Below are 57,671 nucleotides of genomic sequence, written 5' to 3'. Positions count from 1 at the left end.
CCAACCGCCAGTTCCTGAATGACAGCCCGTGCACCCTGAACCTGCTGCGGGAGGCGGGCGCCTGCCTGGTGGACATGCACGGCCCCAGCGACCACCGCTCCCTGATCTCCCAGGAGAGACAGCTTTCCCTGCTGGACGCCTTTGGGGAGCACGCCCCCCTGCTGCACGCCTACGCGGACGCGTGGCGGCAATGGCAGGACGCGCGCCGGGCCTATGACGACCTGGAGCATGCGGAAGCGGCCACCGCGCGGGAAATAGAGCTGCTGCGCCACCAGGTGGACGAGATAGACGCCGCCGCCTTTACGCCGGAGGAAGTGCTCACGCTGGAAGAACGCTGGCAGCGCGCCCGCAACGGCACCAGGCTTCAGGAACAGGTTTCCAGAATGCTTGCCATGCTGGAGGAAACGGACGTGCCCGGCCTGGGTTCCCAGTTGAGGGAACTGACCCGGGCGGCGCACGAACTGGAACGCATGGACGCCTCCACAGCCGCGTGGCTGGCCCCGCTGGCGGAAGTGAATCTGGAGCTTAAGGAAATTGAAGGACGCCTGGCGGATTATTCCTCCGAGCTGGATTGTGATCCCCGGGAGCTCTTCCAACTGGAGGAGCGCATCAACCTGCTGGAATCCCTGAAAATGAAATACGGCCCTTCCTTTGAAGACGTCTGCGCCCGGAGGGAGGAGGCGGCCCACCGCCTGGACCGCATCGAGCACCGCACGGAACGCCTGGAAGAACTGCGGGCCTCCATGGCCGTCCTGCGCAAGCAGGTGGACGCCGCCGGACAGGCCCTGACCAAAGCGCGGCAGGCATCCGCGCCCAAACTGGCCTCCTCCATCGTCAGGCACTCCCGGGAACTGGGCTTCCGCCAGGCCGTCTTTGAAGTAGGGCTCTCCCCCCTCCAGGAACCCGGCTCCCAGGGAATGGAAACGGTGGAATTCCTGTTCGGCCCCAATCCGGGCGAACCCTCCAAGCCTCTCCGGCTGATTGCCTCCAGCGGGGAGCTGGCGCGCATCATGCTGGCGATTAAAAGCGCCCTGGCGCACAAGGACTCCACCCCCCTGCTGGTATTTGACGAAATAGACGCCAATGTGGGCGGGGAAGTGGCGCGGGCCGTCGGCTTCAAGATGCAGCAGCTCGGGAACAGGCACCAGGTCATCTCCATCACGCACTTTCCGCAGGTGGCGGCCCTGGCCTCCCATCACTACCTGGTCCAGAAGGCTTCCGCGGGCAACCGCACCATCTCCTGCTTGCGGGAGGTGAGCCATGAAGACCGGATAGACGAGCTGGTCCGCATGCTGGGCGGCGGCGGGGACCACGCCCGCACGCTGGCCCAGGCCCTGCTGCAGCCCTCCTGAACGGAGGGCGCCAAAAAGGAAGAGGCCGCCTTATTTTTCCAGACGGGGCTTGAAGCCGCGCAGCCGCAGGGAATTGAACACCACGCACAGGGAGCTTAAACTCATGGCCCCGGCGGCAATCATGGGATTCAGCGTAAGGCCGAAGGCCGGATACAGGCACCCGGCGGCCAGCGGAATGCCGATGATGTTGTAAAAGAAGGCCCAGAAGAGGTTCTGCCTGATGATGTGCAGGGTGGTGCGGCCCAGTTGAAGGGCTTCCGCCACGCCCACGGGATTGCTCTTCATCAGCACGATGTCGGAGGACTCCATCGCCAGCTCCGTTCCGGACTTCATGGAGATGCCCACCCGGGCGCAGGCCAGCGCCGGGGCGTCGTTCACGCCGTCCCCCACCATCGCCACCTTGTCCCCGCGTTCCTCCATCTTCATCACATGGGAGGCCTTCTCATCCGGAAGCACGTCGGAAATCACTTCATCAATGTGCAGTTCCCCGGCCATGTGCCGCGCCGTGGCGGCATTGTCCCCCGTCAGCATGACCACGCGCAGGTTCATCCGCTTCAGATAATCCACCGCCGCCCGGCTGTCCGGTTTCAGGGAATCCGCCACCATGATCACTCCCGCAGGGCGGTCTCCCCTCCCTACATACAGCGGGGACGCGCCCTGCCGCATGAACTCCCGGAGGCGGCCTTCCTCCTCCTTCCAGGAGATGCCCTTGTCCTGCATGAAGCCGGGATTGCCCACCGCATAGGGCACGCCGTCCACTACGCCGGAAATGCCGCGGCCCGGCACAACGGACAAATCCGCCACGGCGCGGATGGGGAGTTCCAGCAGCCTGGCGTGTTCATAAACGGCTTTCCCTACCGGATGTTCCGATCCCTGCTCCAAAGCCGCCGCCATTTCCACCAGTTCATCCGCATTCATGCCCGGCTCCGGCAGAACGGCCACCACACGGGGCTCCCCTTCCGTCAGGGTGCCCGTCTTGTCAAAAACGACGGTATCCACGCGACTCAAAGCCTCCAAAGCTCCGGCGGACTTGCACAGGATGCCCAGCCGCGCGCCCCTGCCCGTCCCTACCATGATGGCGATGGGCGTGGCAAGCCCCAGAACACAGGGGCAGGAAATCACCAGCACCGCAATCGCCCTGGCAAGGGCGAAGGAAAATCCCTCCCCGGCAGCCAGCCACGCAACCAACGACACCAGGGCAATGGCAATCACCGCAGGGACAAAGAAATAACACACCCGGTCCGCCAGCCGTGCAATCGGAGCCTTGGACTGGCTGGCCTCCTCCACCAGGCGGATCATGCGGGCCAGCGTGGAGTCCCTGCCCACGCGTTCCGCACGTACCTTGAGATACCCGGCCCGGTTGAACGTGCCGCTGATCACCCGGTCTCCCGCCGTCTTGTCCACCGGCATGCTTTCCCCCGTCAGGTCCGATTCATCCAGCGCGGCCTGCCCTTCTTCAATGACGCCGTCCACCGGAATCCTCTGCCCGGTTTTCACCACCACCAGGTCCCCGGAATGAAGTTCATCCAGCGGGACGGCGCGCTCCGCGCCGTCATGCCAAACCAGGGCCTCCTGGGGAACCAGCTTCACCAGCCCTTTCACGGCGGCGTTCGTCTTGCGGTAGGAACGGCGTTCAAGATATTTCCCCAGGGAAATCAGGGTGACGATCATGGCCGCGGATTCAAAATACAGTTCCATTCCGTCCACGTTGGCGCCCTGCCACAGCGCCGCAATCAACAGATACAGCCCGTACAGGAAGGCGGAACCGGAGCCGATGGCGATCAGGGAATCCATATTGGGAGACAGCGCGGCAAGCTGGCGCACGCCGTTGATTAAATAATGCCGGTTCAGCCACAGAATCGCGGCCGCCAGAATGCACTGCGCCCACAAATTCATCCAGAGCCCCCAGCCCCCTCCCGGAACGGGCCAGTGCCACATGGGCCCCATGGACAGATACATCAGAGGCGCCAGCAGCAGAACGGACCAAACGAGACGGGAGCCTCCCGTTTCCTCCTGCCCCTGGCTTTCCTCCCCATCCGCACCGGAAAACGGTTCCTCCCGCCAGTCCGCCAGGTGGAAGCCGGCTTTCTCCACTACGGACGCAATGCGCCCCCTGGCGGGCGAATCGGGCTTTTCAAACAGAACGGTCATCCGCCCCGTCAGCAAATTCAGCTCTACGCGCTCCACCCCCTCCAATCCCTCCACGGCGCGCTCCACCTTGGCAGCACAACCGGCGCAATGCATGCCGGAAACAAGATAGTTCTTTTCTTCCATTGTCGTTAAAACGGAGTGTTTGATTTTCCGGGACCAAAGAAGGCTCCCATGTTGTTAGGTGAAACTAATCCCATCAATCCCGTTTCTCAAGCCGCTTTCGCGGCTTCACCCTTTTCCAATAAAAAATGACAAAAAAACGCCCACGGCCCCGTAACAGTAACAAACACCTTCATCCCTTCATGATGACCGCTCCCACCCTGTTCCGAGTCCTGGCCTGCACGGCCCTGTTGTCCGCCCCCCTCCATGCCCAGCTTTACACCCTGCACGGGGACGGCGTCAAAAAAACCGAGAGGGTGGTGGAAAAAGCGGATTATTCCGATTACGAACTCGTCTGGCACGACGAGTTCGACAAGGACGGCCGTCCGGACCCCGCCAAGTGGAATTACGAACACGGATTCGTCCGCAACAAGGAGGAACAGTGGTACCAGCCGGAAAACGCCCGGTGCGAGGACGGCATGCTGATTATTGAAGGCAAAAAGGAAAAACACGCCAATCCCCATTATGACCCGGCGGGAAAGAATTGGCAGACGACGCGCAAGGAAGCGGATTACACCTCCGCCTCCCTGACCACGCGCGGCAAGTTTTCCTGGCTGTACGGGCGGTTTGAAATCCGGGCCAGATTCAGCCCGCGGGAGGGCATGTGGCCCGCCTTCTGGACCATGGGCGTCAAGGAAGGATGGCCCATGTGCGGGGAAATAGACATCATGGAGTACTACCAGTCCACCTACCTGGCCAACCTCTGCTGGGCCTCCCCCAAAAAACACGTGGGCAAATGGAGCACTACCTACACGCCGCTCAAATGGCTCCAGGAAAGGCATGCGGACTGGGCGGACAGCTTCCATGTCTTCCGCATGGACTGGGATGAAAAGGAAGTGCGCCTGTATGCGGACGACATCCTGCTGAACAGGACGCCCCTGGACAACACCGTCAACGCCGTTTACAAGGAAGTCGCCAATCCCTTCCGTCAGCCCCATTTCATCATCCTGAACCTGGCCATGGGCGCCACAGGAGGCGATCTGAATAAACTGCCCCTGCCCCAGAAGTATGAAATAGATTACGTCCGCATATACCAGAAGAAGGATTCCCCCCACAAGGGCACCATTCCCTACCGGACAGAGAAGAAAAAGGATGCTCCCGTGGAACTGTCCCGCCTTCAGAAAGCGCTAGACGAATAGGGAAACGTGAACGGCCAGGGGCGCATGGAACGGATAGAGCAAAAAGAGAATTCCGGCTTCGCCGTATCCGTAAGGTCCATCCAGTTTCTTTAACCCCTTCCAATTCATATAAAAGTCCCTGCCTTCGGGAACGGGGGCGGCCTGTTACTCGGCAGCCTTCCCCTTGAGCACCAGGAGAATGTGTTCCGCCATGAGGGCGTGCCCTTCCGCATTGGGGTGCACGCCGTCCACCAGCAGGGCGCCCTTGTCCTTCATCACCTTGTTGAGGTCGATCACCCTGGATTTGGTGCTCTTGGCCACCTGCCGGATGAGCGGAATGATTTCCTTTTCAATGCATTCCCTGCTGATCCCCCCTTCCCTGGCCTCCTGGGAGGGGATGGGCAGCAGGCAGTATACCTTCAATTTGGGATTCTGCTTGCGGAATTCCGTAATGATCTCCTTGTAATTGTTTACAAAATCATCCTTGTGGCTCCAATTCACTTTTTTGCTGTCATTGGTGCCCAGGCCTATCAACAGCATGTCAGGCTTGAACGCCAGCGCGTCCTGATAAGCCTTCTCCCGCGTGATGGGGCGGTCCCCCTTGAACAGCAGGCAGCGCGCCGATACGCCGAAGTTTCCTACTTCCGCCTTCCTGTCCAGGGTCTTCGCAATCCGGGATACCCAGCAGTCTTCCTTTTTAACCCCCATCCCGGCGGTGATGCTGTCCCCCAGACAGGCCAGCTTCACTGCGGCGGCACAATCCGCCGGCAGAAAAGCGGCCAGCAACCCTATCCACAACAAGACAATAAACTTTTTCATGGAGTAAAATATTACAATGAGAATGGCTTACTGGACGCGGCTTCAAATGTAAAGCCCGTACTCCGGCCCGTCTTCTGGTCTTTTTCCGCGCCGTCCCCTCATGAAAAAGCCCCGGCCGGATAAAACCCGGACGGGACTCTTCAAATAACAGGAAAAGGGAACGTTTAATTCACGCGGCCCAGGTAGGAGCCGTCTTCCGTCTTTACGGAAATCTTTTCGCCGGGCTTGATGAAAAGGGGCACCTGCACCACCAGGCCGGTGGTCATCGTGGCGGACTTGTAAACGTTGTTCGCGCTGTCGCCCTTGACGCCTTCCGGAGCTTCCGCCACTTCCATGGTGATGGCGGCGGGGAGTTCCACGGAAACAACCGTCTCATCCGTGAAAAGCAGAATGTAGATGTTGCCTTCCATCAGGTAATCCTTGACGGGTTCCACGATGTCCGGAGACACGGTAATGTCTTCGTACGTATCGGGGTTCATGAAGTGGTAGCCCATGCCGTCAATGTAGCTGAACTCATATTCCTCACGGGCGAGGTTCACGCCTTCCAGGGATTCATTGGAAGTCAGGCGAAGGTTATATACCTTCTTGGTGGAAATGCTGCGGATGCTCATTTGCACGTAGGAGGCCATGCGGGGGGGGCACTTGTGCTCCATGCTGACCACGACGCAAACGTCATTGTTATGATTAACCGCGTGTCCCTTGCGAAGATTGATTACGGGTACTTTTGCCATGCGGCCCGTACCATATCATGTTTTCCCCTCCCGTCAAGCCGAAAAAACGCGCCAAACCCTTGATGCGCTTGGAGAAAACGCCTTTGGCCGGGTGACCGGAAAGGCCGGAAAAACCATCGTTCCTACCGGCTGAGATCCTGCTGGAACAGGACCTTGATGCCGCTGGAATTCAGCACGGTGCGCCCGAAGTTGAGGTCATCCACATGGAGGGCGACCAGGGAGCCCCGCGCCATGCAGGGCATCAGGGGGTACAGGAAGTTGACGTTCATTTCCGCGGCATACAGCACATCCAGGCACTTCTTGAGGTCCGCGGGGCCATGGCGGAGAACCGCCACCAGAACCTCGGACTCCGTATAGCAGATGCCCTTTTCCAGAAAGATTTCCGACGTTCGTTCCGGATCGCTGACAATCAGGCGCGCAATGGTCGCCTCATGGCAGTCGTGCATGCTGAACCCCAGGCAGAAGATGCCGTGCATGTCCAGCAGGCCGAGGAGGGCGGACAGCGCCCCCACCCGGTTCTGGAGCATGATGGAATATTGCCTTATCGTACTGCCGGGGGCTTTGATGGCTTCTTCCTTCATGACAATAAAGCAAACGGGGTTGAGTTCTATTTAACGTATGTCTTAAGCACGCGCCTGATGATGGCAAGCGCCTGCTGGACTTCCTCTTCACTCACGTTCAGCGGAGGCAGCAGGCGAACGGTTTCCGGCCCGGCGGGAACGGAAAGCAGGCCCTCCTGCCGCAGAGCCTCCACCACCACGGCGGCAACCGTCTTGCCTTCCGGCGCGTCCACCATCTCCGGATTGAGGCCGATGCCCAGCAACAGGCCCAGGCCGCGCACGCCCTGGATCACGGGCAGGTTCCAGGATTCTATTTCCGCGCGGATTTCCGCGCCCAGGCGCCGCGCCCGTTCCGGGAGCCCCTGGGAGACGATTTCCCGCAGCACGGCCAAGCCGACCGTGGTGCCGAGCGGATTGCCGCCATACGTGGAGCCATGGGAGCCGGGGTCCATGATGGAGGCAAGCTCCGTGCCCTGGTCGTCAATGGCGCGGTCGGAAATCCAGAAGCCGCCGATGGGAAAACCGCCGCCAAGAGCCTTGGCCCAGGAAACGCCGTCCGGCTCCACGTCCGGAGCCACGGCGCGCCATCCCATGATGTCGCCGCAACGGCCAAAGCCGCACTGCACTTCATCCATCAGCAGGAGAAGATCGTGCTCCTTGCACAATTGTGCCAGGCCGCGCAGGAATTCCGGAGTCACGCAGTTGACGCCGCCTTCCCCCTGGATGGTTTCCAGCATGAAGGCTACTGTTTCCGGCCTGATGGCTTCGCGGGCCGTTTCCAGGTCATTGAAAGGCAGATGGCGGAATCCCGGCAGCATGGGGTCAAAGCCTATCTTGATTTTATCCTGCCCCGTGGCGGACATGCTGCCCAGCGTTCTTCCGTGGAAGGATTTGTTGAACGTAAGCACTTCATAACGGGGTTTGCCGTCCGCCTGGGGCTTCCGGTGGCCGTAGCGGCGCGCCACCTTGATCAAGCCGTCATTGGATTCCGCGCCGCTGTTGGAGAAAAAGACCTTCCCCGGACGCTCCACGCATTTGGTCACGATGAATTCCGCCAGATCCGCCTGCTGGGGAATCTGGTACAGGTTGGAGCAGTGCACCAGCGTGGCCGCCTGCTTTTGCAGGGCCTGCGTTACCACGGGATGGCAATGCCCCAGCACGCAGGTGGCAATGCCGGCACAGAAGTCCAGATAGCACTTCCCCGTGCTGTCCCACAGTCGGGAGCCTTCCCCGCGGACGGCAGCCATGGGATAACGGCCATAGGAATGGAGTACGTACCGGTTGAGTTTTTCTTCTGTGTTCATAAGCTAAGGTAATACGCGTGTAGTTTGCGCTTCTGGCCCCGTCTGTAAATGATTTTTTTGGGAGCCACGTCATGATTCTCACATTTTATCCCGGCGAGTAGTCATATCTCTGTTCGGCGGCATTTCATTTTTCTTTTCTTTTATCCTTTTGCCGCCAGAATAAATCTACAACCAGCAGCAATCCATCATGGCACATTTTTTCAATCCCAAAGGTTTTCTGGAGGAATTCAAGGCATTCGCCCTTAAAGGAAACGTCATTGACCTGGCGGTGGCGGTCGTCATCGGCGGCGCGTTCAACAAAATCGTTTCCGTCTTCGTCTCCAGCATCATCACCCCCATCATCGGCTACCTCACCTCCGGCGTGAACCTGGCGTACCTGACCCTGAAACTGGGGGACGTGGAATTGAAATACGGGGAATTGCTTCAGGCGACCATCGACTTCATCATCATCGCCTTCTCCATCTTCGTGGCCATCAAGCTCATCGGCTCACTGAGGCGCAAGAGCGAAGAAACGCCCGCAGCCCCCGCGCCCAAGCCGGATGACGTCGTTCTGCTGGAACAGATCCGGGACATCCTGCAAAAACAGGCGGACGTCAAATAAGGCCGCCAACAGCATTTGTGCCGGTTTCCCGCTGAACCGGCACATTTTTCCTCTTTACTTGTTCCGCCGCGGGCGGGAAAGTGGCAGCATGAATTTCCTCCTGCGCTCCCTTGCCTGTGCCCTGCTGCTTGCGCCGTCCCTGCTTCCGGCGGCGGAGACCCAGCGCTTCGTTCTGGAACGCCCCTACCAGGTGGCGGAAATTCCGGAGCCTGACCGGAACCTCCCTGCCACCAACGTCATCCTGATGATTGGGGACGGCATGGGCATCCATCACCTTTCCGCGGCCTGGGCGGCCAACCGCGGGCGCCTGTTCATTGAAAACTGCCCGGTAACGGGCATCTCCAAAACATGGTGCGCGGACAAGCTGGTGACGGATTCCGCCGCCGCAGGCACCGCCATGGCGACGGGTACCAAGACGCTCTACAAGAGGCTGGCCGTGTGCCCCAGGGGCAACAAGCTGGACTCCCTGGTGGACAAGGCGGCGGACATGGGCAAATCCACCGGCGTGATCGCCACCTGCGAGCTGAACGACGCCACCCCGGCCGCCTTCTGCGCCAATAATGAAAAAAGGTCGGATTCCTACGGCATCATCGGGGATTACCCCCGTTCCCGCGCCGACTTCATTTTCGGCGGCGGCGGCAAGTATTTCACGCAAAGGCCGGACGGGAGGGACATTTTCAAGGAGATGCAGGCGCAGGGCTACCGGATCGCCCGCAGCTGGGAGGAAGCCGCCGCACTGCCGCCCGGAAAAACGCTGGCCGTCACCGCTCCGGGGAATCTTCCCCCGCCCTCCAGGCGGGGAGACGTTCTGCGCCGGGCCACGCTGAAGGCGCTGGATACCCTATCCCGTAATCCCGAGGGATTTTTCCTGATGGTGGAAGGCTCCAACATCGACAAGGCCGCCCACCGCAACAACCTGGAAGAAATGATGGAGGAGCTTCTCGACTTCGACCGGACCGCGGGAGCCGTGCTGGACTGGGCTTCAAAACACCCCGGCACCCTGGTCGTCATCACGGCGGACCATAACACGGGCGCGTTCGCACTCACAGGCGGCAACCGGGAGAAAGGGGAAATAAACGCCCAGTTCGGCTCCGGCAATCACGACGGCATGGCCGTTCCGGTGTACGCCTTCGGCGCGGGAAGCGGCGCGTTCACCGGCATTTACGAAAATACGGACATCTTCCACAAGATCATGAAGGCCTTCAAAAAAGGGACGGTCAAACCCGCACCCGGGCGTTAGAACTTCTGTCAGGCTCCGTTCCGCCCCTGCTCATCCATGTGCCGCGCCACCAGCCCGGCCCCGGCGGTAGCCAGGCCGCCTATCAGGAACACCGCCTGCGGACCGCCCGTATTCATCCAGATCACGCCGCCCAGCACGCCGTAAGCGATGGAAGCCACATGGTTGATGGCCAGCCCGGTGTAAATGCTCGGCGTGATGTCCTCCGGCTTCTCGCAGATGCGGGCCACATAAGTGCTGCGGGCCATGCCCAGGGCGAACAGCAGGTTGTCCAGCACGAAGCAGGCGGTCACCACGCCCACGGCCCAGTGCAGGGGGAGCAGCTCCGGGGCGAAGGCATACGCCAGGCACAGGAGGGACAGCGCAATGCTGTCGAAAATCGTTACCTTCCGTTCCCCATACCGCTTGATGCTCCAGCCGATGAGGGGCTGCGTGACCAGCCCGATGACGCCGGCAATCAGCAGGGTTTTTCCGATGTATCCGGGCGGCTGGCCCAGCGTGCTGACCATCAGCCAGAAGCCGAAGGTCAGATAAAGCTGCTTGCGGATGCCGTGCAGGATTTCCAGCCCGTAATAAACGGCATACCTGCGCTTGAAGACGAAGCACTGCCGCCAGCCGCGCCGCTGCGGAAAGACGGGCGTTTTCACCCGGCTCAGGAACAGGAACGCCAGCAGGCACACGCCGCCCGTAACGAAAAAGTCCACGGCAAAAGACTGGTTGAATTTCCACTTGATCCATACGCACAGCGCGCCCAGCAGCGCGGCCGCCGTCCCCAGCGCCTTCATCTGGCCGAGCCGCAGGCTGCGGTTCTCCGGCCTCGCCGTATGGATGACGATGGTATCAATCATGCCCATCAGAATGTGCTGCCCCAGGCTCACCGTCAGAATCCACGCAGACAGCGCCCACAGGCTGGTTCCGGCGCCGCAGAAGGCCAGCGCGTACATGCCGCCGAACATCAGCAGGCACGCCACCCCGGCCATGCGCACCTCATTGAACATGAAAAGCAGGCTGACCACAAAAAGGGACAGGATGCCGGGCAGTTCCCTGGGGAGTTCAATGAACCCGCGCATCTCCACGTCCAGATGCTGGGCGTCACGCAGGAAGTTGCTGAAAATGAGATCATACACGCCGCTTCCGAACTGGCCCAGAAAAAGAGCCAGCAGCACAAAAACCATCGTCTTCCTGATGCGGGGGGAAGCGGCTTCACTCATAGGGCGGGGATACTCTCACAGGTGCACAGGCGGAGCAACCGCTATTTTTATCCGCCGGCCTTTCCCGGCATTTGAAAAAAACAATCGCCGGAACAGAATTTTTTCGGGAAATACCACGTAGTTACGCTATGGTTTCCAGACACCTTTTCCCTGCCATGGCTTTCAGCTTATCCTCCCTCTGCTGGGGCGCCCCGTCCGCTCCGGTTCCCGGGACGCCCCACATCATTCCCCAGCCCGCCGCCATGCGCGTTAAAACCGGAGAAGCCGGATTTTCCCTGAAAGACGGCGTCCGGCTCCCGGAAGGAAATCCCCTTTCCAAACAGGCGGAACGGATTTTCCGCGACAACGGGATCAAAACGGCGCTGGTTGAAACCGGAGCGGACCTCATCTTTACGGAAGACGCGTCCCTGGGCAGGGAAGGCTACCGCCTTGCCGTAACGCCGGATTCCATTTCCATTGCCTCCGGTTCCGTGAACGGCGCTTTGTACGCCCTTCAATCCCTTGTGCAAAGCGTCGCTTCCGACGTGAACGGAGCTCCGGCCCTGCCCCGGCTGGACGTGAAGGACCAGCCCCGCTTTTCATGGCGCGGCCTGATGATGGACAGTTGCCGCCACATGATGCCCGTGCGGGACATCAAAAAGATCCTGGACCTGATGGAGAGGTACAAATTCAATACCCTGCACTGGCACCTGACGGACGACCAGGGGTGGAGGCTCCCCATCGCCAAGTACCCCAGGCTGACGGCTGTGGGAGGTACCCGGGCGCAGTCCCCCGTCATCGGCAGCCGCAACAAGGCGGACGGCACCCCGTACTCCGGCCATTACACTGCGGATGAAATCCGGGAAGTGGTCCAGTACGCCAAAGACCGCGGCATCACCGTCATTCCGGAGGTGGAACTGCCGGGCCACGCCTCCGCCGCCATCGCCGCGTATCCGGAACTGGGCAACACGGACATTCCGGGCTTCGCGCCCAAGGTGCAGGAAACCTGGGGCGTGCTTCCCTACACCTTCGCTCCCACGGAAAAAACCTTCCGTTTTCTGGAAGACGTTATTGATGAAGTGTGCGCCCTGTTCCCGGACAGCCCCTATATCCACATCGGCGGGGATGAGGCTCCCAAGGACCAGTGGAAGCAGTCCGCCGCGGCGCAGCAGGTCATGAAGGACAACGGCCTCGCCAACGAGAACGAACTCCAGAGCTACTTTATCCGGCGCGTGGAAAAAATGATCAACAGCCACGGCAAGAGGCTCATCGGCTGGGATGAAATCCAGGAAGGGGGCCTCTCCCCCACCGCCACCATGATGGTCTGGCGGAGCTGGATGCCGAACAGCGCGCGGCATGCCCTGGAACAGGGCAACGACGTGGTGATGACGCCCAACAGCCACCTGTACTTCGACTATGACCAGGGCCCCGGCAAACCCTCCGCCCCGGAGTATGAAACCATCAACGACGACAACCTGACCTGGCAGCGCGTCTATGGGCTGGAGCCCGTCCCGCAGGGAACGCCCCGGGAACGGGAAAAACAGGTGCTGGGCTGCCAGGCGAACATCTGGACGGAGTACATTCCCAACCTGCCGAAATGGGAATACCATGCCTTCCCCCGCGCCCTGGCGCTGGCGGAAGTAGCCTGGACCCCCAAGGAGCTGAAAAACGAGAAAGACTTCCGCAAGCGCCTCGACCGCCAGCTTCCCTTCCTGGACGCCCATGGCGTCAACTACAAGAGGCCGGACAACGGGGCCCCCGCGCAGCCGGACGCCGTCATTACCCGGGAACGCCGGTAAATACGGAGGGAAGGCCCCCGCGCAGCCTCCTTCCGGAGGCCGCATTATGGGCTAGCCAACCTTCACGAAAACCATTACATTGGCGGCATTATGAATTTGGAACTGCTTCGTCAGGTTTGCGTGACTCCGGGCGCTCCGGGGTTTGAAGACAAAATCCGTGATTTCATCATTCAGGAAGTGGCCCCTCTGGTGGACGCCGTGCGGGTGGACAACCTGGGCAGCGTGATTGCCATCGTGGAAGGCAAGGATACGGAAAAAACCATGATGGCCGCCGCCCACATGGACGAAATCGGCTTCATGGTCCGTCACATTGACGACAAAGGGTTCATCAAATTCCTCCCCCTGGGCGGCTTTGACGCCAAGACGCTGACGGCCCAGCGCGTCATCGTCCACGGCAAAAAAGACCTCATCGGCGTCATGGGCGTGAAGCCCATCCACGTGATGTCCCCGGCGGAACGCGCCAAGCTGCCGGAAGTGACCGATTTCTTCATCGACCTGGGCATGAGCAAGGAGGAAGTGGAAAAATACGTCTCCGTGGGCGACTCCGTCACCCGTGAACGCGACCTGGTGGAAATGGGAGACTGCGTGAACGTGAAGTCCCTGGACAACCGCGCCGGATGCTACGTGCTGATTGAAGCCCTCCGCGCCATCAAGGCTTCCAAAAAGAAGCCCTCCTGCAACTTCGTGGCCGCCTTCACCGTTCAGGAGGAAGTGGGGCTGAGGGGCGCGCAGGCCGGCACGCTGGACATCCAGCCGGACTTCTCCATCGCCCTGGACGTCACCATCGCCTGCGACATTCCCGGCACCCCGGCGCACGACCAGGTCTCCCACCTGGGCGCAGGTGCCGCCATCAAGCTGTATGACGGCTCCGTCATTGCGGACCGCCGCATGGTGAAGTTCATGAAGGCCATGGCGGACGCCAACAAGATCAAATGGCAGGTGGAAATGCTGCCGGCAGGCGGCACGGACGCCGGAGCCATGCAGAAGTTTGTTCCGGGCGGATCCATTGCCGGGGCCATCTCCGTTCCCACCCGCAACGTTCACCAGGTCATTGAAATGGCGCACAAGGATGACCTGGACGCTTCCGTAGCGCTCCTGACCGCCTGCGCCATGAACGTGGACAAATGGGACTGGTCCTGGAACTCCGTCAACGAATGCCCGGCAGAAAAACCCGCCAAGGCATCCAAAACGGCAGCCAAGCCGGCCAAAGCCGCCGCCAGGAAGAAAAAGGCCAAATAAAAGCCCCGGCGCCAACCGATCACTCACCCGCAGGCCGCCCCGGAAACGGAGGCGGCCTGCCTGTTTCCGGACGTCTTCAAGCGTTCCGCGCAATACGCCCATGGCGTTGCTCCGTCCAGTCAAGAAGCGCCGCAGCCCCTTGCGCCAGTCAAACCTGAAATTGAGCGGCAGTGAACTCTGTTCCCTGAAGCAGGGCATCCTGTCGGGCGCATGCGTTTCAGCTGCCGCAGAGGCCTGAGGCACGCCACGGAGGCTTTTCAGGACGGCCTCCCCATAAAAAATCCTCCGGCACCCAGAGATGCCGGAGGAGGATCAATCCTGAAAAAGAAAGTTACTTGGCGGCGGGAGCGGGAGCTTCCTTCGGAGCGGGAGCGGGGGCCGGAACGGCTTCCACTTCCACTTCTTCCTCCACTTCAACGCCTTCTTCGGGACCGGAAGCTCCGGTCTGCTTCATGGCGTCCTTCAGGGCCTGGCTTCCGAAGAAGTCGGCCTGCTGCAAGCGCTGCATGTCGGTCATCATGCCCATGAAAATGGGCAGGAGTTCGGCCTGGCGCGCCTGCATGGCGGCATCCATTTCAGCCTGGACCTTCTGGGCGCTCTTGGAAAGGGCTTCGCCCTTTTCATTGATCTTCGCCATCTTTTCAGCAGCCGCGTCTGCGGTGGCCTTGTCCTTCACCGTGCTGAGCGTGGCGGACATTTCCTTCATCAAAGCCAGCATCTGGTCAGCGGCTTCCTTCGCTTCCTTGGAAACTTCAGCGGCCGGCGCGGTGGGCGCGGCAGGGGTTTCAGCGGCCGGGGCGGGTGCCGGAGCCGGGGCATCCTGGGCGGAAGCCATACCTGCAAATGCCAGGGCACATGCCGAACTAATTGTTACAATGCTCTTCATAACGTTTCCGTTGTACAGGCTCGCCATGCATGCGTCAATGAATCATTGTGTAACGGCTCCCCGTGATGCCGCAGAAAGGGGAATTTGCGTTTTTTCTTCCCTTGGAGGATTTTTTCAGTTGCATCTTTTTAGAATTATTATAAATTCATTCCCGATGACTAAAACCATAGAAAACCTGAAAGCCGCCATTACGGGCGAAAGCACCGCCTCCGCCACTTACGCAGCCTATGCCGCCAAAGCCGCCCAGGAAGGGCAGCCCCTCATTCAGAAATTGTTTGAAGCCGCCTCCAAGGCGGAATCCGTCCACGCCGCCAACCACAACAAGGTTCTGGAAAAGCTGGGCGCAACGATGGACCCCATCGATATCCAGATTCATGTAGGAACCACCGCGGAAAACCTGAAAGCCGCCATCGCCGGGGAAACCCACGAATTCGAAAGCATGTATCCGGAATTCATCGCCGTGGCGGAAGAGGAAGGCCAGAAGGCCGCCGTCCGCTCCTTCACGTGGGCCACGGAAGCGGAAAAGGAACACGCCGATTTTTATGCCGCCGCCCTCAAGGCCCTGGAAAACGGAGACACCAGCGCCCTGCCCAGGCAATACTGGGTATGCCTGGTGTGCGGGGACACCTTCAAATCTCTGGAAGGCGTGGACGCCTGCCCCCTCTGCGGCACCAAGGCTGAAAAATTCCTCGTCATCGGGTAAACTCCGTCTGAGCACCGGAGGCCATCCATGGCACACAAAACCCGCCCGGAACATTCCGGGCGGGTTTTTACAGGCCGGAAACCGCTGCCATCTGGGGAAGCGGCCAGAGAAGAAGCATCGCCGGCTTTTCCCTTCCGGTCATTCCGCAAGCGCCGTTCCAGAACCGTGTTCCGGCCCTTTTCCGGACTTCAAGACTTTTCTCCACTTCCGACTGTCCGGGTGGCCCTGGTCCTCTCCTCCCACGTGCATCCGGCCCCGGACCTTTTTTGAATGCCCGGATTGATGGACTTGTTCATTTAAAACATTAAATACATGCATTCCGTTCCGGCTACGGCGCAGGCGAGCATCCCGATTAAAATCATGATGATGCCGAATGCGACGGATTTTCTGCACAAGGCGACAACGGCGCAGGCAACGGAAGCCACCCCCAGCAAAATCCCGGCTGCGCCCAGCACGGTTCCGGGAACAAGCCCCAGGCCGGAAGCCGCTGCGACCCAGGGCAATGACACGGCCCCCACGACACAAATACAGGCGGCTCCTTTCACAGCTTGGGGACATTGCAGCACAACGGGCTGATTTTCCATAAGCTTCCCTATACCCTCCCAAAACAGGGCCTGTCAACTACAACCGGAAAGTCCCCTCTTTCCGTCCACGCCGCATTCCGGACGGGATGCCCCCACCGCCAGTTGCCTGCGCCGCCATCCACACCAAGCCCCAAGCGCAAAAAACGGCATATGCTATCAGCACAGCCGTTTCAACGGCGGTTCCCTTTTCCTGCCCGGGCCCTTCCATGAAAAGGCGTTCCGCCACATTCTGCTTGAGCATCACCGTGAAACCCTTACAATGGCTCACCCCTTCAAGCAGGAAGAATACTTTATCCTTTCTTTGCGATGACCCCTCCCCATGCATCCACCCGTTCCGCAGAACGGTACGCGGGCCGGCCAGGCGCTCTTTCCGCCGTCTTCCAGGCTCTTCGCGCCGCGTTCTTTCCGCGCCGCATGCGCTGCCTGTGGGCAGCCGGACTCGCGGCGGCTCTGGTGGTCAATCCTTATGTGCTCAATGACGGCCAGAGCGTGCTGATGAGCTGCATGGGCATCGCCTGTTCCGCCTCCCTGCTCTGCGGCACCATCCTTCTCTGCCTGAAATACCGCTTTACCGCCTACGTCGTCCTTCCGGCCATCATCCTGTTCAACGCGGGCCTGTACATGATGCAGATGCGGTACGGGCTGACGCTGAACCTCTCCGTCCTTTCCAGCATGGCGGAGACCAACTTCCGGGAAGCCTGCGCCTTCTGCACCGCCGCCTCCGCCACCGGGGCCCTGCTGCTGGCGGCCTTCATTTACCTGGCCATTTACTGGAGCCGCCGTTCCCTGCGCCAGAAGGCCACGTGGGGCGCGCTGGCGTGCATCTGGAGCCTGTACGGAATCTTTCTGCTGCTGGGCATTCCGGCCACCTCCTACAGCTCGGAACCCCTTTACCTTTACTACACCTCTGACAAGGCCAAGGGCTGGCCCCTCGTGGACTTCGTGATGGCGTACAAGCTGGCGGACGAATACGTCACCCAGGACGCAAGCCGTTTCAATGAACTCCGGAACCTGCCGTCCTGCGCGGAACCCCTCTCCGGATGCGACGCTCCGGACGACCTGGCCGTGGTCTTCCACATGGGCGAGAGCGTGCGCGCGGACCACCTTTCCCTCAACGGCTACCACCGGAACACGATGCCCCTGCTTTCCCGGGAACCCAACGTCGTTTCCTTCCCCCACGCCACCTCCTTCGGCATCGTGACCAGGATTTCCGCCATCGGCATGTTTACGGATGCGGAACTGTCCCGCCGCCGTCCCGCCCATTCCTCCTTCATTGACCTGTTCAACAAGCACGGTTTCCGCACCGTCCGGATCATGGACCTGTGCGGAGACTCCATCCATGACTATTCCCTGGGCATCCTGACCCGGAACTGCCGGGAACGGAAGCAGACGCCGCCCATGCACGAAACGCCCGGAATGATGCAGGAACGCACCTCCCTGGTCATGGAGGAATCCCTGAAACGGCACGGCCGGGAAAAACAGCTTTACGTCATTTACAACAACGGCAGCCACATGGCGTTCAGCTACCCCGTACAGGCGGAACGCTTTACCCCGGCGTCCTGCAACATGGACGACCCCAAGGCCCGTCTGGAAGAAACCGTCAATGCGTATGACAATTCCATCGTGGACCTGGACGCCTCCGTCCACCGCATGATTGCACTGTTGAAGGACAGGCCGGCCATTTATTTTTACTGCTCCGACCATGGCGTGGCGCTGGGCGAGGAAGGAAAAATGTTCCAGGGGCATGTTCTGCCGCCTGTTTACCGTCCCGCGATGTTCGTGTGGTATTCGGACGCCTTCGCCTCACGCTACCCGGACATGGTGCGCGCGCTGAAGGCCAACCGCCTGAAAGCCGTTTCCCACGACCACATTTTCCACACCCTCCTTTCCCTGGCCTCCATCCGGTCGGAAGTCGTCCGGAACGGCCTGAATCTGGCCTCTCCGGACGCCCGGGAAACCCCGGCCCCCCTCCAGCCGGAAGTGCTGGCGGAATGGCTGGCCGCTCCCGCACCGCCACAGCCGCTTCCGTAAAAAAGATGGAAGCTGCCGTCATCCTCTGCGGGAAACGGCAGGAGGTAGGACGAACTCACCGTACCCGGACTTGCAGTGGATGCCTGACGCACTCCCGGACGCGGCGCGCCTCCGCCTCCCAGGCGGCAGAGGATTTGAACGGAGAAGCCTTGTCCCAAACCGCCCCCATGTACCACTCAAAGGGCTTTCCGTTCGCCGCCTCCCTGATCCAGTAGGTACAGCCTTCCGAGTCCACTGCCCCGCCTTCCGGACCCCAGGGAACTATCACGGCGGTTCCCAGGCATCCGTCATTCTTCCGGGGCCTGCTCCATGCCGTCATCAAGCCGCCGTCCTCCCGGTCCTTCGTGACCGTTTCATAATCATTCCTGCCCTTTCCGGTATCCATTCCCACGCCGGCCTTCACCGTTTCCGCCCCCCGGATGGTCAAGGTGCTGCGGACTTTGGAAAAACGGCTTCCTGCGTCCAGAGCCACCCTCCGCGTCTCCGCCACGCGTACGCCGCCGCCAATGTCCCACGGCGCATAAACCACCTCAAAAGCGGTCTGGACCGGACCGTTGTACAATGCCCGCGCGCTGGCCCAGTTTCCGGATGCATGCGGTTTCCCATCCCTGAACACGGCAATGCCGCCGCAGCCCCGTCCCGGCCCTACGTTGTACATGTCCAGTCCCCTGCCATGATCCCGGTGGTAATCCCCCCGCTTGTAGAATTCATTGATGACGGGAGCACCCGCGCGCTTGCTCCATACATCCGTTCCGCTGGAAATCAGGCCCTCCCCCTCAGGGGCCGGCCTGGCAACGGCCGGACCGTAAATCCGGTGCGCCGTAAGATCGTTCTCCCACGCGAAATCATCCAGGCGTTCCGGGACCAGGCGGCTGAAACAGACGTCCGCGGAAGGAGCCGCCTTCAGGGAGGAATCGTTCAGAATCCAGAAATCACGGGCCGTTCCGGGCCGGAAATTGCTCTGGAACAAAAGAGTATCCGTCCTTCCGTCTCCATCCGTATCCGCCAGTTGGTGCGGGATGACGCGCCCGTGGCGGACGTCAAACACGCGAAGGGCGGCGGCATTCCCGGAAGTTCCGGACGTCCAGGGCACCGACACGGTTTCAGCAGGACGGAACTTGGCCAGTGGGTTCGTGACGGTTACAGTCTTTCTCTGCGGATGGTCCCGGCCAATGACGTATTTGCGCAGTTCGGTGCCGGCCATCAGGTAGGCGCCCGCGCCGTATGCTTCCGTATCCTCCCCGGAATAATGGCCCGGCTTGTCGGCAATGGGCTGCACCCAGCCCAGCGCGCCTTCCGCGTTGACGGAATCACAGGCGGCCTTCCACGCCCTGCGGATGACGGGAAGATATTCATCCGCATCCAGATACCCCTGGTTCACCCCCCACAGCATCCCGTACATGATAAAGAGGGTGCCGCTCATCTCCTTCAAGGGGGGCTCTTCCGGGTCCAGCAGGCTGGCGTGCCAGGAACCGTCGGGCGACTGGCATTTTTTCAGGGATGCCGCCATACGCTTGAGCAGATCCTCATAAAAGGGGCGGGAAGGCCAGTCCGCGGGCATGTCCTGAAGAATAAGCGGCAGTCCGGCAATCACCCAGCCGTTGCCCCGGCTCCAGAACATCTTTTTCCCATTAGCCGCCGGAATGGTGAAGTAACGGGAATCACGGAAAAACAGCCCTTCCTTCCGGTCAAAAAGATAGTCGCAGGTGAGCTTGTATTCCCTGTCCATGAATTCCAGATACCGGCGGTCTCCGGTATAGGCCGCCAGCTTCACGAACACGGGAGGGGACATGAACAGGGCGTCCGACCAGCTCCAGCGGTCCTGGCAGCCGGGAGTCCCGAACTGGAGGGAAGCGGAGGAGGGCCGGTTCATCACCCCGTCCAGCACGGCGCGTATTTTCTCCGCCGCAGCGGTATTTCCGTCTTCCATCGCCATCTCCATCCAGGCGTGGCCCACGGCGTGATCGTCCGCATGGTAATGCCGTTTCAGGGTTCTCCATTCCTGTTCCCCTCCTGTTTTCCTCAGCAGCGGCAATCCCGGCCCTTCCGGGACGGCCAGGCCATACTGCACCAGGCCGGAATAAAAGGCGCCGTAGGTCCAGTGCAGCGGCGAGCGTTTTCTGGGATGCTCCGCCTGCCATTTCGCCACCAGGCGGAGATTATCCCGGATGGTCTTTTCATTCCAGTCCGCGGGAGCGCCGGAAGCGGGGCTCCCCGCAGAAAGCGCGGGAAGAACCAGCAGCAGGAAAGATTTACGCCATCCGTTTTTTGAAAAGGAAAAGAAATTCATTTGACTGGTACGGAAAAAGCCGCGCTGAAATTTCTCCGTGAGGAATGAATCTTCCCTTTTCGGCCTGTCCCGTTTTCCCCCGGTCCCCGGAAAGGGGAGGCAAGGGCACATATGGTGCCATGACGGAAGGGAATGCCGCGTTATCAACCATTCCCTGCAGCATATATACAACATATTGTATCATTATAAATATTTAATACATTATTTATACATTTTCCTTGCGGGGGCTCTCTTTCTGTGGTTCATTGCGTTTCAGCGCAGGTAACGGAAGACGGTGAAAATCCGTCGCGGACGCGCCGCTGTAACCGGTAGACGATGGACCGGACACTGACTGCCAGCAGTCGGGAAGTCCCCATCACATGTCGCACCGGAAGCCAGAAGACGACCTGATGCCCCCGTATCCCATCCCGCGGACAGGATGAACATACGCACAGGTCCTCATCGTGCCCCTTGTTAAAAATGCACGCATGCGGCGGCCCCTGCCTATGATTTTTCCAGGCTTTTGCCCAGGCTCGCGGATGAGCGGTCATCATCCCTTCCAAGCGAGACACCCACCATGGCAACAAGCATCATCAAGCGTTCCGGAAAAAAGGAACAATACCAGGGCTACAAAATTGAGGAAGCCGTCAAGAACGCGTTCCACAGCTCCGGCACCGCCTACAACCGTTCCATTTACGAAGAAGTGGAAGCCAAGCTGAGCCATCAGGACTGCGCGCATGTGGAAGAAATCCAGGACATGATAGAACGCGCCCTGTTCCGCTGCGGATACTTTGACACGGCCAAGACCTTCATCACCTACCGCTTCCTGCACAAAATGCAGCGCGAACAGCTCGGGGGCCTCTATTCCGGCAACACGTACGTGGACTGCAAGCAGACGGTGGAGGAATACATCGGCCAGAGCGACTGGCGCATCGCCGCCAACTCCAACACCACGTATTCCAACGCCGGCCTCATCAATAACACGGCGGGAAAGGTGATTGCCAACTACTGGCTGGACCAGGTTTATTCCGCACGGGAGGGGGCCGCCCACCGGGAAGGGGACTACCACATTCATGACCTGGACTGCCTGACCGGGTACTGCGCCGGGTGGAGCCTCCGCAACCTGCTCAACGAAGGATTCAACGGCGTGCGCAGCCGCGTGAACAGCAGGCCGCCGCGCCACTTCCGGGAAGCACTGGGCCAGATGGCCAACTTTCTGGGCATTCTGCAAAGCGAATGGGCCGGAGCCCAGGCCTTCAGCTCCTTTGACACCTTCCTGGCGCCTTACGCCTTCAAGGACCAGGCGGATTTCACGCGCATCAAGAAGGACATCCGCAGCTTCGTCTACAACCTGAACGTGCCCTCCCGCTGGGGGCAGTCCCCCTTCACCAACGTCACGATCGACTGGACCGTGCCGCGGGACCTGCGGGACCAGGCCCCCTTCAGCGGCGGGGAGCACCTCTTTGAAGGGGTGGAGGACCCGGGCCTGCTCTCCCTGGCGCGGGAACGCGGCGTGAACAAGCTGACAGAGCTGACCTACAAGCATTTCCAGAAGGAAATGAACCTGATCAACAAGGCCTTTTACGAGGTGCTCACGGAAGGGGACAGCACCGGGCAGCCCTTCACCTTCCCCATCCCCACCGTCAACATCACGGAAGACTTTGACTGGGAAGGGGAAAACGTGCCGCTCCTGTTTGAAAACGCCGCCAAGATCGGCTCCTCCTACTTCCAGAACTTCATCGGCAGCCAGTACACCGTGAATGAAAACGGGGAACGCGTGCCGGACGAACGGGCCTACAAGCCGGACGCCGTGCGCTCCATGTGCTGCCGCCTCCAGCTGGACCTGCGGGAGCTGCTCAAGCGCGGCGGCGGCCTCTTCGGCTCCGCGGAAATGACCGGCTCCATCGGCGTGGTGACCATCAACCTGGCCCGGCTGGGCTACCTGTTCAAGCAGAACCGGGAAGCACTGTTCGCCCGGCTGGGGGAACTGCTGGACCTGGCCAAATCCTGCCTGGAAAAGAAAAGGGCCTTCGTCCAGGAAATGTACGACCGCGGCCTGTACCCCTACACCAGGCGCTACCTGCCCACCTTCCGCAACCACTTCTCCACCATCGGGGTCAACGGCATGAACGAACTGCTGCGCAACTTCTCCAACGACTCGATGGACATCACCTCCGAGGAAGGCAGGACCTTTGCGGAGGAAATCCTGGAATTCATCCGCCTGCGCATGCAGGAGTACCAGGAGGAAACCGGCAACCTGTACAACCTGGAAGCCACCCCTGCGGAAGGCACCACCCACCGCTTTGCCCGGGAGGACCAGAAGCGCTATCCGGACATCCTCCAGGCCGGGCCCGTGGGGCAGCGTTACTACACGAACAGCTCCCAGCTCCCCGTGGACCACACGAGCGACCTGTTCCGTGCGCTCCAGCTCCAGGACGAACTCCAGTGCTGCTACACGGGGGGAACCGTCTTCCACATGTACATGAATGAAGCCATCAGCTCCCCGGAAGCCTGCCGGGACATCGTCCGCAAGGTGCTGACCCGCTTCCGCATGCCGTACCTGACCGTCACCCCGCTCTTCTCCGTCTGCGACAAGCACGGCTACCTGCGCGGGGAGCACCAGTACTGCCCCTTCTGTGATGAAGAGCTGCTCCACATCCACAGGCATGAATAACCCTCTTCAACCAACCGCCTCGTTTCAAAACCCAGCCATCAATACGACAATGACCAAACAGGAAATATTAAGCAAATACGCACAGGACCGTACCCGCTGCACCGTTTACACGCGCGTCATGGGCTATCACCGCCCTGTGGAAACCTTTAACGCCGGCAAACAGGGCGAGTTCCATGACCGCGTCCACTTTGTGGAACCGGACCGTCCCTGCTCCTGCTCCGCCCAAACGGAACAGCCGCGGTAATTTTCCCAATAACATATGCGAAGTCAATGGGAACGGGCCGGGGCATAGCGGACATCACGCCGCTCACCTTGCTGGATTTTCCAAACAAGGTGGCCTGCATCTTCTGGCTGAGAGGCTGTAACTTGTTTTGTCAGTACTGTTACAACGTCTCCCTGGTCAGAGGAACGGGCTCTCCTGCCGGAGACCGGACGGACTACCTTGATTTCCTCAGAGATCGGGTGGGATTTCTGGACGGGGTAGTCCTGTCCGGCGGCGAGTGCACGCTGTGTCCCGACCTTATCCCCATCTGCCGCGAGATACGGCAGCTAGGCTTCGCGATTAAAATAGACACCAACGGCACGAGGCCCGGCGTGGTGAAAGCGCTGGTGGAAGAGGGGCTTTGCGACTACATCGCCCTGGACTACAAGGCGCCCCCCGAACAATACGGCGCCGTCACCGGCAGGCCCGACCTTTTCCCCTCCTTTTCCGCAACTCTGGACTACCTGATCGCCTCCCAAACCGCCTTTGAAGTCAGAACCACCGTCCATCCCGATTTATTGACGGAAGATCACGTCAACAACATCATACGCGACTTGACAAAGCGCGGGTATGGGGGCAACTACTTCGTGCAAAATTTCTACCTGACCAAACAAACACTCAACTCTCTCCCCGCGCCGAGCCGGTTGTTTGACCGGACCAGGCTGGAGCCGGCCTCCATCCCCGTCCACTTCCGCAACTTCGAGTTCGCTCCGGGCAAAGTCTGACCCAGCCGACCATGTTCGACATCCTGCTCAACCACAACACCCTGGTTCTCTTTGGAATCATCTTCTTCGGCATCGCCCTCGGGAGCATTAAAATATACGGCCTGAACCTCGGCCTCTCCGGCGTTCTCTTCGTAGCGCTGGCCGCCGGCCACTACCGCCTGGCCATCCCCAACGGCGTGGGCCAGCTGGGCCTGGCGCTCTTTGTGTACTGCGTGGGCCTCAGCGCGGGCAACCGCTTCTTCTCCGCCATCGCCAAGCAGGGAAGCAAGCTCGCGGTCATGTCCGCCGTGATTGTAGGCATTTCAGCCCTCTTCACCTGCCTCTTCGGCATCTGGTTCAATGTTCCCGCGGGGATTTCCTCCGGCATCTTCGCCGGCGCGTGCACCAGCACCCCGGCCCTGGCGGCAGCCACGGAAAGCCTGCCGGGAGCCTCCGGCAGCGGCGTCAGCATCGGCTACGGCATTGCCTACCCGTTCGGCGTGGTGGGCGTGGTCCTCTTCGTCCAGCTTCTCCCGCGCCTGCTGCACTTTGACCTGAACAAGGAGGCCAAGGCCATGCACTCCAAGCAGGAGGCCAGCATCATCTCACGCTTGGTCCGCGTCACGCAGCCCAACCTGATCGGCCAGAACATTGCGGACTGCAAGCTGCTGGACGGCCTGCACTGCATGGTCACCCGCGTGGTGCGCAACGACAGGCTGATGCCGCTGACGCCGGAAGACACGTTCCGGGAGGGAACGGAAGTCCTCATCGTGGGCAACAGCGACACCATGCCGCATGACGTCGCCTTCCTAGGGGAAGTATGCGACAACCCCTACCCCATGGACTCCCAGAAGGAGCGCCGCAAGCTGATCCTGACCAACAAAAACTACGCCGGGCGCAAACTCCGCGATCTGAAAACCCTGCGAACGGACGGCGTGATCATCTCCCGCATCTCCCGCCTGGGCTTCACCTTCGTCCCCACGGGGGACACCACGCTGGAGCGCAATGACGTGCTGACCGTGGTGGGTTCTCCGGAAAACCTCACCAAGTACGGGGACAAAATAGGCCACCGCAGCCAGGACATGAACCAGACGGACCTTCTTTCCCTTGGGTTCGGCCTCTCGCTCGGCATCATTCTGGGGCTGGTCAACTTCAGTCTGGGTAACGGCCTGGGCATCTCCCTGGGGATTGCCGGCGGCCCGCTGATTGTGGCCCTGCTGCTCGGCCACTTCGGCCGCCTGGGCCCCATCGTGGGATACATCCCGCGCCCCACCCGCCTTCTTTTGCAGGACCTGGGCCTGGTCTTCTTCCTGGCTGACGCCGGCATCAAGGGCGGCGCGGACCTGGTCACCACCGTGGCTACGCATGGCGCGGCCGTGTTCATCATGGGCGTCATCGTCACCTGCTCCGGCATGTTCGCCGGTTACTTCGTGGGCATGAAGGTCTTCAAGATGAACATCCTGGAATGCCTGGGCGGCATCTGCGGTGGCATGACCTCCACCCCGGCCCTGGGCGCCATCGCCAGCAAGACGGACTCCCAGGCTCCCGTGGTCAGCTACGCCACCGCCTACCCCGTGGCCCTCATCCTGATGACCATCATTGCGAAGGTCATCATCCAGACTATCGGCGGCGTGGTGGGTGTCTAGGCCCTCCAGCAAACTCATAGAATCCTAATAAAAAATAAAGGCGGCAATAAAGAAATTTATTGCCGCCTTTATTTTAATATTTCATCTTAAAACAATCACGAAAACACTCGATTCAACTGAAAATCCGAAATGGATAACGCATTCCGCCATGTGCGCGCCGTTCATACCTGTCAATTTGCCCATCACGGGAAATCAATATCAGAATAGAGAATTGCCGCATGGCCAATGTATCCCAGTCCGAAGTGGAGCATCATCAGTCCAAAGACATCCCTGATGTCATCAAGGAAGGAAAAAAACCTTATGGAAAAACAATTGCAAGAAGATTGCAAAAACCATTAATAACCTGACAGAATCATGGAATCTGCATCAAAGATACTTGCTATAGCCATTTCCTGCACGCTGGGGTCCGTCAGCCAGATTGAAGCACAGGAAGAGAAGCCCCACCAACCAGACAGACAGCAGCAAGACGTTTCTCCTGAGCAGCAAGAAGAAAACAAGGATATCCCTACCATTACAAATCCTGCTGTTTTTGATGAGAAAGATTTGGATAAGCTTCTGGAAAAGCAACGGGAATATGTGAAAAAACATTATCCGGATTACCGAATTGTTGGAGAAGGTCAAGAACAGGATTATTTTGATAGCCGTCACTATTCGGAGTTTGACCTGAAAAACGAAGATGATGAATGGGTCATGATCATCCGATTCGATATCGAGGAAGCATATCAGGCCTACATGAAAAAGCATCAAAAAGAGATAGAACGGGAAGCGGCCAAACTAATCAAGCAGGGTGTCATTAAAATTGAATGATAAGCCGTTTCCTGTAAACAGAAGAAGCAATAACTAACAACCCGGTGTTGGAATACGCACGCCGTCTGTCAAACAGGCGGCGTGTGACCGTATAGATACTTGGCTTATTTTTCTAGAAAGAATGCTACCAATAGAGCGTGACATTTATCAGCTTGCTGATAGTGAGCAGCATGGGTCGAGGTCATGAAACCTCTCTTCTACCCTGAGCACCATCATTAGAGAGACGGGCTTTAGACTCTATGTGGTCATCATTCAAGTCGTCGCCGAGAGAAGGAACATATAAATCCTGCCAGGAACTTTCCGTCACTTATAGGCGAACTCCCTTCCGCAAGCGGAGCTCAATAAGAGCGACTTTCTTCTTTTTACCTTTTTCTCATCCATTTTTCAGTAATTCAGCTTTTCATCATGCCATAGCCCCCCTAATAAAGACGGAACTTATCTGACCATTTCTGTCACCTCCATGCAAACGGACTGGAAGGCATTTTTCCAGTTGATGCGGATTCCGAAGTCCATCAGGTAATCACCACCAAGCACCCGTTCATGGACGTTGGCCAGGGGGCCGTTTTCATCCAGGTTGATCTCCCTGACCAGGTATCTGGCGGCAGGATTCAAGCCTTTCAGGCGCAGGGGCGGCGGGGAATCCGCCAGCCATTTGTCCATCAGCCAGGCGAAGACGACGGCCCGTTTCTCATGAACGTACATCAGGGCGGCCACCCGGCTTTCATACGGGGAGGACAGGCGGTACAGATCCCCGAACTGGACCACGGGGCGGATGCGCTTGTATTCCGCCAGCGCCCGTTTGGAAAATTCCACTTCCTCCTTCGTCATGTCACGGGGCTGAAGCTCGAATCCCAGACGGCCCGACATGGCCACGTCAAACCGGAATTTGAGCGGCGTGACGCGCCCTGTCTGATGATTGGGGGAGGCCGTCACATGGGCGGCCATGGTGATGGCCGGGAACAAATGGCCTATGCCCCACTGCATGAACACGCGTTCACAGGCGTCCGTATTGTCGGACGTCCAGAATTCATGATGCCTCCGCATGGTCCCGTAGTCGGCGCGGCCTCCGCCGGAGGAGCATGCCTGAAACGTCACGGCCGGAAATTCCGCCGCCAGTGTATCCAGAATGCTTTCATAGCCGCGCACGTAGTCGATGGACAGGTTCCCCTGATGGCAGGCGTCCAGCCAGGGGGAGCCGGGATCGGAAATCTTGCGGTTGCAGTCCCACTTGACGTAGGAAATGCCCGGATGTTCTCCCAGCAGTTTCCGCATGGTTTCAAGAATGTATGCGCGCACGTCCGGATTGCTCAAGTCCAGCAGGTACTGGCTGCGTTCCAGCCTGTTTTCCCGGTGCGGAAGGCCGATGACCCATTCCGGATGCTTCTGATAAAGTTCCGAGCAGGGGTTCACCATTTCCGGCTCCACCCAGATGCCGAAGCGCATCCCCAGCTTTTCCGCCTGGCGGATCAGGCCTTCCAGCCCATGGGGCAGTTTAGCACGGTTTACCTGCCAGTCCCCCAGACCGGCCCGGGCGTCATTGCGCGGGAATTGGCCGCCAAACCAGCCGTCATCCAGCACGAAAAGCTCTATTCCCAAGTCCGCCGCACGTTTCATCATGCCGTGCAGCACTTTTTCCGTGAAGGTAAAGTACACTCCTTCCCATGAGTTCAGCAAAGTCAGCCGCTCCGTTCCGCCGCCGCGCAGGCCGTAGCGGCGCGCCCAGCGGTGGATGCGCCGGGAGGCTTCCCCCTTGCCGTTTCCACTGTGCGCCAGAATGAAGGGAGGCGTTTCAAATACTCCGCCGCCGTCCAGCAGATAGGGAGCGGGGGCCACGTCCAGCCCCGCCCCCGCAAAGAGGTAGTGATACGGGCTGTGGCGGAACCATATCCGGTAGTTGCCGGGCCACGCCAGCGCCCCCAGAACCACTTCCCCCGCGTCCTCCCGCGCCGGACCGTCCAGGGAGATGACGAAGCCGGGGCTTCCCTCCTGGGCGGCGCGGGTACCGGTTCCGGAAACCAGGGCAAGTTCATGCCCCCGCGCCACTTCCTCCTCGCTCATCAGGGATTCCCCGCCCCATGTGCCGCGGAAGCTGGTGACAAAGTAACGTTCCGCTCGCAAATTCAGTTGCGCGGACGCAGCGCGGTGCAGGCGGATGCCTTCCCTCCCCTCGTTCCGTATTACCGCCCATTGAAGGAAGGCGTCCGATTCCCGGTGGGAGCGCACGTGAATTTCCACCCGCACCGGGTAGGAAGGGTCCTTCCCGTAAAAGACGGCTTCTTCCCGGTCGTCATCCAGTTCCAGCACTTCCCATCCCTGGCATTCCAGGCGCAGGGAAAGAGTTCCGTCCGCCTGGGTCGCGCAAATGCAGTATTCATCCGACGCATTGGAAAGCCCCGTCACGGAGTCCGCCAGGGCGGAATACAGAAGAGGCGCATCCGCGGCGCTTTCCAGGGCATCCTCCGGTTCACGCAGCCGCGGTCCGTAATAGGCGCGGCGCACGCGGCCCTGTTCATCCCTGAACAGGGTCATCTGGGAGGAACGGGTCAGCAAATGAACGGAATCCGGAGTCATGGTCGGCAAATGGGGAAAGGGTAGGTCATTTTTTCCGGGCAGGCGCACGGCCGCCCCTGCCTTGTCCATTAATCCCTGCCCCGGACAGGGAAGTCAATGGCAAAATGGCAGGAGAGCCCGGGCGTTTCTCCTACTTTTTCCACAAACGGGAGGAAGGCCGGAATTTCATGGTGCTTGATTCATGCACAAACAGTTTGCTGCCGTTTTCCGGATGGCGTACCACGCGGGCACGCCGCCGCTTGATGCTGAACGAACCAAAGCCGCGGAATTTGACCAGTGAGCGCCTCAGGACCGACCGGGCAATCGTGTCCAGCACCGCGTTCAGCGCACGTTCCGCCTGCCTGGGGGTAACGCCGTCTCCCAGCTCCCGCTGAAGTTCCCTGACGAATTGTGTTTTATTCATAGGCCGCCCAGCATGATATGCCCCGTTCTCCCGGTAAAGCGGAGAAGGAACGCAGGCATTCCTGCCACCAGCCCCATACGGGGATGCCCTTCCGTTCCGGGCTGCAAGTTTCATCCTTGCCCCCCTCCGGCGGACCCATTAAGGTTCAGGGAAGATGTCTTCCCCCGCCGCCGGTGCTCCATTCCCGGAACGAGCTTTCAACGTGACCGCGTTGAAATGGAATACCTGCGCCTGGCTTCTGCTGCCCGTCCTGGTGTTCATGGCCTGGTGGATGCACTGGTATGTCTCTATCCCCCTCGCGGCCCTGATGGCCGCGGGACTGGCTCCCGGAAGGCGCAAGGAACTACCGGAAAGGGAATCCCTCCCCTCTTTTCCCCTGTTCAACCGGTCCTCGTTTCTTGTCCTGGGCGCATTCATCGCCCTGATGGTCCTGTCCGGATGGGGGGAATGGGTCAATCAGCACCCGGACCACATCGTCAGGAACGCCTGCCTTCGTGAATTGGTCGCCAGCCCGTGGCCCGTCGTTTTTCCGGATGGAGACGTCTTGATCTACAACACAGGGTTCTGGCTGGTTCCGGCCCTGGCAGGCAAAGTGGCTGGGCTGGGAGTTGCCCGGGCATTTGTCGTGCTGTGGGGTGCATGGGGCCTGTTTCTTGCCTGGCTGTGGCTCTGCGTTTTCTCCGGCCGCCGTTCCCTGCTGCTCGCCCTGCTGATGGTGATGTTCGGCTCCCTTCTGAATTTCCAATGCTGGCTGGGGCTGGATCTGTTCCGCCTGCATTACTTCGGCACGGCGGAACAGGTCATGTGCAGCGCAAACGCCTCCATCCCTGTCATGCTTTTTTTCATCTTCCTGGCTTCGGGACGCATGCCCCCGCACTGGATGCCCCTTTTGTTCGCGGCCACGGCCTTTTATTCTCCCCTCGCGGCCCTAGGGGGGCTGCCCCTGGCGGTCTGCCAGTGGCTCCGGCAATGGAAAGGCAGCCGCTCCCCCCGGCGCAGCCTGCTTCATCCCTCCTTTCCGGCAGCCGTCATGCTGGGGGCGTGCTTCCTTCTTTATTATGCGGCGGTAAACGCGCCGTCCTCCCATATGGGCTGGCGGCCTTTTTATACGCGGCCGGGGGATTTTCTGCTGGCAGGGACTTCCTTCCTGCTGTACGCCCTGTTCTGCTGGCGGGATTTCCGGCGGAATTCCCTCTTTATCTGTACGCTGGCAACCGGACTGCTGCTGCCCTTCTTTTACGTCAACGGAGACGTCAACGACCTGCTCTGCAAGGGGAGCGTTCCGGCGATGGCCTGTCTGCTCGCCTTTCTGGCCTCCACCTGGGCGCGGCATCCCCGTCTCCGGATATGGATATGGCTTCTGCTGGCGCTCGGATTGGCGCCCCGGTTCAATGTTCCCTATTACTGCTGTTCTTCCAGCGCCCTCCAGGAATTTCTGACGCCTTCTGCCTCATGCGCGGAGCCTTCCTCCTTTCCCTGCCGGGAATGGCGGCAGCTCACCTATGCGCCGCAGGCACGCCACCAGGATGAATGGGGCCGCACCATGCACCACCCCGGACACCGGTGGCATCCCTATTATTCCGGCACGCCGCGCCCATGGCTACGCTTCATTTACCGTTTTTGACGTAAAGAAAACAGTTGCGGAAAAACGCCCGGGAAATGAACATTCCGGATTCGCTCCTTTCTTCATGGGAGGGGTCCGAATGCTCAGGCGGTCTTTTGACCTTCCTTCTGGAAGTTTTTCCAGCATTCCTCGATAACCGCGGGCAGGGACTTGCCTTCCTTGTCCATATCCCCCTGGCTTACCATTTTCTTAATCATTTTTCCGGAAACGGGGTCCAGGATGATGACGGCGGGAGGCCCGAAAACGACATAGGGGGCCTTGGAGCCTATGCATCCTACTACTTTGCCCGCTTCCTCCGGAACGAACTGGAAGGTAAAGGAACCCGGTGTCCTTCCCGGAGCCTGCCTGGTATCCACCATCCAGAAGATGAATTTTTTGCCGGAGGCCCTCTTAAAAGCACGCTCCTTGATATGCTTGTCCGTAAAAATGTTGCAATACACGCACCAGGAAGACCCCGTCAGGTAGATGACCAGGGGAACCTTCTTGGCGATGGCCTCATTGCGCAGCTTGTCAAAGGCGGGACTGCCCGATTCATTCACGGCTGGAACGGGAGCCTGCTGCGCCAGGGCGGAAGCGGGAGCCAGCATGCCTGCCACGGCGGCGGCGCAAAGCACGGAAACGGCAAACTTGATCATATTACAGTAACCATAAGTCTCCCTGCGCAGAAGTCAAACTTCAAGATTCCGCCATTGCCATCATTTGCCGTTCAAGGTATATACATTCGCCATGCGCCATTCCAACCCCTATAACCGCAGGCACCCCTCACGGAATAAATGGCGCTTTGTTTTCTGGCTGTTCGTGGCGTTCCTGCTCCTGGGCGCAGCCCTGGTTTATTTTCACCCTGCGGAAGACTGGAAAACTGCGGACCGCAGCAGCAGCAGCCTGGCCCCTCTACCCGCTGAAGAACCGGAAGCCGTCGTCCAGGTTTATTCGGCACGCGCCTTCGGCTGGCGCAGGTATTTCGCCGTGCACACCTGGATAGCCGTGAAGGAGAAGAATGCCGGCTTTTACACCGTGTACCAGGTCATGGGCTACCAGCTTCCCTCCCGGGGAACCAGCGTTTCCATCGCGCGGGACATTCCGGACCGCAAATGGTTCGGCGCGGAGCCGGAATTGATTCAGGAATTGCGCGGAGCAGCGGCGGAAAAGGCCATTCCCGTCATCAGCCGCACGGCGCAGGATTACCCCTATGCCGATACCTACTGGATCATTCCCGGTCCCAACAGCAACACGTTCACCGCCGCGCTGATGAGGGAAGTGCCGGATCTGACGGTGGAGCTTCCGCCTCATGCGGTGGGGAAGGATTATCTGCCCGGCGGCATTGCCGGACGGACGGAAAGCGGCACGGGCATCCGCATCAATTTATGGGGTCTCGCCGGGTTCAGCCTGGGGCTGGCGGAAGGAGCGGAAGTCAGCCTGCTGGGCCTGAACGCAGGCTTTGACCTGTTGCGCCCCGCCCTTAAACTTCCGATGATCGGGCGCATAGGGCTGCCGGACGCTCCTGTGGGCTGGGACTGGTGGAGCGTCACGCTGCTTCTTTCCGCCGGAGGGTTCATCTTCTTCCGCATGCTCCGCCACATGCGCAGGAAGCGGAGGCAGGCGCACCGCATCCCCCACTTCCGCCATCCGCGGACAAAAACGAGCGAGCGCATTTGAGCCGCATGGTACGGAAGCCTTTTTCCCTTATTCCGTTCCCCGTACACGGGAAGAAGGGGAATAAAGCGGAAATTCGATTGCCAAGCGCGGATGAAGCTGTAAGAATCCGCGCCATGAAAAAGCTCCTGATCCGCTCCTGTCTGATTGCCGGGCTGGCCTGGACCGCTTCCTGCTCCTCCAACAAGGAAACGGCGCCTCAGGAACCCGCTCCCGCCCCAGCCGTTCAGCCGGAACAAACCACCGCGGCGGACCGCCCCGCCCCCTGGGCCCCGGCCCCGGTGAAACCGGCCATTCTTCCGGAGGATGAGAACGAGGAGTCTGTGCCGGGGCCAGCCGTATTGCCTGGCGACTTCCGCCCCGGGCTGCGCACCCCCCGGCTGCCGGAAACCCTGCTGTATGATCTGGACGGCAAGCTGATCACCCCCTCCACCCCGTAACCCTTTTCTTTTCCTTCACCATGACTGCTACCATTCCCAAGGGCTTCCACCCGGAACCTTTTTCCTACCATCAGGAGCTTGAACTGGACATTGACGCCCTTTCCAATGCGGGCGACGGCATCGGCCGTGTGGACGGCTGGGTGGTTTTCGTCCCCTTCGCCCTGCCGGGAGACCGCGTGAAGGCCCGCGTCTGGCGCAACGACAAGAATTATTCCTCCGCGGACCTGGTGGAAGTGCTTCACCCCAGCCCGGACCGCGTGGAGCCCGGCTGCCGCCTGTTCGGCACCTGCGGCGGATGCCAGTACCAGCATTTTTCCTACGACCGCCAGCTTCTCTGGAAAACCCGGCAGGTGGCGGACCTGCTCCGGTTGCAGGCAGGGCTGGAACTGCCCGTCAATCCGGCCATTGCCTCCCCCCGCCAATACCATTACCGCTCCAAGATTACGCCCCATTTTGACAAGCCCAGGGAAGCCAGCCGGCCGGCCATCGGCTTCCTGAAGGCAGGCTCCAGAAGGGAAGTGGTGGATGTGCCGCAATGCCCGATTGCCATGGAGTGCATCAACGAGGCCCTGCCCCTGGCCCGCAAGAGCGTTTACCAGGCCGCGGCCCGGTTCAAGCGGGGAGCTACCATTCTGCTCCGCGCCTCGGAAGGGACCGTCATTACCAATAACAACGCCGTGGCCTGCGAGCGCGTGGGCGGTCTGGAATTTCATTTTTTGGCGGGAGATTTTTTCCAGAACAATCCTTTCATTCTTCCGCTTTTTACGGACTACGTGGCCCAACAGGCGAGCATGGACGGGGAGGAGTTCCTGGTGGACGCCTATTGCGGTTCCGGCCTGTTTGCCTTAAGCCTGGCGAATAAGTTCAGGAAGGTGCTGGGCGTGGAGGTCAGCGAGACTTCCGCGGACTGGGCGCGCAGCAATGCCCGCAGCAACGGGATTGAACATGCGGAATTCCTGGCGGCGGACGCCGGAGCCATTTTCGCCCAGGTGGATTTCCCCGCGGAAAAAACCGCCGTGGTAATCGACCCTCCCCGCAAGGGATGCAGCATGGAGTTCCTGACCCAGTTGTTCGCCTTCAGCCCCGGAAAAGTGGTGTACGTTTCCTGCAATCCCGCTACGCAGATAAGGGACCTGGCGGAGTTTGACAAGGCCGGGTACGCCGTCACCTCCGTCCAGCCCTTTGACCTGTTTCCCCAGACCAAGCACCTGGAATGCGTGGTCACCCTGAAAAAGAACATCTGATCTTCTCCATGCCCAAGCTTTACATCAAAACCTACGGCTGCCAGATGAACGAGCGGGACTCCGAGCAGGTGGCCCGCATGTTCGTGCAGAAAGGCTATACCATGACGGACCGCGAGGATGAGGCGGACGTGATCCTGTTCAATTCCTGTTCCATCCGGGAGCAGGCGGAACAGAAGGCGCTGGGGAAGATGGGCCTTCTGTCCAAGCAGCAGCGGCACCGTCCGCACGTGGTGTACGGCATGATGGGCTGCATGGCCCAGAGCAGGAAGGATGAATTATTCAAGGAACTGCCGCGCCTGGACCTGGTGATAGGCACCCAGAAGTACCACCGCGTGTTTGAGCATGTGGACGGCATTCTGCGCGCGCGCCAGGAACGCCGCATGGATGAATTGCAGACCGCTTTTTCAGGCACTCACGTGTGCGACGTGGCGGATGAGGAGGATTCCCAGAACCGCATCCGGGACCACCTGAATCCCGGCGCGCGCTCCACGGCGTATGTCTCCATCATGCAGGGGTGTGAAATGAAGTGCGCCTACTGCATCGTCCCCTACACCCGCGGCAAGGAACGCAGCCGCCCCGTCCGGGACGTGGTGGACGAGGTGAAGATGCTGGTGGACGCCGGCGTGAAGGAAGTCACCCTGCTGGGCCAGATCGTCAACCGGTACGGCAGGCAGATGGAAACGGCGGACGGCAAGGGCGGCTTCGTCCAATTGCTGGAAGCCGTGCATGAGGTGGAAGGCCTCCGGCGCATCCGCTTCGTTTCCCCCCATCCCATCGGCTTCCGGCAGGATCTGGTGCAGGCATTCACCTACCTGCCCAAGCTGTGCAGCCACATCCATTTCCCGATGCAGAGCGGCAGTGACCGCATCCTGAAAATGATGCGCAGGCCGTACAGGAATGAAACCTACCTGGACCTTTGCGCCCGGATGAAGCAGGCTCGCCCGGATTTGTCCATCACCACGGACATCATCGTAGGCTTCCCCGGAGAAACGGAGGAAGACTACCTGCTGACCCGGCAGGCCGTGGAACGGGTCCAGTTTGACAACGCCTTCATTTTCCGCTACTCCCCGCGCCGCGGCACTCCCGCCGCCGCCATGGAAGAACAAATTCCGGAGGAAGTGAAGGAAGCGCGCAACCAGGACCTGCTGGCCGTGGTCAATGAAATAGCCATCCGGAAAAACCGGGAACTGGTCGGCACCGTTCAGGAAGTCCTTCTGGAAGGGCCGTCCAAAACGAATGAAGCGCGCCTCTCCGGACGCACCTCCCAGAACAAGCCCGTGATGGTGGATGCCGCCCCGGACCTGACGGGAGAGCTTCTGCCCATCCGCATTGAAGAAAGCACGGGGTTTACCCTGTACGGCGTCCCATGCCCTTCCAGGGGATGATTTGAACGCCTTCCTCTTCCACCCGCAAATAGATGGCTCCGGTTTCCGGGAGACGGTACACGGCCGTTCCCTCCGGCACGGGGCATTCATGCTCCGTGGTGAAAATGACCGCGCGGGCGCCCGTGGCCCTGATCCACGCGGCGCTGTCCACCGGATCGCGCGGATGGTGCCCGATGACCAGCACATCCGCCCGCGGCGCTATTGCCGCCCGCGCCAGGGAGGAAAACCCGGCATTCCCTATCATCAGGACGAACCGCCCGCGGCATTTCCACGCCAGCACCCGGTTCCGGTCCTGATGGATTCCCGTGGACAACGGTACGGGAAAATCTTCCAGAACAAGTTCATTTCCAGGGCGGAACCTCCATTGCCGAACGGGACATTCCGCATCCGCTGCGCCCCAGTTCCGGATTCCGGGATATTCCTTCGCCAGCGCTTCCACTCCGGCGCGCTCCGCCCTGCCGTTCCCGGAAGCCAGCACGCCGCAAGGCCGGATACCACGCGCCTTCAATACGGGAAGAAGGGTGTACCGGACCGCATTTTCCGTTCCTGCGGCCACGACCAGCGCGGGATTGGAGATGACCGCGGACCAAGCGTCCTTCTGCAACGGAACGATGACCGCTTCATTTTCCCCGGCAGGAGGTGCGGAAGAAAGATAGCTGCACGGCAGGGAAGCCACTCCCCCGGCTACCGCCAGCATGACGGAGGCCATCCAGGAAGCCGCCGTATTGCAGACGCATAAAATCCACGGGCACCACGCGAACACCAGCCCGAACAGGGAGACGCCCATGAGCGGAAAAACGAGCACGCTCAAGCACAAATTGGTCAGGGGAGCGTACAGGTTCCAGGTGCCGAAGTGCCATGCCGTCAGGGGAATGGACATCAGCCACGCCCCCACGGAAATGAGCAGCGCGCCGCGGAACGCTTTTTCCAGGCGTACAAGGCCTTTTTCCCGCGCATTGTAAATCCGGGAAGGAATGAACGGGTCCGGAGCCCACAGGGGCCTTTCCCGGATGCTCCATCCTGCCAGGCAGACAATCACGGCGAAGACGCAGAAGGAGAGCTGGAACCCCGGCTGGAAAACCTGGAGCGGGTCCATCAGGCAAAGGAGGATGAAAGCCAGCGCCAGAATATTGGCCGGATGCCCCTTCCGGCGCAGCACGGACGCCAGCAGCCAGACCGCCGCCATGATGAAGGCCCGCAGGGCGGAGGCGGACATCCCGGTCACAAACACGTACACCGCCAGCAACGGAATGCAGGCCAGCCGCGCCGCACGGGGGCGCACGTACAACAGCCTCAGCATTCCCAGAACCAGCATGGCTTCCACCCCCACATGCATGCCGCTGACGGCGAACACGTGCATGCAGCCGCTTTCCAGAAACTTCGCCATCGTTTCCGGCCTCGCGTCCGTCTTGTCCCCCAGCACGGCGGAAACCATCACCTGCCGGGCCTCGTCATTCGGCGGCGCGCCTTTCCTCAGCAGGCCTGCGGCCTCCTCCCGGAGCCGCAGGGAAAACGCCCGGAGGCGGCTGCGCCAGTCGCCAAGCCCCACCCGGCAGGCGTCATCCAGCCGAACCCCGGCAATAACGCCGTGCAGGTATCCCCACCGCTCCCGGTCAAAGATGCCGGGGCCGCACGGGGCCCGGAGCGGATATGTCTCTCCCTCAATCCGGTACCGTTCCCCTACTGCCAGGGGGCATTCCCCGCCACGGGAGGAAACTGCGTACAGCCACCGGGAACCGTCCGGGCGGAACAGCACGGACTTTCCGGAAACGGCGTTAACGGAACCCTCCATGGCGACAGTCCTTCCCGCCTCTACGGGAACATTCCCGTATTCCCGGTCATACGCCAGCAGATGCATGGCCGCCCACACCGCCAGGGCAATGGCCAGCAGGCTCATGGAAGGAGCCCGGAACAGGCAGGGCAATAGCGCCCAGCAGAGGCAGAGGCCCCAGAACCAGGGGGAAACGTCCACCGCCGCGCATGCGCACAGCATGGCGAGAGCGGGAGCCAGCAGGGGAGCCGCGGCCATGGTCCGTTCCAGCCACGGTCGCCGCAGGTGGCGCTCCTGTTCCATCCGGGGAAAAACTTACTGCATGGCGTCCGCTCCGTCCCGTTCCAGGGGAAGAACGGAAGGCAGCGGAAGAACGACGTTGGCAGGCAGGGGGGCCTTGCGCTGGAGCACCTTGGGAGCCAGCGCCTCGCTCGTCTCATAGGCGCCGCGGAACATCTCCAGCTTGGCGTCCAGATTGTCAATGTAATGCAGGGCCACCGCCTCCGGGGTCTTGGGGAACACGGGGGAGCCGAAGGCCAGTTCCCCGTGGTGGGAGGCGATCAGGTGCAGCAGGTGCATGCGCACGTCCGGGGAGGCGGGGTCCAGCGTCTTCCAGGATTCCGCTTCCGGAAGGGCCATGATGCGCTTCCACAGATTGTTGACCAGTTCAATGCCCAGCGGAATGTGGCCCAGCAGTTCCCCGGCTTCCGAATAGGGCATCGTGAAATCCTCCTTCGGGTAGCAGTTTTCCCACAGCTTCCCGCAGTCGTGAAACAGGCATCCGGCCAGCAGGAGATCGCGATTCAGCTCCGGATTCGCCTGGCAGACGGCAGAGGCCGTGCGCATCATTCCCGCCACATGCTCCACCAGTCCGCCGCGGCGGGCGTGATGGTAAGTGCGGGCGGCGGCGGCGCGCTGGAGGCGTTCCCCGAACTGTTCGATGAATTCAATGCACAGGGCGCGAATGCGCGGATCATTCATGCCCTTGATGAGCACGCAAATCTCCTTCAGGTCCGCCTCCTGCTTCTTCTTCAAGGTTCCGGACCCGGCCAGGAAGCTTTCCTTCTCCTGTTCGTCCAGCAGCCGCACTTCCAGATCGGCCGCTTCCATGCCGAAGCCCCCCTTGGTCCACTGGCCGCGCAGGCTCACGAAACTGCGGAGAGGCAGGGCTGCCAGCGTGCGGAACCAGGGCTTGTCCTCCCACACCTTCAGTCCCATCGTCCCTTCCGCATCGGCAAAAGACACGTCCAGATACGGCTTGTTGCTCTTGGTCATCTTCTGCGCGCACTGGGCGATCTGGGCAAAAACTTCCGCTTCCACCTGGCCCTCCGCGGCCAGCTTGCCCAACTCCATGAGACTGACTTGTTCCATGCGGGCCATCTTGCCTCGCTTCCCTCCATCCGTCAAGAAAACGCCGGAGGACTACGATGATAAAAAAAGGAAACCGCTTATTTTTCCAATACTCCCAACTCGGCAACGGCAACATGGCTGCCTTCCACTGCCCGCTTGCCTACAAAACGCAGGTAACGGGCTTTCACGGGCGTCTCCAGGTCAATCCGCTGCGGAACGGGATTGGCGCGGATATTGGAAAACTCTCCCTCCGCGGCGGGAGCTCCCCAATCGTTCCCGTCCGCACTCAGGTAGACGGCGTAGCGGTCAACCGTCCCCTTTGCGGAATCCTTGCGGGGCGTGTAGATGACGGCGGCAACGTTGACCGGACGCCCCATGTCGATTTCCAGCGCCTGCGGAGGAGCTATTTCCCCCTGGGCGGCATGCGTATGCCAGAGGGTGGAGGGGTCGCCGTCTATGGCCAGCTCCGGAGCGGCGGCGCTTCTTTCCCCGGCCGCCACCTTCCAGTGCCGCGTGGGGACGGGGATGATCTGCGCGGTTACGGAAGACCTTCTGCCGCGGTATTCGCCCACCGCCTTCACCGTCCCCCCGGCAGGGAGAAGGAAAGGCTCCCTGTACACGGCGGACTGCGGGCCGGGGTCCGTTCCGTCCGTGGTGTACCTGGTCACCACGCCCTCCGGGGATGCCAGGGTCACCCGGCCATCGCGGTCGTAATTCACTGCCGGAGCATTCAGGATAACAGGGTACTTCCACAGGGAAACCTCGCACAAGGCCGGAACGGCCCGGGACTCTTCCAGCACCACGCGCACTTCACCCGCCGTCACGGGCCTGCCCTTCAAAAGAACCCTGGCTCCTATGCTGGAACCTTCCGTCCATTTGCTCCAACGGCCGTTTTCACGCACCTCCACGCGGAACTTGCTCACCCTCTGCCCCAGTTGGACGGGTTCCGCCAGCCGGATGACGTCAAACGCCGCAGGTTCCGGCAATTTCAACGCCAGGCAGGGATTTTTATCTTCCGGAGCGGCCGCCCAGTACGTCGCCCGCTTCCGGTCCAGAACCTGTTCCGGGCCGTGCCCCTTCCACGAGGAGGAGGAATCCGCCCGTGCCCCGGAAGCGAAGTTGCGGGAATACAGTTCATTCAGCAGCGCACGGAAACCCGCCAGGGACTTTTTATCCTCTTCATGAATGCGGCCGCGGCGGTCCGGCGGCACGTTCAGATTCAGGTTGGCCCCTCTGCCCACGCTGTCAAAGTACAGCTTCAGCAGATTCTCCGGTGTCCGGACGCGGGAATTCTCATGCTCATGCCAGAACCAGCCGGGACGGATGGAAACATCCACTTCCGCGGGAATCCAGTACTTGCCGTCCACGGTGCCTTCCGTGCCCAACTGGTAGCGCACGGTGCCGGGCGCGGGTTCCGTCCCGGCTTGTAGCGGAACGGGGGTGTACGTGGCCCAGCAGGGATAGCCCGCATAACCGCTTTCGTTCCCCACCCAGCGGGCGCCCGGCCCCACGTCGGAAAATATCACCGCTCCGGGCTGCTGTTTCTTCAGTTCCCTCCACGTCTTCTTCCAGTCGTAATACGTGCTCCGGTCAATGGAGCGCTTCTCCCGCGCTCCACCGTAATAGCCGTCCCCTCCGTTCGCTCCGTCAAACCACGCCAGGAAAACGGGGCCGTATCCCGTGGACAATTCCTTCAACTGCTCACGGTACATTTTGATATATTCTGGCGTTCCGTAGGAGGAAGCGTTGCGGTCCCACGGAGACAGATAAATGCCGAACCTGACGCCGTACTTTTTGCACGCGCGGGAAACCTCCTTCACCACATCGCCCTTCCCCTGCTTCCACGGGGAGGCCGCCACGCTGTGCCGGGTGGTCTTCGTGGGCCACAGGCAGAAACCGTCATGGTGCTTGCAGGTCAGCACCACTCCCTTGAACCCGGCGTCCGCCAGCGTCTTTACGATTTCATCCGCATTGAAATCGGAAGGATTGAACAGCTCCGGCTTTTCGTCGCCATAACCCCATTCCTTCCCGGTAAAGGTATTGATGGTGAAATGGATGAAGGCATACATCTCCATGTCGTGCCATGCCAGTTGAGCCGGAGAAGGAACAGGCTTCAACGGGGGAACTCCATTCTTCACTTCCGCTTCCGCCAACCCGGCGGCCAGCATGCAGGTTCCCAGAAGGGCCGGGGCTAACTGATTCAATCTTCTCATCAAATGCATAACTAACGTTCGGAACTATATACGCTCCGGGCATCCTGTTCTTTCAGACGACTCTACGAGTTGAAACCGTACCGCCCGCCGAAGATGACCTGTTTCCCGCAATCGCGGGAGAAACGGGGCGCCTGCGCTTTTTTCCTTTTCCGCCCATCAGGAATTATGGAGCAATCAATATATTGAACACGTATCCGGACAGAATGATAAACGCCGTCACTGTTCCGAAGAAAATCCAGATCAGCTTCCAGGTCATCACCTTCTTCAGAAGGGCCGCCTCCGGCACGGAAAGCCCTACCGTCGCCATCATGAACGCTATCGCCGTGCCGATCGGAACGCCTTTCGCCACAAACACCTGGATCACCGGAACTATCGCCGCCGCATTCGCATACATCGGAACCGCGCAAATTACCGCAACCGGCACCGCCCACCAATGCTCCCGGCTCATGGACGCTTCAAAAAATCCCTCCGGCACATAGCCGTGCACCGCCGCTCCCATGGCGATGCCGATCACCACATACAGCGCCACTCCCTTTACGATTTCCCACGCATCATGCATGATGACGGCCCATCTCTTCCGGAACGGCGTCCCCTTCCGCTCCCACGCGCCGCTTTCCTCCCCGGACTGGACAAGCAGCCCCCGTATCCAGGGGGACAGATAGCGTTCCAGCCTGAACCTCTCCAGCACAGCCCCTCCCATCATCCCCAGCAAAATGCCGGAGACCGCATAAATCACCGTGATCTTGACCCCGAACGCCCCCAGGAACAGGGCGATGGCAACCTCATTCACCAGAGGCGATGTGATCAGGAAGGCAAACGTCACGCCCAGCGGAATCCCTCCTTTCACAAAGCCGATAAACAGGGGAATGGAGGAACATGAACAGAACGGCGTGACCGCCCCGAACAGGGCGGCGAAAAAATACTGAAACCCGTAGAGCTTCTTTGTCGTCAAAAACACGCGGATGCGTTCCACCGGGAAATAGGCGTTCACCACGCCCATGAAAAGACTGATCGCGTACAGCAGGAAGAGGATCTTCACCGTGTCGTACACGAAGAAGTTGACCGCCTCCCCCAGACGGGTATGGGGTGTGAACTCCAACACCCCGTAAACCAGCCAGTCGGCAAAATCCTGAATCATAACCGGGAAGAATTCTCCTACCGCTCTGCGGAAACAGCCGGGCGGGGAGGTTCCCCGCCCCCGGAACGTTCCCGGTGATTCATCATCTTAACCACCGCCAGCAGAATGAGCAGCGCCGCAGCCCAGACGGCAGCCCTTTTCCATCCGCCCTTTCGCTTGAAGGAAGCGCTGCCGCAGCAGCCCCCTCCTCCGCACCCGTAGGAACCTGCCTCCGAATGGGGAAGATTCCCCTTTACTGCCCTTGAATCCTCCGGCCTTCCGCTACAGCAACCCTCCTCCGGAGAATCCGCTTGAAGCGCTTTTTGGAGCATCCTCCTGATTTCATCCCGGGAGGGTACCGTGCCGGAAACAAGAATCCTGCCGTCCACCCCAAGAGCCGGGGTTTCCAGCACTCCGGCGGCGGCAAGTTGCGCGGCATCCGTCACCTTTTCCGGAAGCGGTTCCAGACAGAGTTCCCGCATGACCTGCTCCGTCACCTGCGCCAATGCCGTACATTTGGCGCACCCCGGTCCGTAAATTACTATCCTCTTCATGTAATTATTGATTTATATTTTTAAGAATATCAAAATTATGAATAAAAAATACTGAACAAACTGAATACCAATGCCGTTACCCCTTTAACGCCGGGCTTTCCTGCAAACACGACAGCACGCTGCTGAGGCAGGGGCAGCACAGGGAATAATACACATTTTTCCCCCGCTGCTCACAGGACACGATCCGGCTGTTCTTCAACACGTTCAAATGGCTGGAAACGGTAGACATGTCACGTCCGGAATCCTTCTGCAGTTCGCAGACGCAGCGTTCTCCATCCAGAAGCATCTCCACAATCATGAGGCGCACGGGATGCCCCAGCGCCTTGAAAACACCGGCAAGAGGTTCCAGCTCCTTGACGGAGTGAACCGGACGGGATGAAGAGGTGCAGGAGCAATCGGACATACGCAATGGATTTATTATTTTCAAAATCGTAAAAATGTCAATCTGTTTTCCCGCCACGGCCATGGCACACCGCGCAGGCACAGCGCACAAAGGCAGTCGCTTGAAATCACCCCCCATGCTGGACACGGCAATTCCCTTCCGATATGCTCGTTTACATACCTTTACCGCCATGCTGTACATCGGATGCCACCTCTCCTCCGCAAAAGGTTACGAAGCCATGGGCAGGGTTGCCCTTTCCATCGGCGCCAACACCTTCCAGTTCTTCTCCCGCAATCCGCGCGGAAGCAAGGCCAAGGCCATTGATGAACCAGACATTGCCCGTTTTCTGAAGCTGGCGGAAGACAACGGCTTCGGCACGCTGCTGGCGCACGCCCCTTATACGCTGAACCCCTGCTCCGCTGACCCCAAAGTCACCCGCTTTGCGGCTCAGGTGCTGAGGGAAGACCTGGAGCTCATGGAGTATCTGCCGGGCAACCTTTACAACTTCCATCCCGGCAGCCACGTGGGACAGGGAGTGGAAAAAGGCATTGAACTGGTGGCGGACCAACTGAACGGCGTGCTTGCTCCGGACCAAAAAACCACCGTTCTGCTGGAAACCATGTCCGGCAAGGGAAGCGAGCTCGGCAGGACCTTTGAAGAACTGGCCGCCATCATTGAGCGCGTGGACCTGAAAGAAAAGCTGGGCGTCTGCCTGGACACCTGCCACGTTTATTCCGCCGGGTACGACATCGTCAACAGCCTGGACGCCGTGCTGGAACAGTTCGACTCCGTGCTGGGCCTGGAACGCCTGCGCGCCATCCACCTGAACGACAGCATGACGCCTTTCTCCTCCTTCAAGGACCGCCATGAAACCATCGGCAAGGGGAGCCTGGGAGAACAGGCCTTCATCAACATCATCAACCATCCTTCCCTCCGGGAAGTGCCCTTTTTCCTGGAAACGCCCCGGGACGACGCCGGGCACGGCGAAGAAATAGCGTGGCTGAGAGAACATTACCGCGGCTGACCTGCCCCAACGGCAGCCCCGTACCGTCTGGAAGCCGGCCCTTCTTCCGGAGAAAAAGCTTGCACCCGCCCCGGATACGGTATACACAAGGCCTATAAATTAGTTTAAACTAATTCCAATATCTGCTTTTCAAGGCAGAACTCATCCGGCTTTTATGAAAGAAATGCGCATCGCAAAAATAACAGGGCGTGAAATTCTGGATTCACGCGGCAACCCCACCATTGAGGCGGACGTTTATCTGGAAGGCGGAGCCACAGGCACGGCGGGCGTCCCCAGCGGAGCTTCCACCGGGGAACATGAAGCCTGGGAACTTAGGGACGGCGACACGGCCCGCTACCAGGGCAAAGGCGTCACCAAAGCTGTGGACAATATCCGCAACGTCATCGCCCCGGCCCTGATCGGCCTGGAAGCGACGGAACAAACCACGGCGGACGCCCTCATGAGCTCCCTGGACGGCACCTTCAACAAGGCCAAACTGGGAGCCAACGCCATTCTGGGCGTTTCCCTGGCGCTTGCCAAGGCGGCGGCGGCCCAGCTGCAACAGCCCCTGTACCGCTACCTGGGCGGTCCGAACGCCAAGGTTCTGCCCGTCCCCATGATGAACATCATCAACGGCGGCGCCCACTCCGACGCGCCCATCGACTTTCAGGAATTCATGATCGTTCCGTCCGGCGCGCCTACTTTCCGGGAAGCCCTGCGCTATGGCGCGGAAGTCTTCCATGCCCTGAAATCCGTCCTGCACAGCCGCGGCCTTTCCACCGCCGTGGGTGATGAAGGCGGCTTCGCCCCCAGGCTGAACTCCGCGGAAGACGCGCTGGACTGCATCGCCCAGGCCGTGGACAAGGCCGGCTACCGGTTCGGGGAAGACATTTCCATTGCCCTGGACGTGGCTTCCTCCGAATTCTACGATCCGGAATCCGGACTGTACGTTTTCAAGAAGTCCGACGGCAGCCGCAGAACCGCCGCGGAACTGACGGATTACTACGTGGAACTGAAGAAGAAATACCCCATCGTCTCCATTGAGGACGGCTGTGCGGAAAACGACTGGGACGGCTGGAAAATCCTGACGGAAAAACTGGGCAAAAGCACCCAGCTCGTCGGGGACGACCTCTTCGTCACCAACGTTGAATTCCTCAGAAAAGGCATTCATCTGGGCGTGGGCAACTCCATTCTGGTGAAGGTAAACCAGATCGGCTCCCTGACGGAGACGCTGGATGCCGTGGAGTTGGCCATGGGCAACCGCTACACTGCCGTTATTTCCCACCGCTCCGGGGAAACGGAAGACGCCACCATCGCGGACATCGCCGTGGGGACCAACGCCGGCCAGATCAAGACCGGCTCCCTGAGCCGTTCCGACCGCATGGCCAAATACAACCGCCTTCTCCGGATTGAGGAGGAACTGGGGGAATCTGCCCGCTACGGCAACGGATTCGGCCTGTTCTGACCCCTTTTGCCGGAACTGGTATAAAGCAACCCAAATCCCCGGTCGTCGTGAGGCGGCGCGGGGATTTTTCATTCTCCGGGGTAATTGCATCCTTTTCTTTGGGACAAAATATGCAATGCTGGGCTTTCGGATTCCGCATTGCCAAAAAGCCCCATCTCCGTTCCGCGCCATGTCTCCCAGCCTTTCCCTGCCCACACGCCCCCTGCTGTGCGCGGCACTGGCGTACCTGGCGCTTCCTCTGGGCCTCTTCCTGTGGGGATGGCTGCATCCCGCCTTCTCCGTTCCGCTTTGCGCCGCACTGGCGTATGGATTTTACGCCTGCACCCGGAATCTTCCGGAACAGCGGCTTCCTCTGAAAGCCCGCGGACTGGCCGTGCTGGGCTTTCTGTCCGCCTTCTGCCTGCTGCTGGTGCTGCTGTGCGGCTTCACGGGCCACTGCCAGCAGCACGCGGACTTTGCGGTCCGCAACGCCGTTTACGAACAGCTCGCGGCAGGCTCCTGGCCCCTCGTCATGGCAGACGGGCGCCACTTCATCTACTACCTGGGCCATTGGCTGCCTCCCGCGCTGGCCACCTCCTGCTGTCCGGATGCATGGGCTCCCTGGCTGCTGGCCCTGTGGACCTTCCTGGGGCTGGAACTGGCGTTGCTGGCAGCTGCCTCCCGCTGGGGCGTCCGGCAAACGGCCTGGTGGGCGCTGGTTCTCTTCTGCCTGGGATCTCCGGCAGCGGCGCTGGACTGCCTGGGAATGCCCCTCCCCTCCCTGTTCGCGGAATACAATGCCCAGATGGTGCTGTTCATCGGCATGCCCGCCCAACTCTTCAACACGTTCAACCATGCCGTTCCGGCGCTGTTGTGCGCCGTGCTTATTCTGACCCGCTCCCTGCCTGCCGCGGGATATTATTTCATGGGGGCATTGCTGCTGCCGTCCTCCCCGCTGGGCGCTCTTCTGCTCCTTCCGTACATAGTGTATGAAACCCTGTTCTGCCGCCCAACGGAGCAGGCTTCTCCTTCCCGGCTCCGGTCCCTCCTGCTCCAGCCGGCTTTCTGGGTTGCCTTCCTGTGCGCGGCGGTCATGGCCGTCTTTTATGCCCATCTGGACGGTGGGGGGCAGTTTTCCTGCCTTTTTGCCGGGAAGTATGCGGAAATCTACCACTACGGCCAGCAGCGGCTGCTGCTCTATCCCGGCTCCGTCAAATACGCCAGTTTCCTGCTGGCTCTGGCCCTGGGCGTTCTGCTGCCGGGTGCGCTGCTCTTCCAAGCATGCCGGAGGAATCCGCTGTACTACATCACGCTGGGGATGATGGCAGGCAGCCTCTTTTTCCGCACGGGCATCATGAATAATGAACTTCTCTTTAAAGCCCCGGCGGTCCTCTATCCCTTCCTCTCCCTGCTCTTTCTCCATGCCTTCCGCCAGGGGGGCACGAAATACCGGACACTCCTGATTCTTTACCTGGCCTGCACGGCCCTTCCGTCCCTGCAATGCATGATGGAAAAAGCGGGTACGTTCTCCACCCGGGCAAGCACTATGCAGGAGCATCAGCTGACGGCGCACGGCGGCATGCTTGACCGCCGGAAAGACCCCGTCTGCCGCCAATTCGTCAAAAAGGACGGCCATCCCCTCCCCGCCTGGCTGTTCAAGACCGGAACAAGGCCATAACGTCACGGCGGCGGGAATCAATCCAGCCTGATGCCGAACATGTCCGACAGGGACCCGGCATCCTTGTCCAGCGCGTCTTCTCCGCCGGGAACGGCTTCCGGAGCCTTCGGAATCAGGGCGGAGGCGTCCATTCCGCGCAGGGTAAACAGCAGTTCCGGCTGTTCGTCCAGCATCACGCCGAAGGCGTACAGGACCGCGGACGCATGCTTGCACAAATCCGCCCAGTCCGGGCAGGAACAGGAAAAACGCCACTCTTCCGGCGCGGGGAACAGGCCGCCCTCCGGATCGCACAGGATTTCCAGCAGCTCCGGGGAGAGGTTCCCCTTCAGCAAGTCAATCCAGGAACCGATATGCCCGGCGCACCGCGCACGCAGCCGGGCAAGCGCCTCTTCATCCGGAGGGGCGGCATGCACGCGGACCTCATACAAATGCTCCCCCATCACCAGCGCGTCAATGCGGCCGGGAGCCGCTTTCACGTCCAGAACGCAGCCATAGCGCAAATAAGTACGCCCGGGGGCCAGCCGCATGCCGTACACCTCGCACGCGGCCAGGCTCTTCATCCATTCCTTTCCCCAGAACTTTTTCGCCAGATTTCGCCCGGAAGCCGTCACGGGATGCAGCTCTATCCCCTCCGCGGCCAGTTCCGCCGCCTTCTCCTCCGCGCGTTTCCGCAAATCCGCCCGTTTCAGGGGCATGCCATCATTTTCACACATATGATATTTTACCTTTTATTCCATAAAGAACGGCTTATGAATCATTCACTAATGTTCTTTAGGAACTGTTCTCAGCATGAAATCTCCAAATAAAGGTACCGTGAATGCCAATTCTCCATAAGAAGGACTATATATCATTCCCTTTTTCATTAAATGGGCCCGGGTTGGACCTATCTTGTTCACAGTAACTCCCAGAGCATGTGCAATTTCTCCGGCTCGCATCCTTTCAGATCTTAATTCTGCCATGGTTCTCAGGAATCTTTTTTCTCCCGGAGTAAGCCGATCAAATCTTACACGGAAAAAATTTTGATCCAATCTCTCTATAACCTTCTCCGTTGCCCGATTAATTACATCCAATGTAATATTTTCAGTTTGCGCCTGTTTCCAAGCCTGATATCCCCATTCTTGTAAAAAATACGGATATCCATGAGTAAGTTCATATATTTTATCAAGAGCATCATTTGCAAATACAGCTCCCTCCCTTCTGGCCGGTTCCTGCAATGCGCGAGCAACATCTTCCTGGGATAAAGCTCCAACATCAGGAAAACTGAATAAGCGTTCAGCATAGGATTTAGAATCTCCGGCCAAACCCGGCAAAATAGGAAGCCCGGCACCTAATAAGACAATAGGACTCTGTTTCTGTTGAATTCTATGCATTGCCATAATCAATGCACTTAATTCCTTCTCTTTAAAATATTGGATTTCATCAATAAGAATGGCAACAGCGGATTGTTTTTCCATGGCTGCCTCCGACAATGCCTGAAAAAGCTCAGGCAAATCATTTTCAAGGTCTCCGCTGTCCGCTACACCCGGTAACGGATCCAAGTCCAATCCCAAATCTCCATAGTTAATTCTGATAGTTCCAATAAAATTTCTAAGAGCAATCAGCCCCCTTTTAACTTTATCACCTGTTCCGGCCAATCTGTTCAATTCAAAAAACAACCTCCTCAAATATGGAGCAAGACTGGCACCTAAAGATTTATTTTCATGTGCTTCAATCGAGATCGTATGATATCCATGTTGTTGCGCCAATCGTTCCATTTCATTGAGTAGAACCGTTTTCCCTACTCCTCTCAAACCAGTTAGAAGCATGCTTTTTTCTGGTCTCCTATTCAAAGTACGCCCTAATAAAATCTCTGTTTGTCTAAGAATGCTGGACCTCCCTACCAACTCGGGAGGAGGAGAGCCAGCACCTGGTGAAAAGGGATTTTTTATTTCATCCATAATATAGCCCGTTATAGTAAGTATACTTCTAAGGCTTTTCAAGTAGAACTTACTAGACCTTCTTACCTCTTCTTACCTCTTCTTACCTCTTCTTACCTCTTCTTACCTCTTCTTACCTCTTCTTACCTCTTCTTACCTCTTCTTACCTCTTCTTACCTCTTCTTACCTCTTCTTACCTAGTTCTACCTAGTTCTATCTAAAATTTAATAGAACTAGGTAGAATAAAAACTCCATTCCAAATCCGTCCACATTACCTATTTCAAGCTTTCAAAACAACATGGCTTCAGGCACAACATGTGGGTCATGTGGAAAGGCAGATTTTCTAAACCCACCGCTGATCTGGTTCAACGCTACGGCGAATCCGTCTCCTACGACTGGAGGCTCTTCCGCCAGGACATTGCCGGATCCATCGCCCATGCGCGGGCACAGCTCAAGGCAGGCCTGCTTTCGCAGGAGGAATTCAGCGCCATTGAATCCGGCCTGAAGGACATTCTGAAGGACATTGAGGCAGGCAGCTTCACGTGGAGCCGGGAGCTGGAAGACGTGCACATGAACATTGAAAGCGAGCTGACCCGCCGCATCGGCGCGCCGGGTGCCAAGCTGCATACCGCACGCTCCCGCAACGACCAGGTGGCTACGGACACACGGCTTTACTGCCGGGCGGAGATTGATGAAATCCTGGAAAAAGTGCGCCATTTGCAGCGTGCGCTGGTCATGAAGGCGAAGGAATACGCGGACGCCATGATGCCGGGGTACACCCACCTGCAGCGCGCCCAGCCCGTCACGATGGGCCACCATTTGCTGGCTTACGTGGAAATGCTGAACCGGGACGCAGACCGCCTCACGGACTGCCGCAGGCGCCTGAACGTTTCCCCGCTGGGTTCCGGAGCCATCGCCGGTTCCACCATCTGCCTGGACCGCCACGGAATTGCCGCGGAACTGGGCTTTGACGCCGTAACGGAGAATTCCATGGATGCGATTGCGGACCGGGATTACATCATGGAAACCCTCTTTGACCTGGCCGTGATCGGCGCGCACCTTTCCCGCATGAGCGAGGACGTCATCCTGTGGTGCACGGCGGAATTCGGCTTTGCCACCCTTTCTGACGCCCATACGACGGGCTCCTCCCTGATGCCCCAGAAAAAGAATCCGGACGTGGCGGAACTGACCCGCGGCAAGACGGGACGCCTGTACGGCAACCTTACCGCCGTGATGGTGGCCGTCAAGGGGCTGCCCCTGACCTACAACCGCGATCTCCAGGAAGACAAGGAACCCCTCTTCGATTCCATTGACACGATCAAGCTGGCCCTGGACGTCAACGCGGAGATGATGGCCGCCATGACGGTCAACACGGCCCGGGCCCTGGAAGCGGCTTCCGATCCCATGCTGCTGGCTACGGACCTGGCGGACTACCTGGTTCGCCGCGGCGTTCCCTTCCGGAAGGCTCACGAACTGGTCGGAAAAGCCGTCGCCATGAGCATTTCCACGGGTACGCCCCTCAACCAGTTGAGCGACGAACAGTTCGCCTCCATTTCAGACGCGTACGGAACGGACGCGCGCGACGTATTTGAATTGACAAAAGCCTTCGCCCAGCGTACCAACCCGGGGGCTCCCAATTCCGGGAACACCCGCCGCCGCATCGCCTATTGGGAAGACATTCTTTCCAAATAACACTGCCTGCGGGGAGCGGACGGAACGGGGAACCTGCCGTCCGTCTCCGCGGCGCGCCTCCGGGTGCAGGAAGGAGACGTTTTACACCCCTCCGGCGGCGGCATTCCACCGCAGCCGGCCAACATCCCGGCAGCCATGTTCAGACCTGCTCTCCTTTCCTCTCTCAAGACCTATACCAAGCAAACTTTTCTGGCGGACCTCTTCGCGGGGCTCACCGTCGGCGTGGTGGCCATCCCGCTGGCGATGGCCTTTGCGATTGCATGCGGGCTCTCTCCCACCCAGGGCCTCATCACCGCCATCGTGGCCGGCTTCCTCATTTCCCTGTTCAGCGGAAGCAAGTACCAGATAGGCGGCCCCACCGGCGCCTTCGTCATCATCATCATGGGCGTGCTGGAACAGTACCACGCGTCCGGACTGCTGGTCTGCACGCTGATGGCGGGCCTCTTTCTCATTATCCTGGGCTTCTGCCGCATGGGGGCACTTATCCGCTTCATTCCATTCCCCGTCACCACGGGATTTACCTCCGGCATTGCCGTGGTGATTTTCTCCACGCAGATCAAGGACATCTTCGGCCTCACCATCACGGAAAAAATCCCCGGCGACTTCATTGAAAAATGGGCGTGCTACTTCAACTACTTCCACACCATCAACTGGGCGGCGCTGGCGCTGGCCGTCGGCACCGTCGCCATCACCCTGCTGAGCCGCCGCTTCTGGCCCAGGGTGCCGGCCATGCTGGTGGGCATGCTGGGCATGACCGCCGTTTCCGTAGCCTTCTCCCTGCCCGTAACCACCATCGGGCAGGCCTTCGGCAGCCTTCCGAACACGCTTCCCCTCCCTTCACTGCCCCACATTGAATGGCACAACCTGGGGGCGCTGACGGCCCCGGCCTTCACCATCGCCCTGCTGGCGGCGATTGAATCCCTGCTGAGCGCCTCCGTGGCGGACGGCATGACGGGAGGACGCCACAAACCCAATATGGAACTCATTGCCCAGGGAATCGGCAACATCGGGTCCGCCCTGTTCGGCGGCATTCCGGCCACCGGGGCCATCGCCCGCACCGCCACCAACATCAAGGGGGGGGCCAAAAGCCCGGTTTCCGGCATGATTCACGCGGTGACCCTTCTTGCCATCCTGATGGCCTTTGCCCAGTACGCCCAGCAGATTCCTCTGGCCGTGCTGGCGGGCATCCTGACGGTGGTGTGCTACAACATGAGTGAAATGCACACGTTCAGCCGCCTGCTGAAAGGGCCGCGGCAGGATGCGGCGGTGCTGGTGATCACCTTCCTGCTGACCGTCTTTGTGGACCTGGTCGTGGCCGTGGAGGTGGGTGTGGTGCTTGCCGCCCTGCTCTTCATGGGCCGCATGGCCCAGATCAGCGACGTTTCCGCCATTAAAAACGAGCTGCTGGATAACGACGAGGAAGACGACGAAGACCGTTCTACGGCCAAACTCAGCATTCCGGAAGGCGTGGAAGTTTTTGACGTGAAGGGCCCCTTCTTTTTCGGCGCCGTGGAACAGTTCAAGGACCAGGTGCTGGAAACGCTGGAGCACGATACCAAGGTAGTCATTCTGCGCATGCGCCTGGTTCCCGCGCTGGACGCCACCGGACTGAATGTTCTTTCCGACTTCTGCCACCAGTGCCGGGAGCACGGCTCCACCCTGCTGGTCTGCGGCGTGCAGCCGCAACCCCTGGATGTCATCCGCCACGCGCCCTTTTACCGGGAGCTGAAACGCTACAACATCTGCGAGAATATTGACGCCGCCCTGAACCGCGCCCGTAAGATCATCAACGGTCCCGCGCCCAAACACCTGTAACGGCGGCTACTCCCCCCGTGCGGCCAGGTAGGCCGCGCCCCATTCATTCATGGCTTCCAGTACGGGCAGCACGCTCCTGCCGAAGGCCGTCAGGGAATACTCCACCCTGGGCGGAATGACGGGGTATGCCTTGCGCTCTACCAATCCGTCCGCCTCCAGCTCCCGGAGCTGCTGGGTAAACATCTTGGTGGTAGCCTCCGGAATCATCCGGTGCAGCTCGTTAAATCGCACGGGGGCCTTCTGGTAAAGGTGCCAGAGAATCACGATCTTGTACTTTCCCCCAATCAGGGAGAGCGTGACGCCGCAGGGACAACGGTAAGAGGAGGAAGGCTTTTTCATCGTTACAGTATCTTTTTTGACACTATATTACAAAATAGTGCCTACTTGTCAAAAACTCCCTGTCTCCCTATGCTGGCGGGAATTCCAATCCACACAGCCATGAAACTGACCATCGACCAAGACAAGTGCATCCACTGCCATTTATGTGAAAAGGCCTGCTTCCTGATCCGCTTCTGCGGCTTCGATTCCCTGGAAGGAGCTGCGGAACAATACTGCATCGGCTGCGGCCATTGCGTAGCCGTCTGCCCGCGGCAGGCCATTACCCACTCCGGAGTAAAAAGCACGGAACCCATAGGCCCCGTTCCGGGCGAAGCGGAAGTGCTGAACCTGCTGATGAAAACCAGGAGCGTGCGGCACTTCAAACCGGACCCCGTCAGCCGGGAAACGTGGAACGTCCTGCGCCGAGCGGCGGAATACTCCCAGTCCGGCCTGAACGCCCAGAGCATCCGCCTGACGGCGGTGGAAGACCCGGATACCCTCTCCGGCATCAGAAAGGCCCTGCTCCGCATGTACGACAAGCTGGAAAGGCTGGCCGCCTTCCCCGTCACCCGCCTGGCCGCCCGGCTGGCCCTCTCCCCGCAGGATTACCACGCCGTCATCTCTGAAACCGCTACGCAACCCCTGCGCAGGCAGGCGGCGGAACGGGGGGAAGACCCCGTACTGTACAGCGCCCCGGCCCTGCTCCTGCTGACCGGCCCGGCGTCACAAACCGCGCGGGAAGACGCTACGGTCCTCTCCCATAATATCATGGTGGCCCTGACCGCGCTGGGGCTGGGGAGCTGCTACATGGGCGGCCTGGTCCTGGGATGCAGGGTTTTCAAGTACAAGCCGCTTCTCCGCGCCCTGGATTTGCCGAAAGGGCACGCGGTCCATCAGGCCCTTGTGCTGGGGATGCCCACCGTACAGCTCAAACGCATGCCGGAACGGAAGCGCCGTAAAATCAGGTTCCGGTAAGCTTCCCCGTCAACGGTCCGCTTCCTGCTCCTCATAGCGGGAAAGGAGGAAATCCAGGTCTTCCAGCAGGGTCTGGCAGGAACGGTCCCACCGCTTCCTGCCCTGGAGCGCCATCACGCATTCCTTTCTCCCGGTAAAACAGTATTTGGTAATGCCGTGCACCTGCAATTCTTCCACCTGCTTTTTCAGCTCACAGGCAAAAAACAGCCAGAACGGCACGCTGCGGGCAATCTCCGCCACGCTGACCGTCATGGGGGGCGTTTCCTCCTTCAGCTCCCTTGCCAGGTGCGCCAGGCCTACCTCCGTAAGCATGCGGCGCAGGCGTTCATACAGCTCGGACACCTGCATGACGGACAGGTCGCACTCATGCTCCAGATAATAGCGCACAGAGGCCAGCAGGTCATCCTTGAACGGCAGGGTGGTTCCGGCGCGCCGGGCGGCATGTTCCAGGGCATCCGCCAGCCACTGTTCCCCGTACTCGGTGATCAGGCAATCACCAAGCTTGAGCAGCGGTCTGTTGTTTCGGAAGCCGATCATGGAACAGGGAAAAGGGGGAAATTTAAAGGATGGGAAGCTTGCGCTGGAGGGGATCAATCAGCGTCTGGTGGCGCATCTGCGTGATCTCCTGGATGAACTCCTCCACATTGGAAAACTGGCGGTACACGGACACGTAGCGGATGTAGGCGACGGGATCGATGGCGTAAAGTTTTTCAATCACTTTTTTGCCGATCTCGCTGGAGGGAACTTCGCGCAAATGGTCGCGGTGCAATTCGGAAATAATTTCTTCCACGGCGCGGTCCAAGCGGTCCATGCTCACGGGCCTCTTTTCACAGGCCTTCACCAGGCCGCGCAAAATCTTCTCGCGGTTCAGGGCTTCCCGCAGGTTATCTCTTTTTACAACGCGCAGCTCCGTACGTTCAATCTGCTCATAGGTCGTGTAACGGTAATCGCACCTCAGGCACACGCGGCGGCGGCGGATGGTCGTCCCGTCCTTGGACATACGGGAGTCAATGACCTTATCCTCCAAATGACCGCACTGAACGCATCTCATGGCACGACCATACTACTACATAACGCATCCATAAAGGAAAAAGTACGCCAAATATAGTACAGAGGCCTTAATGGCCAGCATCTCCCAACCAAGACTTCCTGTGAATAAGCCGGGGACAAAAATACTCCCGTCCGCGTTTCCACACGGGTTGACGGAAATGCCGGAATTGTGAATAAGAGGCAGGCAGGCTTCCATGTACTCCGGGTGTGAAGACACATTTTTTATGCTCTCCTCCCACCGGAATAAAAACCGGAAAAGCCCTGAACGGATTCCGGTCCGCGCCAGGGTCGTTCATGGCCGTCCATTACGGGTTCACCGTTCCGCCTTGATTGACGATACTGCCCGCAGCCAGCCTGGCGCCATTCAGATTCAACACAGCGCCGTCTTTGACGAGGACTCTGCCCAGATTCAGGGCCTGCCCCTCCATTCCTTCCAGGGACATTTCCACCTTTCCGGACAAGATCCAGGAACATTTCAAGGAAGCGGGCAGCACCCGTTCCAACACGACGCGGGCCATTCCCTCCGCTCCCCCTCCGCCTTCCGCACGAACCACCTGCACTTCCGCCTGTCCGGACAAGCGGACGGGGTGGGCTTTGTCCTGGACCGGTGAGGGCTTGAGTTCCACGGTGGAGCCTCCCGGAATATTCCAGGCCTGACGGCCCGCAAGCTGTACATTTGTCTCCAACTGCAAATTTTTCCCTTCCGCCAGCCGGATGCCTCCCGGCCCAAGCGCCAAACGGTCGCCAGAGCCCCCTCCTTTGCTCTGAATAATCACGGTATTAACGGCGGGGTCCTCCACACGGATGCCGAACAGCTTCACCACGCCCGATACAATGCTGGGTTTTACGGAAGAAGCCAAGTTCCACACGCCCACGTTTTTCCCCGGCATTTTCCGGTTCATCCAGGCATCCGGAGAACCGAGAGGAGCCTCATAACGGCCGCTGCGGACGGAGCCGGCATCCTTCCCGGCCAGACGGGCGGCTTCATAGGCAAAGCGCGCGCCGATGCTGATCTGGGACTGGCCGTTGTAATGCACCCCCATCTGGTCGCCGGCAGTCAGCTTGGGAAGGTCCCTGGTAGGGGCATAGCCCAGGGACGGACGGGAGGCGGCCAGCTCCTTCATCACCTGGTGGGTCGTTTTTCCCTGAACTTCGGTATCGCGCCCTTCCAGGCCGCCGGTAACATTGCCCGTCTCCGGATCGCTTTCATTCTTTCCGGCCCAGTTGGCATTCTCGCCAATGACGGCTCTCTGTGCGGCCAGGGCGGACGTATCCCCGTACGGTTTCAAGTCCGCCGCCAGATTGCCCAGAAGCTCCAGAAAACGGGAAGCGCTCTCCGGCACGGAAGCGCCGATATTGCTTTCCCCCTGCAAATACAGCAGCCCGGCAAACTCCACTTTGGAGTGCTTGGACTTGTCTACCGCGGCACAGGCGTTTTTGACGGCCTGCACCAGCGCCTTGTAAGCCTGGCCGTTCTTTTGCCAGTGGGAATTGTCGCCGCCGTCCCTGGAAGCCTTCACGACCGCCACGTCCGCATCCCTGAACCATCCGTTCTTCTCCAGCGTAAAGGCAAACCCGTACTCCGGCCCCATGCACAAACTGCCGTTATACCGCGGCATGGCGGGCCGTACCTGCTCCCAGGACGTGGAAGCCCCGGGAAACACCCCTTCCCTCTGGCCGAAGTTCTCATGCCAGTAGAGCGTATTCTTCGGCTCATACTTCTTCAACAACTCCGGAGAAGCGGGACTGCCCTTCACGGCTCCCAGGGAATTGGATTGGCCCGTCAGCAAAAAAATCTTCAATTCTTTTGCGGAGCATACCGAAACAAGGCACAGGAACAGGAAGGACAGCAGATAGGTCATTTGAGTTACAATTGCAGGAACACAACTATAACTGCCGGAATTTTCCTTTTCAATCGTCAACTGCCGGATATGGGAGCCGGAAGGAGGAGGAAAAGGAAAAGACCAGTTCTTCTTCTATGCTCCCGATGGACAGCATAGCCGCTTTATTGATTTTTTACCGAAGAGCTTGGAGGAGGCAAAAGCGCGACGGCTCGGACAGGCGGCATGCACCAAATGTTCCACTTAGCCGGAGGAAGGAAGATCGTTCCATCAAGAAAAGAACAAGCCCCGCCAGTTGAGGAACTGGCGGGGCCTGATGAAAAAAAATCCCGGCGGCGACCTACTCTTGCGGGACCTATCGTCCGACTACCATTGGCGCGGCAGCGTTTCACTTCCGGGTTCGGAA

General features: G+C 59.7%; 49 protein-coding genes and 1 riboswitch (1 of these 50 running past the window's edge). Of the genes, 25 read left to right on the top strand and 24 right to left on the bottom strand.

Translation table 11 applies throughout. The features are described 5' to 3' along the window. On the top strand, positions 1–1,352 hold the 3' portion of the coding sequence (gene recN / locus QSJ36_RS10105; protein ID WP_285468616.1) for a DNA repair protein RecN. It extends 307 nt beyond the left edge of the window; the window shows 1,352 of its 1,659 coding nt (coding positions 308–1,659); the start codon falls outside the window, past its left edge; it ends in the stop codon at positions 1,350–1,352. A 30-nt stretch (positions 1,353–1,382) separates the two neighbouring features. Here recN and QSJ36_RS10100 read toward each other — a convergent pair whose 3' ends face one another. Further along, positions 1,383–3,626 (bottom strand): heavy metal translocating P-type ATPase, encoded by a 2,244-nt coding sequence (locus QSJ36_RS10100; protein ID WP_102726435.1) that lies wholly within the window; start codon positions 3,624–3,626, stop codon positions 1,383–1,385. A 179-nt stretch (positions 3,627–3,805) separates the two neighbouring features. Here QSJ36_RS10100 and QSJ36_RS10095 point away from each other — a divergent pair, with 179 nt between their 5' ends. Continuing rightward, complete coding sequence (locus QSJ36_RS10095; RefSeq protein WP_022396828.1) at positions 3,806–4,801, top strand: glycoside hydrolase family 16 protein; 996 nt, start codon at positions 3,806–3,808, stop codon at positions 4,799–4,801. A 144-nt stretch (positions 4,802–4,945) separates the two neighbouring features. On the opposite strand, the gene QSJ36_RS10090 is transcribed toward QSJ36_RS10095, so the two are convergent. From QSJ36_RS10090 to QSJ36_RS10075, 4 genes are all read right to left on the bottom strand, one after another. Next, positions 4,946–5,599 carry a GDSL-type esterase/lipase family protein gene (locus tag QSJ36_RS10090; RefSeq protein WP_022396829.1) on the bottom strand — a complete coding sequence of 218 codons (654 nt, stop codon included), beginning with the start codon at positions 5,597–5,599 and terminating at the stop codon, positions 4,946–4,948. A 164-nt stretch (positions 5,600–5,763) separates the two neighbouring features. Continuing rightward, on the bottom strand, positions 5,764–6,330 hold the full coding sequence (gene efp / locus QSJ36_RS10085) for an elongation factor P (protein ID WP_022396830.1): 567 nt from the start codon (positions 6,328–6,330) through the stop codon (positions 5,764–5,766). Between the two features lie 122 nt (positions 6,331–6,452). Continuing rightward, positions 6,453–6,911, bottom strand: a complete 459-nt coding sequence (locus QSJ36_RS10080) for an amino acid-binding ACT (protein ID WP_022396831.1) — start codon at positions 6,909–6,911, stop codon at positions 6,453–6,455. A gap of 26 nt (positions 6,912–6,937) precedes the next feature. Next, a complete protein-coding gene (locus QSJ36_RS10075; protein WP_022396832.1) occupies positions 6,938–8,194 on the bottom strand; it encodes an acetylornithine transaminase in 1,257 nt (418 codons plus the stop codon). Positions 8,195–8,381: 187 nt separating this feature from the next. Between QSJ36_RS10075 and mscL the strand changes: the two genes are divergently transcribed. After that, the gene (gene mscL, locus QSJ36_RS10070) at positions 8,382–8,795 is read left to right on the top strand and encodes a large-conductance mechanosensitive channel protein MscL (RefSeq protein ID WP_022396833.1); all 414 of its coding nucleotides are present in this window, start codon (positions 8,382–8,384) and stop codon (positions 8,793–8,795) included. A gap of 88 nt (positions 8,796–8,883) precedes the next feature. Further along, positions 8,884–10,035: an alkaline phosphatase gene (locus QSJ36_RS10065; RefSeq protein ID WP_253232173.1), complete on the top strand. Its 1,152-nt coding sequence runs from the start codon at positions 8,884–8,886 to the stop codon at positions 10,033–10,035. A gap of 8 nt (positions 10,036–10,043) precedes the next feature. On the opposite strand, the gene QSJ36_RS10060 is transcribed toward QSJ36_RS10065, so the two are convergent. Next, a complete protein-coding gene (locus QSJ36_RS10060) occupies positions 10,044–11,243 on the bottom strand; it encodes an MFS transporter (RefSeq protein WP_285468615.1) in 1,200 nt (399 codons plus the stop codon). Positions 11,244–11,398: 155 nt separating this feature from the next. Between QSJ36_RS10060 and QSJ36_RS10055 the strand changes: the two genes are divergently transcribed. Together QSJ36_RS10055 and QSJ36_RS10050 are read left to right on the top strand one after the other, a co-directional pair. Next, complete coding sequence (locus tag QSJ36_RS10055; RefSeq protein WP_253232175.1) at positions 11,399–13,021, top strand: beta-N-acetylhexosaminidase; 1,623 nt, start codon at positions 11,399–11,401, stop codon at positions 13,019–13,021. Between the two features lie 90 nt (positions 13,022–13,111). Next, on the top strand, positions 13,112–14,260 hold the full coding sequence (locus QSJ36_RS10050) for a M42 family metallopeptidase (protein ID WP_102736691.1): 1,149 nt from the start codon (positions 13,112–13,114) through the stop codon (positions 14,258–14,260). 331 nt (positions 14,261–14,591) lie between these two features. On the opposite strand, the gene QSJ36_RS10045 is transcribed toward QSJ36_RS10050, so the two are convergent. Further along, positions 14,592–15,095, bottom strand: a complete 504-nt coding sequence (locus tag QSJ36_RS10045) for a hypothetical protein (RefSeq protein ID WP_102726441.1) — start codon at positions 15,093–15,095, stop codon at positions 14,592–14,594. A gap of 205 nt (positions 15,096–15,300) precedes the next feature. Here QSJ36_RS10045 and QSJ36_RS10040 point away from each other — a divergent pair, with 205 nt between their 5' ends. Continuing rightward, positions 15,301–15,849, top strand: a complete 549-nt coding sequence (locus tag QSJ36_RS10040; RefSeq protein WP_102722212.1) for a rubrerythrin family protein — start codon at positions 15,301–15,303, stop codon at positions 15,847–15,849. 296 nt (positions 15,850–16,145) lie between these two features. Here the strand turns inward: QSJ36_RS10040 and QSJ36_RS10035 are convergent, their stop codons facing one another. Continuing rightward, positions 16,146–16,358 carry a hypothetical protein gene (locus tag QSJ36_RS10035; RefSeq protein ID WP_146017808.1) on the bottom strand — a complete coding sequence of 71 codons (213 nt, stop codon included), beginning with the start codon at positions 16,356–16,358 and terminating at the stop codon, positions 16,146–16,148. Between the two features lie 381 nt (positions 16,359–16,739). On the opposite strand from QSJ36_RS10035, the gene QSJ36_RS10030 reads away from it, so the two are divergent. Then, entirely contained in the window at positions 16,740–18,464 is a 1,725-nt protein-coding gene (locus tag QSJ36_RS10030; RefSeq protein ID WP_285468614.1) for a phosphoethanolamine transferase, read from the top strand. Between the two features lie 55 nt (positions 18,465–18,519). On the opposite strand, the gene QSJ36_RS10025 is transcribed toward QSJ36_RS10030, so the two are convergent. Next, on the bottom strand, positions 18,520–20,754 hold the full coding sequence (locus tag QSJ36_RS10025) for a glycoside hydrolase family 88 protein (protein WP_285468613.1): 2,235 nt from the start codon (positions 20,752–20,754) through the stop codon (positions 18,520–18,522). A 204-nt stretch (positions 20,755–20,958) separates the two neighbouring features. Beyond that, positions 20,959–21,160, top strand: a riboswitch (cobalamin riboswitch). Positions 21,161–21,310: 150 nt separating this feature from the next. On the opposite strand from QSJ36_RS10025, the gene QSJ36_RS10020 reads away from it, so the two are divergent. The 6 genes from QSJ36_RS10020 to QSJ36_RS09995 all read left to right on the top strand — a co-directional run bounded on the left by QSJ36_RS10020 (position 21,311) and on the right by QSJ36_RS09995 (position 26,826). Next, complete coding sequence (locus tag QSJ36_RS10020) at positions 21,311–23,407, top strand: ribonucleoside triphosphate reductase (RefSeq protein ID WP_102730182.1); 2,097 nt, start codon at positions 21,311–21,313, stop codon at positions 23,405–23,407. A gap of 49 nt (positions 23,408–23,456) precedes the next feature. Further along, a complete protein-coding gene (gene nrdD / locus QSJ36_RS10015) occupies positions 23,457–23,651 on the top strand; it encodes an anaerobic ribonucleoside-triphosphate reductase (protein WP_102722206.1) in 195 nt (64 codons plus the stop codon). Between the two features lie 26 nt (positions 23,652–23,677). Next, on the top strand, positions 23,678–24,394 hold the full coding sequence (locus tag QSJ36_RS10010) for an anaerobic ribonucleoside-triphosphate reductase activating protein (protein ID WP_102722205.1): 717 nt from the start codon (positions 23,678–23,680) through the stop codon (positions 24,392–24,394). An 11-nt stretch (positions 24,395–24,405) separates the two neighbouring features. Beyond that, complete coding sequence (locus QSJ36_RS10005; RefSeq protein ID WP_285468612.1) at positions 24,406–26,019, top strand: TrkA C-terminal domain-containing protein; 1,614 nt, start codon at positions 24,406–24,408, stop codon at positions 26,017–26,019. Positions 26,020–26,237: 218 nt separating this feature from the next. Further along, entirely contained in the window at positions 26,238–26,366 is a 129-nt protein-coding gene (locus QSJ36_RS10000) for a hypothetical protein (protein WP_257995647.1), read from the top strand. A 7-nt stretch (positions 26,367–26,373) separates the two neighbouring features. Continuing rightward, complete coding sequence (locus QSJ36_RS09995; protein ID WP_102730185.1) at positions 26,374–26,826, top strand: hypothetical protein; 453 nt, start codon at positions 26,374–26,376, stop codon at positions 26,824–26,826. Positions 26,827–27,261: 435 nt separating this feature from the next. Here the strand turns inward: QSJ36_RS09995 and QSJ36_RS09990 are convergent, their stop codons facing one another. Together QSJ36_RS09990 and QSJ36_RS09985 are read right to left on the bottom strand one after the other, a co-directional pair. Beyond that, entirely contained in the window at positions 27,262–29,397 is a 2,136-nt protein-coding gene (locus tag QSJ36_RS09990; RefSeq protein WP_285468611.1) for an alpha-galactosidase, read from the bottom strand. Positions 29,398–29,527: 130 nt separating this feature from the next. Continuing rightward, complete coding sequence (locus tag QSJ36_RS09985) at positions 29,528–29,800, bottom strand: HU family DNA-binding protein (protein WP_180971002.1); 273 nt, start codon at positions 29,798–29,800, stop codon at positions 29,528–29,530. Positions 29,801–30,002: 202 nt separating this feature from the next. Here QSJ36_RS09985 and QSJ36_RS09980 point away from each other — a divergent pair, with 202 nt between their 5' ends. Further along, positions 30,003–31,424 carry a hypothetical protein gene (locus QSJ36_RS09980; protein WP_285468610.1) on the top strand — a complete coding sequence of 474 codons (1,422 nt, stop codon included), beginning with the start codon at positions 30,003–30,005 and terminating at the stop codon, positions 31,422–31,424. Positions 31,425–31,507: 83 nt separating this feature from the next. Here QSJ36_RS09980 and QSJ36_RS09975 read toward each other — a convergent pair whose 3' ends face one another. Continuing rightward, positions 31,508–32,059: a thioredoxin family protein gene (locus QSJ36_RS09975; RefSeq protein ID WP_102722200.1), complete on the bottom strand. Its 552-nt coding sequence runs from the start codon at positions 32,057–32,059 to the stop codon at positions 31,508–31,510. Positions 32,060–32,150: 91 nt separating this feature from the next. Between QSJ36_RS09975 and QSJ36_RS09970 the strand changes: the two genes are divergently transcribed. From QSJ36_RS09970 to miaB, 4 genes are all read left to right on the top strand, one after another. Then, positions 32,151–33,080: a DUF3750 domain-containing protein gene (locus QSJ36_RS09970; protein ID WP_285468608.1), complete on the top strand. Its 930-nt coding sequence runs from the start codon at positions 32,151–32,153 to the stop codon at positions 33,078–33,080. A 113-nt stretch (positions 33,081–33,193) separates the two neighbouring features. Next, positions 33,194–33,517 carry a hypothetical protein gene (locus tag QSJ36_RS09965; protein WP_285468606.1) on the top strand — a complete coding sequence of 108 codons (324 nt, stop codon included), beginning with the start codon at positions 33,194–33,196 and terminating at the stop codon, positions 33,515–33,517. Between the two features lie 20 nt (positions 33,518–33,537). Further along, positions 33,538–34,761 (top strand): class I SAM-dependent RNA methyltransferase, encoded by a 1,224-nt coding sequence (locus tag QSJ36_RS09960; protein ID WP_253232185.1) that lies wholly within the window; start codon positions 33,538–33,540, stop codon positions 34,759–34,761. 8 nt (positions 34,762–34,769) lie between these two features. Further along, positions 34,770–36,146: a tRNA (N6-isopentenyl adenosine(37)-C2)-methylthiotransferase MiaB gene (gene miaB / locus QSJ36_RS09955; RefSeq protein WP_345783939.1), complete on the top strand. Its 1,377-nt coding sequence runs from the start codon at positions 34,770–34,772 to the stop codon at positions 36,144–36,146. On the opposite strand, the gene QSJ36_RS09950 is transcribed toward miaB, so the two are convergent. The 6 genes from QSJ36_RS09950 to QSJ36_RS09925 form a co-directional block, all read right to left on the bottom strand. Continuing rightward, positions 36,109–38,220, bottom strand: a complete 2,112-nt coding sequence (locus QSJ36_RS09950; RefSeq protein ID WP_285468603.1) for a ComEC/Rec2 family competence protein — start codon at positions 38,218–38,220, stop codon at positions 36,109–36,111. The two genes, miaB and QSJ36_RS09950, sit on opposite strands and share 38 nt — an antisense overlap. A 12-nt stretch (positions 38,221–38,232) precedes the next feature. Then, positions 38,233–39,288 carry an HD domain-containing protein gene (locus tag QSJ36_RS09945; RefSeq protein ID WP_285468601.1) on the bottom strand — a complete coding sequence of 352 codons (1,056 nt, stop codon included), beginning with the start codon at positions 39,286–39,288 and terminating at the stop codon, positions 38,233–38,235. A 77-nt stretch (positions 39,289–39,365) separates the two neighbouring features. Further along, positions 39,366–41,471 carry an alpha-L-fucosidase gene (locus QSJ36_RS09940; RefSeq protein ID WP_285468600.1) on the bottom strand — a complete coding sequence of 702 codons (2,106 nt, stop codon included), beginning with the start codon at positions 41,469–41,471 and terminating at the stop codon, positions 39,366–39,368. 172 nt (positions 41,472–41,643) lie between these two features. Then, positions 41,644–42,618 (bottom strand): permease, encoded by a 975-nt coding sequence (locus tag QSJ36_RS09935; protein WP_102722194.1) that lies wholly within the window; start codon positions 42,616–42,618, stop codon positions 41,644–41,646. Positions 42,619–42,635: 17 nt separating this feature from the next. Next, complete coding sequence (locus QSJ36_RS09930; RefSeq protein WP_285468598.1) at positions 42,636–43,151, bottom strand: MTH895/ArsE family thioredoxin-like protein; 516 nt, start codon at positions 43,149–43,151, stop codon at positions 42,636–42,638. A 76-nt stretch (positions 43,152–43,227) separates the two neighbouring features. After that, complete coding sequence (locus QSJ36_RS09925; RefSeq protein ID WP_022395984.1) at positions 43,228–43,554, bottom strand: metalloregulator ArsR/SmtB family transcription factor; 327 nt, start codon at positions 43,552–43,554, stop codon at positions 43,228–43,230. Between the two features lie 169 nt (positions 43,555–43,723). On the opposite strand from QSJ36_RS09925, the gene QSJ36_RS09920 reads away from it, so the two are divergent. The 3 genes from QSJ36_RS09920 to QSJ36_RS09910 all read left to right on the top strand — a co-directional run bounded on the left by QSJ36_RS09920 (position 43,724) and on the right by QSJ36_RS09910 (position 47,658). Beyond that, positions 43,724–44,557 carry a deoxyribonuclease IV gene (locus QSJ36_RS09920; RefSeq protein ID WP_285468595.1) on the top strand — a complete coding sequence of 278 codons (834 nt, stop codon included), beginning with the start codon at positions 43,724–43,726 and terminating at the stop codon, positions 44,555–44,557. 154 nt (positions 44,558–44,711) lie between these two features. After that, positions 44,712–46,001, top strand: coding sequence for a phosphopyruvate hydratase (eno, locus tag QSJ36_RS09915; protein ID WP_180971640.1), 1,290 nt, complete (start codon positions 44,712–44,714; stop codon positions 45,999–46,001). Between the two features lie 169 nt (positions 46,002–46,170). Next, on the top strand, positions 46,171–47,658 hold the full coding sequence (locus tag QSJ36_RS09910; protein ID WP_022395987.1) for a hypothetical protein: 1,488 nt from the start codon (positions 46,171–46,173) through the stop codon (positions 47,656–47,658). A gap of 17 nt (positions 47,659–47,675) precedes the next feature. Here the strand turns inward: QSJ36_RS09910 and QSJ36_RS09905 are convergent, their stop codons facing one another. After that, the gene (locus QSJ36_RS09905; RefSeq protein WP_215837106.1) at positions 47,676–48,353 is read right to left on the bottom strand and encodes an SWIM zinc finger family protein; all 678 of its coding nucleotides are present in this window, start codon (positions 48,351–48,353) and stop codon (positions 47,676–47,678) included. A gap of 66 nt (positions 48,354–48,419) precedes the next feature. Then, on the bottom strand, positions 48,420–49,595 hold the full coding sequence (locus QSJ36_RS09900; protein WP_022395989.1) for an ATP-binding protein: 1,176 nt from the start codon (positions 49,593–49,595) through the stop codon (positions 48,420–48,422). 303 nt (positions 49,596–49,898) lie between these two features. Here QSJ36_RS09900 and argH point away from each other — a divergent pair, with 303 nt between their 5' ends. Continuing rightward, positions 49,899–51,266, top strand: a complete 1,368-nt coding sequence (argH, locus tag QSJ36_RS09895; protein WP_180975203.1) for an argininosuccinate lyase — start codon at positions 49,899–49,901, stop codon at positions 51,264–51,266. Positions 51,267–51,401: 135 nt separating this feature from the next. Further along, positions 51,402–53,081, top strand: coding sequence for a SulP family inorganic anion transporter (locus QSJ36_RS09890; protein ID WP_215443483.1), 1,680 nt, complete (start codon positions 51,402–51,404; stop codon positions 53,079–53,081). 6 nt (positions 53,082–53,087) lie between these two features. Here the strand turns inward: QSJ36_RS09890 and QSJ36_RS09885 are convergent, their stop codons facing one another. Further along, positions 53,088–53,420, bottom strand: a complete 333-nt coding sequence (locus QSJ36_RS09885) for a helix-turn-helix domain-containing protein (RefSeq protein ID WP_215443484.1) — start codon at positions 53,418–53,420, stop codon at positions 53,088–53,090. Between the two features lie 99 nt (positions 53,421–53,519). Here QSJ36_RS09885 and QSJ36_RS09880 point away from each other — a divergent pair, with 99 nt between their 5' ends. Beyond that, complete coding sequence (locus tag QSJ36_RS09880; protein WP_285468586.1) at positions 53,520–54,374, top strand: nitroreductase family protein; 855 nt, start codon at positions 53,520–53,522, stop codon at positions 54,372–54,374. A gap of 9 nt (positions 54,375–54,383) precedes the next feature. On the opposite strand, the gene QSJ36_RS09875 is transcribed toward QSJ36_RS09880, so the two are convergent. The 3 genes from QSJ36_RS09875 to QSJ36_RS09865 form a co-directional block, all read right to left on the bottom strand. Further along, entirely contained in the window at positions 54,384–54,911 is a 528-nt protein-coding gene (locus QSJ36_RS09875) for a hypothetical protein (RefSeq protein WP_022395913.1), read from the bottom strand. Positions 54,912–54,933: 22 nt separating this feature from the next. Further along, complete coding sequence (nrdR, locus tag QSJ36_RS09870) at positions 54,934–55,425, bottom strand: transcriptional regulator NrdR (RefSeq protein ID WP_012419886.1); 492 nt, start codon at positions 55,423–55,425, stop codon at positions 54,934–54,936. 304 nt (positions 55,426–55,729) lie between these two features. Beyond that, complete coding sequence (locus QSJ36_RS09865; RefSeq protein ID WP_215443488.1) at positions 55,730–57,286, bottom strand: sialate O-acetylesterase; 1,557 nt, start codon at positions 57,284–57,286, stop codon at positions 55,730–55,732. Between the last annotated feature and the right edge of the window lie 385 nt (positions 57,287–57,671).

This window comes from Akkermansia sp. NBRC 115031 (assembly GCF_030268505.1).
GTDB lineage: Bacteria > Verrucomicrobiota > Verrucomicrobiia > Verrucomicrobiales > Akkermansiaceae > Akkermansia > Akkermansia massiliensis.
The sequence above is the reverse complement of the archived record's forward strand: the minus strand, read 5'-3'. Positions and strand labels throughout refer to the sequence as shown.

Excerpts from the sequence above, each read along its gene's own strand:
- QSJ36_RS10020 (WP_102730182.1), top strand. The coding sequence starts at position 21,311 with ATGGCAACAAGCATCATCAAGCGTTCCGGAAAAAAGGAACAATACCAG.
- argH (WP_180975203.1), top strand. The coding sequence starts at position 49,899 with ATGTGGAAAGGCAGATTTTCTAAACCCACCGCTGATCTGGTTCAACGC.
- QSJ36_RS10100 (WP_102726435.1), bottom strand. The coding sequence starts at position 3,626 with ATGGAAGAAAAGAACTATCTTGTTTCCGGCATGCATTGCGCCGGTTGT.
- QSJ36_RS09910 (WP_022395987.1), top strand. The coding sequence starts at position 46,171 with ATGTCTCCCAGCCTTTCCCTGCCCACACGCCCCCTGCTGTGCGCGGCA.
- QSJ36_RS09865 (WP_215443488.1), bottom strand. The coding sequence starts at position 57,286 with ATGACCTATCTGCTGTCCTTCCTGTTCCTGTGCCTTGTTTCGGTATGC.
- QSJ36_RS09970 (WP_285468608.1), top strand. The coding sequence starts at position 32,151 with ATGCGCCATTCCAACCCCTATAACCGCAGGCACCCCTCACGGAATAAA.
- QSJ36_RS09985 (WP_180971002.1), bottom strand. The coding sequence starts at position 29,800 with ATGAATAAAACACAATTCGTCAGGGAACTTCAGCGGGAGCTGGGAGAC.
- nrdD (WP_102722206.1), top strand. The coding sequence starts at position 23,457 with ATGACCAAACAGGAAATATTAAGCAAATACGCACAGGACCGTACCCGC.
- QSJ36_RS09925 (WP_022395984.1), bottom strand. The coding sequence starts at position 43,554 with ATGTCCGATTGCTCCTGCACCTCTTCATCCCGTCCGGTTCACTCCGTC.
- QSJ36_RS09990 (WP_285468611.1), bottom strand. The coding sequence starts at position 29,397 with ATGACTCCGGATTCCGTTCATTTGCTGACCCGTTCCTCCCAGATGACC.
- QSJ36_RS10030 (WP_285468614.1), top strand. The coding sequence starts at position 16,740 with ATGACCCCTCCCCATGCATCCACCCGTTCCGCAGAACGGTACGCGGGC.
- QSJ36_RS09930 (WP_285468598.1), bottom strand. The coding sequence starts at position 43,151 with ATGAAGAGGATAGTAATTTACGGACCGGGGTGCGCCAAATGTACGGCA.
- QSJ36_RS10095 (WP_022396828.1), top strand. The coding sequence starts at position 3,806 with ATGATGACCGCTCCCACCCTGTTCCGAGTCCTGGCCTGCACGGCCCTG.
- QSJ36_RS09900 (WP_022395989.1), bottom strand. The coding sequence starts at position 49,595 with ATGGATGAAATAAAAAATCCCTTTTCACCAGGTGCTGGCTCTCCTCCT.
- QSJ36_RS10025 (WP_285468613.1), bottom strand. The coding sequence starts at position 20,754 with ATGAATTTCTTTTCCTTTTCAAAAAACGGATGGCGTAAATCTTTCCTG.
- QSJ36_RS09950 (WP_285468603.1), bottom strand. The coding sequence starts at position 38,220 with ATGGAACAGGAGCGCCACCTGCGGCGACCGTGGCTGGAACGGACCATG.
- QSJ36_RS10080 (WP_022396831.1), bottom strand. The coding sequence starts at position 6,911 with ATGAAGGAAGAAGCCATCAAAGCCCCCGGCAGTACGATAAGGCAATAT.
- QSJ36_RS09960 (WP_253232185.1), top strand. The coding sequence starts at position 33,538 with ATGACTGCTACCATTCCCAAGGGCTTCCACCCGGAACCTTTTTCCTAC.
- QSJ36_RS10040 (WP_102722212.1), top strand. The coding sequence starts at position 15,301 with ATGACTAAAACCATAGAAAACCTGAAAGCCGCCATTACGGGCGAAAGC.
- QSJ36_RS09890 (WP_215443483.1), top strand. The coding sequence starts at position 51,402 with ATGTTCAGACCTGCTCTCCTTTCCTCTCTCAAGACCTATACCAAGCAA.
- mscL (WP_022396833.1), top strand. The coding sequence starts at position 8,382 with ATGGCACATTTTTTCAATCCCAAAGGTTTTCTGGAGGAATTCAAGGCA.
- QSJ36_RS09920 (WP_285468595.1), top strand. The coding sequence starts at position 43,724 with ATGCTGTACATCGGATGCCACCTCTCCTCCGCAAAAGGTTACGAAGCC.
- QSJ36_RS09880 (WP_285468586.1), top strand. The coding sequence starts at position 53,520 with ATGAAACTGACCATCGACCAAGACAAGTGCATCCACTGCCATTTATGT.
- QSJ36_RS10090 (WP_022396829.1), bottom strand. The coding sequence starts at position 5,599 with ATGAAAAAGTTTATTGTCTTGTTGTGGATAGGGTTGCTGGCCGCTTTT.
- QSJ36_RS10065 (WP_253232173.1), top strand. The coding sequence starts at position 8,884 with ATGAATTTCCTCCTGCGCTCCCTTGCCTGTGCCCTGCTGCTTGCGCCG.
- eno (WP_180971640.1), top strand. The coding sequence starts at position 44,712 with ATGAAAGAAATGCGCATCGCAAAAATAACAGGGCGTGAAATTCTGGAT.
- QSJ36_RS10055 (WP_253232175.1), top strand. The coding sequence starts at position 11,399 with ATGGCTTTCAGCTTATCCTCCCTCTGCTGGGGCGCCCCGTCCGCTCCG.
- QSJ36_RS09995 (WP_102730185.1), top strand. The coding sequence starts at position 26,374 with ATGGAATCTGCATCAAAGATACTTGCTATAGCCATTTCCTGCACGCTG.
- QSJ36_RS10005 (WP_285468612.1), top strand. The coding sequence starts at position 24,406 with ATGTTCGACATCCTGCTCAACCACAACACCCTGGTTCTCTTTGGAATC.
- QSJ36_RS10075 (WP_022396832.1), bottom strand. The coding sequence starts at position 8,194 with ATGAACACAGAAGAAAAACTCAACCGGTACGTACTCCATTCCTATGGC.
- efp (WP_022396830.1), bottom strand. The coding sequence starts at position 6,330 with ATGGCAAAAGTACCCGTAATCAATCTTCGCAAGGGACACGCGGTTAAT.
- QSJ36_RS09945 (WP_285468601.1), bottom strand. The coding sequence starts at position 39,288 with ATGGAACAAGTCAGTCTCATGGAGTTGGGCAAGCTGGCCGCGGAGGGC.
- QSJ36_RS10050 (WP_102736691.1), top strand. The coding sequence starts at position 13,112 with ATGAATTTGGAACTGCTTCGTCAGGTTTGCGTGACTCCGGGCGCTCCG.
- QSJ36_RS09885 (WP_215443484.1), bottom strand. The coding sequence starts at position 53,420 with ATGAAAAAGCCTTCCTCCTCTTACCGTTGTCCCTGCGGCGTCACGCTC.
- nrdR (WP_012419886.1), bottom strand. The coding sequence starts at position 55,425 with ATGAGATGCGTTCAGTGCGGTCATTTGGAGGATAAGGTCATTGACTCC.
- QSJ36_RS10000 (WP_257995647.1), top strand. The coding sequence starts at position 26,238 with ATGGCCAATGTATCCCAGTCCGAAGTGGAGCATCATCAGTCCAAAGAC.
- miaB (WP_345783939.1), top strand. The coding sequence starts at position 34,770 with ATGCCCAAGCTTTACATCAAAACCTACGGCTGCCAGATGAACGAGCGG.
- QSJ36_RS09935 (WP_102722194.1), bottom strand. The coding sequence starts at position 42,618 with ATGATTCAGGATTTTGCCGACTGGCTGGTTTACGGGGTGTTGGAGTTC.
- QSJ36_RS09965 (WP_285468606.1), top strand. The coding sequence starts at position 33,194 with ATGAAAAAGCTCCTGATCCGCTCCTGTCTGATTGCCGGGCTGGCCTGG.
- QSJ36_RS10060 (WP_285468615.1), bottom strand. The coding sequence starts at position 11,243 with ATGAGTGAAGCCGCTTCCCCCCGCATCAGGAAGACGATGGTTTTTGTG.
- QSJ36_RS09875 (WP_022395913.1), bottom strand. The coding sequence starts at position 54,911 with ATGATCGGCTTCCGAAACAACAGACCGCTGCTCAAGCTTGGTGATTGC.
- QSJ36_RS10045 (WP_102726441.1), bottom strand. The coding sequence starts at position 15,095 with ATGGCTTCCGCCCAGGATGCCCCGGCTCCGGCACCCGCCCCGGCCGCT.
- QSJ36_RS09905 (WP_215837106.1), bottom strand. The coding sequence starts at position 48,353 with ATGCCCCTGAAACGGGCGGATTTGCGGAAACGCGCGGAGGAGAAGGCG.
- QSJ36_RS10010 (WP_102722205.1), top strand. The coding sequence starts at position 23,678 with ATGGGAACGGGCCGGGGCATAGCGGACATCACGCCGCTCACCTTGCTG.
- QSJ36_RS09975 (WP_102722200.1), bottom strand. The coding sequence starts at position 32,059 with ATGATCAAGTTTGCCGTTTCCGTGCTTTGCGCCGCCGCCGTGGCAGGC.